Source organism: Glycomyces buryatensis, assembly GCF_004912275.1.
Classification (GTDB): domain Bacteria; phylum Actinomycetota; class Actinomycetes; order Mycobacteriales; family Micromonosporaceae; genus Glycomyces; species Glycomyces buryatensis.
The window spans coordinates 1-55,706 of sequence record NZ_STGY01000021.1 but is presented as its reverse complement, the minus strand read 5'-3'; the positions used below and the strand labels follow the sequence as shown (position 1 = coordinate 55,706).

At 68.7% G+C, this 55,706-nt stretch carries 52 protein-coding genes, 1 tRNA gene and 2 pseudogenes; 31 read left to right on the top strand and 24 right to left on the bottom strand.

All coding sequences use genetic code 11. The features are described from left to right. Window positions 1-82: 82 nt before the first annotated feature. Genes FAB82_RS05240 through FAB82_RS05215 form a run of 6 tightly spaced genes read right to left on the bottom strand, consistent with a single transcriptional unit; the run spans window position 83 to window position 5,355 of the window. Complete coding sequence (locus FAB82_RS05240) at window positions 83-2,047, bottom strand: hypothetical protein (protein ID WP_136533490.1); 1,965 nt, start codon at window positions 2,045-2,047, stop codon at window positions 83-85. Between the two features lie 5 nt (window positions 2,048-2,052). Further along, on the bottom strand, window positions 2,053-2,808 hold the full coding sequence (locus FAB82_RS05235) for a hypothetical protein (RefSeq protein WP_136533489.1): 756 nt from the start codon (window positions 2,806-2,808) through the stop codon (window positions 2,053-2,055). After that, window positions 2,808-3,134 (bottom strand): hypothetical protein, encoded by a 327-nt coding sequence (locus FAB82_RS05230; RefSeq protein WP_136533488.1) that lies wholly within the window; start codon window positions 3,132-3,134, stop codon window positions 2,808-2,810. Before FAB82_RS05230 ends, FAB82_RS05235 begins: the two co-directional genes overlap by 1 nt. A gap of 45 nt (window positions 3,135-3,179) precedes the next feature. Then, the gene (locus tag FAB82_RS05225; RefSeq protein ID WP_136533487.1) at window positions 3,180-4,223 is read right to left on the bottom strand and encodes a hypothetical protein; all 1,044 of its coding nucleotides are present in this window, start codon (window positions 4,221-4,223) and stop codon (window positions 3,180-3,182) included. Between the two features lie 33 nt (window positions 4,224-4,256). Further along, window positions 4,257-4,550 (bottom strand): hypothetical protein, encoded by a 294-nt coding sequence (locus tag FAB82_RS05220; RefSeq protein WP_136533486.1) that lies wholly within the window; start codon window positions 4,548-4,550, stop codon window positions 4,257-4,259. Next, entirely contained in the window at window positions 4,543-5,355 is an 813-nt protein-coding gene (locus FAB82_RS05215) for a hypothetical protein (RefSeq protein WP_136533485.1), read from the bottom strand. Before FAB82_RS05215 ends, FAB82_RS05220 begins: the two co-directional genes overlap by 8 nt. Window positions 5,356-5,722: 367 nt before the next feature. Between FAB82_RS05215 and FAB82_RS05210 the strand changes: the two genes are divergently transcribed. The 4 genes from FAB82_RS05210 (at window position 5,723) to FAB82_RS05195 (ending at window position 12,057) form a co-directional block, all read left to right on the top strand. Further along, a complete protein-coding gene (locus FAB82_RS05210; RefSeq protein ID WP_136533484.1) occupies window positions 5,723-6,457 on the top strand; it encodes a type 1 glutamine amidotransferase in 735 nt (244 codons plus the stop codon). Continuing rightward, window positions 6,450-9,062 carry a bifunctional [glutamine synthetase] adenylyltransferase/[glutamine synthetase]-adenylyl-L-tyrosine phosphorylase gene (locus tag FAB82_RS05205; protein WP_168801426.1) on the top strand — a complete coding sequence of 871 codons (2,613 nt, stop codon included), beginning with the start codon at window positions 6,450-6,452 and terminating at the stop codon, window positions 9,060-9,062. Before FAB82_RS05210 ends, FAB82_RS05205 begins: the two co-directional genes overlap by 8 nt. A 306-nt stretch (window positions 9,063-9,368) precedes the next feature. Continuing rightward, window positions 9,369-10,337, top strand: a complete 969-nt coding sequence (locus FAB82_RS05200) for a magnesium and cobalt transport protein CorA (protein ID WP_136533482.1) — start codon at window positions 9,369-9,371, stop codon at window positions 10,335-10,337. Window positions 10,338-10,611: 274 nt separating this feature from the next. Next, window positions 10,612-12,057: a glycosyl hydrolase family 18 protein gene (locus FAB82_RS05195; protein WP_136533602.1), complete on the top strand. Its 1,446-nt coding sequence runs from the start codon at window positions 10,612-10,614 to the stop codon at window positions 12,055-12,057. 113 nt (window positions 12,058-12,170) lie between these two features. On the opposite strand, the gene FAB82_RS05190 is transcribed toward FAB82_RS05195, so the two are convergent. Then, window positions 12,171-13,904 carry a carbohydrate-binding protein gene (locus FAB82_RS05190; protein ID WP_211116384.1) on the bottom strand — a complete coding sequence of 578 codons (1,734 nt, stop codon included), beginning with the start codon at window positions 13,902-13,904 and terminating at the stop codon, window positions 12,171-12,173. 231 nt (window positions 13,905-14,135) lie between these two features. Here FAB82_RS05190 and FAB82_RS05185 point away from each other — a divergent pair, with 231 nt between their 5' ends. The 8 genes from FAB82_RS05185 to FAB82_RS05150 all read left to right on the top strand — a co-directional run bounded on the left by FAB82_RS05185 (window position 14,136) and on the right by FAB82_RS05150 (window position 22,568). Continuing rightward, window positions 14,136-15,161, top strand: coding sequence for a LacI family DNA-binding transcriptional regulator (locus tag FAB82_RS05185; RefSeq protein ID WP_136533481.1), 1,026 nt, complete (start codon window positions 14,136-14,138; stop codon window positions 15,159-15,161). A gap of 60 nt (window positions 15,162-15,221) precedes the next feature. Continuing rightward, entirely contained in the window at window positions 15,222-16,475 is a 1,254-nt protein-coding gene (locus tag FAB82_RS05180) for a sugar ABC transporter substrate-binding protein (protein ID WP_136533480.1), read from the top strand. A gap of 17 nt (window positions 16,476-16,492) precedes the next feature. Continuing rightward, a complete protein-coding gene (locus tag FAB82_RS05175) occupies window positions 16,493-17,479 on the top strand; it encodes a carbohydrate ABC transporter permease (protein WP_136533479.1) in 987 nt (328 codons plus the stop codon). Continuing rightward, a complete protein-coding gene (locus FAB82_RS05170; protein ID WP_136533478.1) occupies window positions 17,476-18,294 on the top strand; it encodes a carbohydrate ABC transporter permease in 819 nt (272 codons plus the stop codon). The genes FAB82_RS05175 and FAB82_RS05170 overlap by 4 nt, the downstream gene beginning before the upstream one ends. Before the next feature lie 3 nt (window positions 18,295-18,297). Continuing rightward, complete coding sequence (locus tag FAB82_RS05165; protein WP_136533477.1) at window positions 18,298-20,208, top strand: glycoside hydrolase family 127 protein; 1,911 nt, start codon at window positions 18,298-18,300, stop codon at window positions 20,206-20,208. A 58-nt stretch (window positions 20,209-20,266) separates the two neighbouring features. Next, window positions 20,267-21,421 carry a pyridoxal phosphate-dependent aminotransferase gene (locus tag FAB82_RS05160; protein WP_246039449.1) on the top strand — a complete coding sequence of 385 codons (1,155 nt, stop codon included), beginning with the start codon at window positions 20,267-20,269 and terminating at the stop codon, window positions 21,419-21,421. A gap of 125 nt (window positions 21,422-21,546) precedes the next feature. Continuing rightward, window positions 21,547-21,990 carry a hypothetical protein gene (locus tag FAB82_RS05155; RefSeq protein ID WP_211116383.1) on the top strand — a complete coding sequence of 148 codons (444 nt, stop codon included), beginning with the start codon at window positions 21,547-21,549 and terminating at the stop codon, window positions 21,988-21,990. A gap of 2 nt (window positions 21,991-21,992) precedes the next feature. Further along, the gene (locus FAB82_RS05150) at window positions 21,993-22,568 is read left to right on the top strand and encodes a hypothetical protein (RefSeq protein WP_136533475.1); all 576 of its coding nucleotides are present in this window, start codon (window positions 21,993-21,995) and stop codon (window positions 22,566-22,568) included. An 18-nt stretch (window positions 22,569-22,586) separates the two neighbouring features. Here FAB82_RS05150 and FAB82_RS05145 read toward each other — a convergent pair whose 3' ends face one another. Continuing rightward, entirely contained in the window at window positions 22,587-22,910 is a 324-nt protein-coding gene (locus FAB82_RS05145) for a DUF3817 domain-containing protein (RefSeq protein WP_136533474.1), read from the bottom strand. Between the two features lie 168 nt (window positions 22,911-23,078). On the opposite strand from FAB82_RS05145, the gene FAB82_RS05140 reads away from it, so the two are divergent. Continuing rightward, a complete protein-coding gene (locus tag FAB82_RS05140) occupies window positions 23,079-24,707 on the top strand; it encodes an acyl-CoA dehydrogenase family protein (protein ID WP_136533473.1) in 1,629 nt (542 codons plus the stop codon). A gap of 44 nt (window positions 24,708-24,751) precedes the next feature. Here the strand turns inward: FAB82_RS05140 and FAB82_RS05135 are convergent, their stop codons facing one another. Then, window positions 24,752-26,536, bottom strand: coding sequence for a hypothetical protein (locus FAB82_RS05135; RefSeq protein ID WP_136533472.1), 1,785 nt, complete (start codon window positions 26,534-26,536; stop codon window positions 24,752-24,754). Window positions 26,537-26,827: 291 nt separating this feature from the next. On the opposite strand from FAB82_RS05135, the gene FAB82_RS05130 reads away from it, so the two are divergent. Further along, entirely contained in the window at window positions 26,828-27,691 is an 864-nt protein-coding gene (locus FAB82_RS05130; RefSeq protein ID WP_136533471.1) for an NAD(P)H-binding protein, read from the top strand. A gap of 4 nt (window positions 27,692-27,695) precedes the next feature. After that, complete coding sequence (locus FAB82_RS05125; protein WP_136533470.1) at window positions 27,696-28,103, top strand: nuclear transport factor 2 family protein; 408 nt, start codon at window positions 27,696-27,698, stop codon at window positions 28,101-28,103. Window positions 28,104-28,111: 8 nt separating this feature from the next. Here FAB82_RS05125 and FAB82_RS05120 read toward each other — a convergent pair whose 3' ends face one another. Next, window positions 28,112-29,083 carry a helix-turn-helix transcriptional regulator gene (locus FAB82_RS05120; protein WP_136533469.1) on the bottom strand — a complete coding sequence of 324 codons (972 nt, stop codon included), beginning with the start codon at window positions 29,081-29,083 and terminating at the stop codon, window positions 28,112-28,114. A gap of 133 nt (window positions 29,084-29,216) precedes the next feature. Here FAB82_RS05120 and FAB82_RS05115 point away from each other — a divergent pair, with 133 nt between their 5' ends. Then, window positions 29,217-29,612, top strand: a complete 396-nt coding sequence (locus FAB82_RS05115) for a RidA family protein (protein WP_136533468.1) — start codon at window positions 29,217-29,219, stop codon at window positions 29,610-29,612. 165 nt (window positions 29,613-29,777) lie between these two features. On the opposite strand, the gene FAB82_RS05110 is transcribed toward FAB82_RS05115, so the two are convergent. Next, window positions 29,778-30,548 carry an SDR family NAD(P)-dependent oxidoreductase gene (locus FAB82_RS05110; RefSeq protein WP_211116382.1) on the bottom strand — a complete coding sequence of 257 codons (771 nt, stop codon included), beginning with the start codon at window positions 30,546-30,548 and terminating at the stop codon, window positions 29,778-29,780. A 46-nt stretch (window positions 30,549-30,594) separates the two neighbouring features. On the opposite strand from FAB82_RS05110, the gene FAB82_RS05105 reads away from it, so the two are divergent. Further along, complete coding sequence (locus FAB82_RS05105) at window positions 30,595-30,957, top strand: ArsR/SmtB family transcription factor (protein WP_136533466.1); 363 nt, start codon at window positions 30,595-30,597, stop codon at window positions 30,955-30,957. Window positions 30,958-30,988: 31 nt separating this feature from the next. On the opposite strand, the gene FAB82_RS05100 is transcribed toward FAB82_RS05105, so the two are convergent. Next, on the bottom strand, window positions 30,989-31,243 hold the full coding sequence (locus FAB82_RS05100) for a DUF397 domain-containing protein (RefSeq protein ID WP_136533465.1): 255 nt from the start codon (window positions 31,241-31,243) through the stop codon (window positions 30,989-30,991). Beyond that, a complete protein-coding gene (locus FAB82_RS05095) occupies window positions 31,206-32,048 on the bottom strand; it encodes a Scr1 family TA system antitoxin-like transcriptional regulator (protein WP_168801424.1) in 843 nt (280 codons plus the stop codon). Before FAB82_RS05095 ends, FAB82_RS05100 begins: the two co-directional genes overlap by 38 nt. Before the next feature lie 258 nt (window positions 32,049-32,306). On the opposite strand from FAB82_RS05095, the gene FAB82_RS05090 reads away from it, so the two are divergent. Further along, entirely contained in the window at window positions 32,307-32,639 is a 333-nt protein-coding gene (locus tag FAB82_RS05090) for a hypothetical protein (RefSeq protein WP_136533463.1), read from the top strand. Further along, entirely contained in the window at window positions 32,632-32,913 is a 282-nt protein-coding gene (locus FAB82_RS05085; RefSeq protein WP_136533462.1) for a hypothetical protein, read from the top strand. Before FAB82_RS05090 ends, FAB82_RS05085 begins: the two co-directional genes overlap by 8 nt. 138 nt (window positions 32,914-33,051) lie before the next feature. On the opposite strand, the pseudogene FAB82_RS05080 reads toward FAB82_RS05085, so the two are convergent. Next, a pseudogene (locus FAB82_RS05080) lies at window positions 33,052-34,959 on the bottom strand (glycoside hydrolase family 127 protein); the annotation flags it as partial. A gap of 107 nt (window positions 34,960-35,066) precedes the next feature. Next, window positions 35,067-35,939 (bottom strand): annotated as a pseudogene (locus FAB82_RS05075) (family 43 glycosylhydrolase); the annotation flags it as partial. Window positions 35,940-36,487: 548 nt separating this feature from the next. On the opposite strand from FAB82_RS05075, the gene FAB82_RS05070 reads away from it, so the two are divergent. Beyond that, window positions 36,488-36,561: transfer RNA gene (locus FAB82_RS05070), tRNA-Pro, on the top strand. Between the two features lie 63 nt (window positions 36,562-36,624). On the opposite strand, the gene FAB82_RS05065 is transcribed toward FAB82_RS05070, so the two are convergent. Further along, window positions 36,625-37,518 carry a LysR family transcriptional regulator gene (locus FAB82_RS05065; protein ID WP_136533459.1) on the bottom strand — a complete coding sequence of 298 codons (894 nt, stop codon included), beginning with the start codon at window positions 37,516-37,518 and terminating at the stop codon, window positions 36,625-36,627. A gap of 99 nt (window positions 37,519-37,617) precedes the next feature. Between FAB82_RS05065 and kdgD the strand changes: the two genes are divergently transcribed. From kdgD to FAB82_RS05035, 6 genes are read left to right on the top strand one after another with little or no spacing between them, the layout of a single operon-like run. Beyond that, window positions 37,618-38,535, top strand: a complete 918-nt coding sequence (gene kdgD, locus FAB82_RS05060) for a 5-dehydro-4-deoxyglucarate dehydratase (protein ID WP_136533458.1) — start codon at window positions 37,618-37,620, stop codon at window positions 38,533-38,535. Next, window positions 38,532-39,932 carry an aldehyde dehydrogenase (NADP(+)) gene (locus FAB82_RS05055; protein WP_136533457.1) on the top strand — a complete coding sequence of 467 codons (1,401 nt, stop codon included), beginning with the start codon at window positions 38,532-38,534 and terminating at the stop codon, window positions 39,930-39,932. The genes kdgD and FAB82_RS05055 overlap by 4 nt, the downstream gene beginning before the upstream one ends. After that, the gene (locus FAB82_RS05050) at window positions 39,929-41,266 is read left to right on the top strand and encodes an enolase C-terminal domain-like protein (RefSeq protein ID WP_136533456.1); all 1,338 of its coding nucleotides are present in this window, start codon (window positions 39,929-39,931) and stop codon (window positions 41,264-41,266) included. The genes FAB82_RS05055 and FAB82_RS05050 overlap by 4 nt, the downstream gene beginning before the upstream one ends. 43 nt (window positions 41,267-41,309) lie before the next feature. Beyond that, a complete protein-coding gene (locus FAB82_RS05045; RefSeq protein ID WP_168801423.1) occupies window positions 41,310-42,314 on the top strand; it encodes a Bug family tripartite tricarboxylate transporter substrate binding protein in 1,005 nt (334 codons plus the stop codon). After that, the gene (locus FAB82_RS05040) at window positions 42,311-42,820 is read left to right on the top strand and encodes a tripartite tricarboxylate transporter TctB family protein (RefSeq protein WP_136533454.1); all 510 of its coding nucleotides are present in this window, start codon (window positions 42,311-42,313) and stop codon (window positions 42,818-42,820) included. Before FAB82_RS05045 ends, FAB82_RS05040 begins: the two co-directional genes overlap by 4 nt. A 23-nt stretch (window positions 42,821-42,843) precedes the next feature. Further along, window positions 42,844-44,355 carry a tripartite tricarboxylate transporter permease gene (locus FAB82_RS05035; protein ID WP_136533453.1) on the top strand — a complete coding sequence of 504 codons (1,512 nt, stop codon included), beginning with the start codon at window positions 42,844-42,846 and terminating at the stop codon, window positions 44,353-44,355. A 79-nt stretch (window positions 44,356-44,434) separates the two neighbouring features. On the opposite strand, the gene FAB82_RS05030 is transcribed toward FAB82_RS05035, so the two are convergent. The 3 genes from FAB82_RS05030 to FAB82_RS05020 all read right to left on the bottom strand — a co-directional run bounded on the left by FAB82_RS05030 (window position 44,435) and on the right by FAB82_RS05020 (window position 47,115). Beyond that, window positions 44,435-45,799: a family 43 glycosylhydrolase gene (locus FAB82_RS05030; protein WP_342799435.1), complete on the bottom strand. Its 1,365-nt coding sequence runs from the start codon at window positions 45,797-45,799 to the stop codon at window positions 44,435-44,437. Window positions 45,800-45,965: 166 nt separating this feature from the next. Then, complete coding sequence (locus tag FAB82_RS05025; protein WP_136533451.1) at window positions 45,966-46,532, bottom strand: riboflavin biosynthesis intermediates N-glycosidase; 567 nt, start codon at window positions 46,530-46,532, stop codon at window positions 45,966-45,968. Between the two features lie 127 nt (window positions 46,533-46,659). Further along, on the bottom strand, window positions 46,660-47,115 hold the full coding sequence (locus FAB82_RS05020) for a carboxymuconolactone decarboxylase family protein (RefSeq protein ID WP_136533450.1): 456 nt from the start codon (window positions 47,113-47,115) through the stop codon (window positions 46,660-46,662). Window positions 47,116-47,191: 76 nt separating this feature from the next. Here FAB82_RS05020 and FAB82_RS05015 point away from each other — a divergent pair, with 76 nt between their 5' ends. Then, window positions 47,192-48,061 carry a sigma-70 family RNA polymerase sigma factor gene (locus FAB82_RS05015; RefSeq protein ID WP_136533449.1) on the top strand — a complete coding sequence of 290 codons (870 nt, stop codon included), beginning with the start codon at window positions 47,192-47,194 and terminating at the stop codon, window positions 48,059-48,061. 190 nt (window positions 48,062-48,251) lie between these two features. On the opposite strand, the gene FAB82_RS05010 is transcribed toward FAB82_RS05015, so the two are convergent. Then, window positions 48,252-48,479, bottom strand: coding sequence for a hypothetical protein (locus tag FAB82_RS05010; protein WP_136533448.1), 228 nt, complete (start codon window positions 48,477-48,479; stop codon window positions 48,252-48,254). A gap of 290 nt (window positions 48,480-48,769) precedes the next feature. After that, window positions 48,770-49,933 carry a DUF418 domain-containing protein gene (locus FAB82_RS05005; protein WP_136533447.1) on the bottom strand — a complete coding sequence of 388 codons (1,164 nt, stop codon included), beginning with the start codon at window positions 49,931-49,933 and terminating at the stop codon, window positions 48,770-48,772. Between the two features lie 284 nt (window positions 49,934-50,217). Between FAB82_RS05005 and FAB82_RS05000 the strand changes: the two genes are divergently transcribed. Then, entirely contained in the window at window positions 50,218-50,970 is a 753-nt protein-coding gene (locus FAB82_RS05000) for a GAP family protein (protein ID WP_136533446.1), read from the top strand. Between the two features lie 35 nt (window positions 50,971-51,005). Here FAB82_RS05000 and FAB82_RS04995 read toward each other — a convergent pair whose 3' ends face one another. Beyond that, window positions 51,006-51,416 carry a MerR family transcriptional regulator gene (locus tag FAB82_RS04995; protein ID WP_136533445.1) on the bottom strand — a complete coding sequence of 137 codons (411 nt, stop codon included), beginning with the start codon at window positions 51,414-51,416 and terminating at the stop codon, window positions 51,006-51,008. 52 nt (window positions 51,417-51,468) lie between these two features. Here FAB82_RS04995 and FAB82_RS04990 point away from each other — a divergent pair, with 52 nt between their 5' ends. After that, window positions 51,469-52,413 carry an SDR family NAD(P)-dependent oxidoreductase gene (locus FAB82_RS04990; RefSeq protein ID WP_136533444.1) on the top strand — a complete coding sequence of 315 codons (945 nt, stop codon included), beginning with the start codon at window positions 51,469-51,471 and terminating at the stop codon, window positions 52,411-52,413. Here the strand turns inward: FAB82_RS04990 and FAB82_RS04985 are convergent. Then, the gene (locus FAB82_RS04985; RefSeq protein WP_136533443.1) at window positions 52,410-53,246 is read right to left on the bottom strand and encodes an SDR family NAD(P)-dependent oxidoreductase; all 837 of its coding nucleotides are present in this window, start codon (window positions 53,244-53,246) and stop codon (window positions 52,410-52,412) included. The genes FAB82_RS04990 and FAB82_RS04985 overlap by 4 nt on opposite strands. Window positions 53,247-53,329: 83 nt before the next feature. Between FAB82_RS04985 and FAB82_RS04980 the strand changes: the two genes are divergently transcribed. Beyond that, complete coding sequence (locus FAB82_RS04980) at window positions 53,330-53,788, top strand: winged helix-turn-helix transcriptional regulator (RefSeq protein ID WP_136533442.1); 459 nt, start codon at window positions 53,330-53,332, stop codon at window positions 53,786-53,788. 40 nt (window positions 53,789-53,828) lie between these two features. After that, window positions 53,829-54,887, top strand: a complete 1,059-nt coding sequence (locus tag FAB82_RS04975) for a LacI family DNA-binding transcriptional regulator (protein ID WP_211116380.1) — start codon at window positions 53,829-53,831, stop codon at window positions 54,885-54,887. 24 nt (window positions 54,888-54,911) lie between these two features. Here FAB82_RS04975 and FAB82_RS04970 read toward each other — a convergent pair. Then, on the bottom strand, window positions 54,912-55,706 hold a 795-nt coding region (locus FAB82_RS04970; protein ID WP_136533441.1), incomplete at its 5' end, for a DUF418 domain-containing protein.

Here is a 55,706-nt window from a genome sequence, read left to right as displayed (position 1 = left end):
GGATCGGGGCGCGAGGCGGCTGCACGGTGCCGCTCCGCACCCCGATCGTCTCGAGGGCAAGGCCCGGTCTGCGGGCCCGGCCCTATGCGAAGGGGTCCTCGTCCTCGTCCTCGGGCATGCCGCCCCAGATGTCGTCGTCCTCGGTGAGGAACACCTCGCGGTCGCTCTCGGGGTCGTCTCCGGGACCCTTCCCGCCGCCTGCGGCGCCCGGGACCATGCCGCCGCCGGAAACCGAGCCGGCCTTGCCGGCCGCTGCGGATCCCGCCCCGGCTCCCATGCCCGCGCCCGCACCGGCGCCACCGCGCAGCCCGCTGCCGCCTGAGGTGGAGCTGATCCCGCGGCCGCCGGAACCCGAGCCCGAGCCCAGTCCCTTGCCGTTCGACGTCGAGCTGATGCCCCGGCCGCCATTGGAGGTGGAGCTGATGCCCCGCCCGCTGCCGAGCCCGCGCCCGGTGGCCGGGGACGGGGTCCGCCCGGTCGTGCCGCCGTTGGGCCGGTACGGCACGCCGGTGGTGGTGAGGTTCGGGCCGCCGGGGCTGCTCGGCGGGGCGCCGGGGGCGGTGAGGCTGGGGCTGCTCGGGCCGTTGCCGCCGCTGGCGAGACCGCCGTCGAGATCGTCCGGGTCGGATTCGGACGGCGACCAGGGCGAGTCGTCCAGGCCGTCGAGCCCGTTCGGGCTGGAGTAGTCGGTCGGCGGCAGCCCGCCCGTATTGCCGACATTGCCGACGTTGCCGATATCGCCGTCGGGCGCGGTGCCGTCCGGGTCCTCGCCGGGGCCGAACGGGTTCTCGTCGCCCAGCCCGTTGAGGTCGTTGCTGCCGCCGGTGTAGTCGCTCGGAAGGTTGCCGCCCTGGCCGCCAGTGCCGCCGAGCCCGTCCGAGTTCGAGTTGTTGAGGCTGTTCAGGTCCGTGGGCGGGGCCATGTCGTCCAGGCCCCCACCGCCTCCACCGCCCCCGCCTCCGCCGAGGTCGGGCATGCCGGTGCCGCCGTCGCCGATGTCGAGCCCGCCGTTGTCGGGGATGTCGGTCTGGCCGTCGTTGAAGGTGGTGGTCTCGCTCGGCTTGGAGTCGGGCTCGATCTCGGTGACCTGGGCCTCGACATTGGAGTGCCGCTCGGTCACCTCCTCATTGACGATCGCGGCCTGCTCCTCGAGCTGCTCGGACCCCTTGGCTCCCATGGCGACAAGTTCCCGGTCGGCGTACTCGTCGGCCTTCTTCTGCGCCAGTTCCTCGCCCTTGAGCCCGTCGACCTCGTAATCGGGATTGGCGGTGGCGTACTCCAGCCACCGGTCGTACTCGGCCTGGCGGCCCTCCTGGACCTCGTCTACGACGGTGGGATCGAAGCCGGCCAGCTCGACCGCGTGCTTGATCTCGTCGTTCTCCTCGATGACGCAGTTCTTGTAGAACGGGGGCCGGATGTGGATGCGGTGGGAGCCGCAACTGGTGCCCTCCATGTAGAACTTCGGCGCCGGGTAGACGCAGGCCGTCCCGCCCTGCTGCTCGAAGATCTCCAGCTGCTTGTCGTCGAGGACCTTGACGATGCCGTCGGTGCCGTCCTCCCCGCCGATGTCGTCGAGCAGGGTCCGGCAGTTCTTGATGACGGTCTCGCTCTGCTCCTCGAAGGCGTCGAAGTCGTCGCCCTTCCAGAGCTTGGACAGGTCGGCCAGGCCCTGCTCCAGCTTCGGACCGATGACGCGGAACTGCTCGTGGAAGTCCGTCCACTCGTCCCGGATGGTGTCCAGGGCGTAGTCCGCCTCCGGCTGGGGCCGGATGGAGGAGACCATGCTCTGGATCGTCTGCCCCTCGGGGAGCATCATGGTGCCCTCGCGGGCAGCCCGCAGGTTATTGATCTGGCTCGCCTGGGGGACCGCCGACATCAGCTTCACCCAGGCCGCCTCGGCGGGTTCCTCGGTGCTACAGGTGCATGAATCGGTGCTGCATTGGGGCGCTACCAGGAGGTTGTTCTGCGCCTCGGTATAGGAGGAGGTCGACTGCCCCTCGTCGGTCTTGCCGTAATCCTGGCGCTCGAACTCTTCTTCTTCGGCCATCGCCGCTACTCGCTCTCGACTCGTTCGAGGATGTCGGACTGGACCTGCGGCAGGTACTCCTGCGAGATCCAGTCGGTGAACTGTGCAGTTGTAAAGGGGTAGACGGCCAGCTGCTCGGCGCTGGAGTCCGGGTAGAGCTCGGGGGCGGACTCGTAGGCGCCGACGCCGGGGTCGTGCAGGTAGTCCACCGACACGTAGACGACCCACGACCCGTACCGGCCGTAGACGTCCACATAGGTGCGGTGCGCGGTCTCCGCGGTGACGGTGAGGCTCTCGTCCCACTCGCCGCCGAGTTCGCCCTCCTGTTCGTCGGTGTAGTCGAGGCCCGCGGGATTGTCCTCGCGGACGCCGACGCGATCGGCGAAGTTCGCCGCGGCCTCCTCCTCACCGGCCCAGGGCGCCAGGCCGGCGCGGATCGCCGCGTCGCCGGTGGACTCGTAGTCGAACGAACCCTGCGTGTCGGAGAAGGCGGCCAGGTCGAACAGGCCCGAGCAGCCGGCGGCCTCGGCGTCGACGCCCTCGTTCAGGCCGTCGCTTTGCAGCTCCCCTTCGACGGCCGTGACGCCCAGGGTCTCTTGGAGCGCTTCCAGGTCGGCGAAGACGTCGCAGCCCAGCCAGTCCGACATGGACGACAGCGAACCGGTCTCGGCGGACCCGCTCGTGTCGGCACCGGGATCGGTGCCGGTGCTGCAAGCGGAGGCCAGGGCCAGCGCGGCGGCCACCGCGGCGGCGGTCCCTGCCACCCGGGTCGCGGCCCTCATCAGGCGAGGGCCGAGTCGTAGTCGTTCAGGTCGCTTTCGGCGGCCGCGTCGGCCTCCTCGGACAGCTCCGCGGAGTCGTTGAGGGTGGTGATCATGCCGTGCAGGGATTCCCGCAGGTTCTGAAGGTTGGTCCAGGTGGTCTCGTGGAAGGTCTCGTAGTTCTGCTTCGCGGTCACCGAGGCGTCGAGCTGCCCGAAGGCGGGCAGGCGGCCCAGCGGCTGCCCGTTCTCGAGCTTGGTGATGATGGAGTCCAGGAGTTCCAGCTGGTCGCGGACGACCGACCGGTATTCCTCCAGGGCCTCGGTGTCGATTTCTCTCGCTGCCATCGGGCTGCCAATCTGCTCTCAGGTGTTGATCGGTTCCGCGCCTGGTCAGGCGTCTTCCTGCTGGTCCTTCGGGTACTTGTCGGGGTCGCGCCACTGCGGTTCCCCGTCGTCCTCGCGGGCCTGGTCCTCGAAGGTGTTGGGGATGAAGTCGAGGCCGCCGAAGTCGACCCCGGTCTGCCGGTCCCACCGCTGGGCGTCGCCGTCCGGGTTGACGTCGCCGTTGATGTTGTTGCCGATGTTGTAGACGCCCTGGCCGCCGGCGAAGTTGATCAGGTGGGGATTGTTCTTCATGAGCAAGTTGTTCATTTTGGGCGAGGCGCTCGCGAGGCTGCTCGTCGCGTTGCGGCCGGGGGCCATGAGGTTGCGCAGTGCCAGCTGCGAGAGTCCCTGGAGCAGACTGAATCCGGTCGAACCGATCGTGTCCAGGGGATTGATCATGTTGCCCTTGGTGGCCAGCGCGATCCAGGAGGCGCCCATATTGGCCCCGATGAAACTCGCCAGCGTTTTGGCGGCCAGGGTGATCGCCTTGTCCAGCGCCTCCAGGACCGTCAGGCAGGACCCCGCGGTGGCGGTGGCCATGACGTGGATGCTCGCGGCCACCCCGGGCCCGATCACCGGGATGAACCTGAAGGCCGTGTACATGACCGACATCGCGAAGAGCGAGGTGGCGACGGCGAGCATGAGGGGGACCAGGACGGCCAGCATCGTGCCGATGATGAACAGGGAGATGCCCACGTGCATCGCGAACGCGGCGATGATGACCAGCTGGGCGTCCATCTTGCCGGACTTGTCGTCGAAGGAATCGCGGTCGTCTCCCGACCAGTCGTCCTCGCTGATCTCTCCGGTCTTCTCCTTGAGCTTCTCGCTCGCCGCCAGGTAGTGCTCGGCGAGCTTGAGCCAGTTGGCGGCGACCTGCATGATCAAGCCGGGGTTGCACTGGTTCATGTAGATGATGCGCGAGATCTGGTTGCACGGGCCGAAGAAGGTGAAGGTGGGCATGACGATCTGGATGGCGGCCGCGGGCGCCATGTACGAATAGGCCTGCTCCATCTGGGCGAACTGCGCGGGATCCGGGGCGGTGTAAGACATGTGGTGACGTTCCTTAGGATCGCGGGGCGATGGTCAGCTCAGGTCCTTGGCGGCCGCCTCGTCGGCCTTGCCCCAGTCCTTCGCGGTCTCGGTGAGGTCCGTGTTCAAGCCCGTGAAGCATTCGACGGCGCCCTCGACCATGGAGCTCATGTAGCTGGTGGCGAACGTGTAGGCGATGGCGAGCGAGGGATCGACGGAGGTGTAGAGCGTCTGGTCGAGCGTCCGGAACACGGGGATGACGTCATTGGCCTTGACGAGGATGTCGCCGACCTCGCTCTCGATGTCGGTGCCGAGCTTGTCGATTCGATCGCCGTCGATATTAGGCAAAGTAGCCTCCCTGGTTGAAGAGTCGGGTCATGTCGCGCTGTTGTTCCTGGAGCGAGGCGAGGTCCTGCGTCGCCCGGTCGCCCCTGGCCTGGTTCTCCTGGACGATCGGACCGAGATCACCGGGGCTGAGCGGCAGTCCGAGACCGGTGAAGTAGTCGTCCTCCCGGCCCGCCAGGTCGGCGGCGGCCGCGGCGGCGGTCTCGGTGAGTTCTTGGGCCAGGACCTTCGGTCCGACCTCGCACGCCTTTTTGCTGAGCCACACGGAGGCGATCGGGTAGGCCAGCGTGGACTCGATGGCGACGAGCTTGCTCTCGCTCTTGGCGGTGCCCGTCGGCTGCGCCTCCTCGTCGCCCTTGCCGCTGCCGGGCGGCTGGTTCTTGAAGCGCTCCAGCAGTGCGATGGAGCTGTCCAGCATCTCGACCGCGAACGGGGGCATCGCCAGGCCGGTCGGGCCGCCGGTGAACTGCGAGTCGCGCGGGGTGTCGGCCTCGCCGAGAGGCGCGGCGTCCTTTCGCAGCTGCTCGATGGTCGCCTCGAAGCCGTTGTCGCGCAGGTCGCCGCGTAGTTTGGCGAGCTGCGCGATGGCGTCGTCGATCGACGGTGCCGCGGTTTCGGGGGCCTCGGCGCGGGCGGCGTCCGCGGCGGCATGTGCGGTGGTGGTGACGAGTTCGGCCAGGTCCCGCGCGTACATGCGGGTGGCGGTGTCGGCGAGCTCGACCTTCGGGGACGCGCCCGTGGCTACGGTGACGGTGACGTTCCCGCAGTCGCTGGTGAGAGAGCGCTCCCCAGATTCGTTGACGGTCAAGAGATCTCCAGTGTTCGGGGGATCGTTCCGAGAAGACCGCAATGATAAGCATGCTTTCTTGAATGATTCGTAAACGCACTTTATGCACGATATGTAACTATGTGAATATCATTCTCAACTAGCGCGCGCTATGACCTGCGAGTCGATCCGGATGGAATCCATATTGGACGTGCAGGTGTGAGCGCGGGGGAAAAATCTTTCCCGGGCTCGAAATCACTTTCGGCCCGTTTGTCACCGAATCGTTATCAAACGCCTGTAAACGGAAGTGTCCGCTGTGACTCTGTGGAACTCCACGGGCCCGGGCCGGCGAGGAACCCGGGGCGATGGAGCGTCACGCGAGGCGCGTGCAACGGATTAGCATGGGGTAGTGACCTCCACCGCACTAGTCATTGAGAACGACCCCGCGCAGGGGCTCGGCCGGGCCGCCGACTGGCTCACCGAGGCAGGACTCGAGTTGGACCTCATTCGCCCCCACCGAGGTGAGCCGGTGCCGAACAGCCCCGGCGGACACGAGGCGCTCATCGCGCTCGGCGGCGGCCGCGGCAAGGACTGGACCGACGAACTGGTCGGACTCCTCGAGTGCGCCGTCGCCGACGCCACCCCCACCCTCGCGATCTGCTCCTCCTCGCGCCTGCTGGCCGCCGCCTTCGGCGGCCGCGTCGAGGACTCGGACCAGCCGATCGGGCCACGGATGCTCGCCAAGCGCGACGCCGCCGGATACGACCCGGTCTTCGCCGCCGCCCCCATGACCATCGACGTGATCCGCTGGCGCACACAGGAACTCGTCGAACTTCCCGAGAGCGCGACGCTCCTGGCGGCCTCCCCGCACGGGGCACTGGAGATCTTCCGCATCGGCGCCTCGGCCTGGGGCGTCCAGTCGCACTTCGAATTCACCCCCGAGCAGCTCGCGGGCTTCGGGGTCTTCGACGAGGCCGCGCTGGCCAAGGCCGCCGACGTCGATGAGCACATCGTGGAGACCTGGAAGCCGATCATCCAGCGGTTCGCGGGAGTCGCGACGGGTGAGAACACTGCTTCAGTCGAGTTCGGGGCTGCGGGCGGGGCGACGGGTGGGCGGAAGGCGCTACCGATCATCGATGCCTGACACTGACGAAGCGCGCCTGGCGGTGAACGCGGCCAGCAATGCCCTGGCCGATTTCCTGCGCGCCCACCCGCAGACCGAGGCCGCCCTGACCGAGTCCGAGGACACCGGTCTCGAGCGCATCCGGTCCGCCGGAGCGTCCCGACTCAACTTCGAGTGGAAGGCGAACCTGCTCCGCATCAGCGCCGCCGACCTCACCGGAGAGGCCGACCTCGCCGCCACCTCGGCCGCCCTCTCCCGCCTGGCCGACGCCGTCCTGGCCCGCGGCCTCGAACTCGCGCGCAATGAGCTGGGTCCTTCCATGGACATGGGCGAGACCCGTCTGGCCGTCATCGCCATGGGCAAGACCGGTGGCGAGGAACTCAACTACGTCTCCGATGTGGACGTGGTCTTCGTGGCCGAGGGCGATCTGGACCTGGCCACCCGCCAGGCCGCCCGCATGATCCAGATCGTCGGCCCCGCCACCTGGCCGGTCGACGCCGGGCTGCGGCCCGAGGGACGCCACGGCGCCCTGGTGCGCACCGTCGACTCCTACCTGTCCTACCTGCGCGACTGGGCCCGCACCTGGGAGTTCCAGGCGCTGCTCAAGGCCCGGCCCGCCGCCGGGGACCTCCAGCTCGGGCTCGACTGGCTCGCCGCCGTCCAGCCGCTCATCTGGGGCGCCGCGAACCGGCCCGGCGTCGTCGCCGACATCCGCGACATGCGCCGCAAGGTCGCCGAATCGGTGCCCGCCGCCGAGCGCCGCTACGAGATCAAGCTCGGCCCGGGCGGCCTGCGCGACATCGAGTTCGCGGTGCAGCTGCTCCAACTCGTCCACGGCCGCGGCGACCCGGCGCTCCGCGTGCGCCCCACACTGGAGGCGCTCGACGTGCTGGAGGCGGGCGGCTTCCTGGCCCGCCGCGACGGCGAGGACCTGCGGAGCACCTACGTCTTCCTGCGCACCGTCGAACACCGCCTCCAGCTCCAGCGCCTCCTGCGCACCCACCGCGTCCCCGCCGGCGGCGAGCCGCTGCACCAGCTCGCCCGCGTCCTCGGCTACACCTCCGACGAGGGCTTCCACGCCGCATGGCGCGCCCATGCCGCCACCGCCCGCCGCCTCCACGAGAAGCTCGTCTTCAAGCCGCTGCTCGACGCCGTGACCCGCGTGCCCACCGTCGAACTGCGCCTGACCGAGTCCGAGGCCGCCTCCCGGCTGGCCGTGCTCGGCTTCGCCGACCCCGAGAGCGCCCTGACCCACATCCGGCGACTCACCGCCGGCGTCAGCCGCACCGCCACCGTGCAGCGCGCGCTCCTGCCCGTCGTCCTCCACGAACTCGCCGACTCGCCCGAGCCCGACCGCGGCCTGCTCGCCTACCGGCAGGTCTCCGACAAACTCGGCTCCACCCCCTGGTACCTGCGGCTCCTGCGCGACGGCGGCCCCGCGGCCGTCCGCCTCGCCCGCCTGCTCGGCACCTCCCGCTACTTCACAGGTCTGCTGCTCCACGTGCCGCAATCGCTGCGGTACCTCTCGGACAATGCCGACCTGACCCCCCGCGCGCGCGAAGACCTCGCCCAGGGCATGCGCCAGGCCGCCGCCAGGCATACCGATCCGACCCACGCGGTTTCGGCGGTCCGCGCCATCCGGCGCCGTGAACTCATTCGCATCGCCGCAGCCGACCTCCTCGGGCTCCTGGACGACCAGCAGGTCGGCATCGCCCTGTCCGACCTCACCGACGCGGTGCTGGACGCGGGCCTCGCCGTAGCCTCCCGCGATGTCCCCGACGCCCCTCCCATCGCGATGATCGGCATGGGCCGCTTGGGAGGACGCGAGACCGGCTTCGGCTCCGACGCCGATGTGGTGTTCATTCACGGCGGTGAGACCGATGTCGAACGCAAGGCCGCCGGGCGCATTGCCGAGTCCGTTCGGGGGCTCCTGTCCGCGCCGACGGCCGACCCTCCACTGGAGATCGATCTCGACCTGCGGCCCGAGGGCAAGGGCGGCACGCTGGTGCCGAGCCTCGCGGCGTACCGGCGGTACTACACCGACCGGGCGCGGCTGTGGGAGCGGCAGGCGCTGCTGCGGGCCCGGCCGGTCGCCGGTGACGCCGAGCTGCTGGAGGAGTGGACCACCGTCGCCAACGGGATCCGCTACCGGCCCGGCGGGCTCAACGAGGCCGAGCGCGTCGAGTTCCGGCGGGTGAAGGCGCGCGTGGATACCGAGCGGCTTCCGAGGGGTGCCGATCCCAACGGACACACCAAACTCGGACGCGGGGGACTGGTCGACATCGAGTGGGCCGCGCAGCTGTTGCAACTCGAACACGGCGAGGAGCCCGGACTCCACACCACGCGGACGGTGCCCGCGCTGGAGGCCGCCGCCGCGGCCGGGCATCTGGATCGCGTGTCGTTGGCGGAGTTGCGCGAGGCGTGGGAGTTCGTCTCACGGGTGCGCAACGACATGACGCTGGCGCGCGGGGTGCCGCGCGACGAACTGCCGCGTTCGGGAGCGGAACTGGCCGCGCTGGCGCAGACGCTGGGATTCGGCGAGGACACCCAGGAATTCCTGAACCACTACCGGCGCCTGACCCGCCTCGCCCATGACGCGGCGCGCCGGATCGTCTACGGAGACTAGACGCGCCGGGCGACGCACCATGTTGATCGCGGGAGCTAACTGTTTCGAGTGACATCGCGGCGGCAGGGGCGTCGCGGGCCCGCAAGTTGTCGCACCCGCGAGGGAATGTTGGGGCCAGGCTCCCCGGGTGGGTGGGTATTCCGTCCTCACCCCATTCCCACCCACACCCTTCGGGGTGGCCCGCCCGCTAGGCATTCCTGATCCAGGGTGGCCCACCCGCCGCGCGCCTCCGGTCCGGGGTGCTTGACCGGAGCGGGTGCATACCGACCGAAGCCCTCCTAGACTCGGGTCCGAGGAGGTTCGCGCATGGTCGACTACGCGGTGGTCGCCCCCGGCGGAGTGACCGACCACAGTGGTGATGCCGCCACCCTGAAGACCGCCGCGCGGAACCTGCCCGACGGCGCCTACCTCTGGGGCGACCTCGACGCCTCCAATGAGACCGACCTCCCGGACGTCCTCGCGGCCCTCGGGCTCGACCAGTTCGGCCTGCGGGGTGGCCGCGCCGCCCACCGCCCCAAAGTGGAGCACCACGAGGGCACGGTCATGCTCCTCGTCCAGACCGTCTGGTACATCGAGGACACCAGCCAGGTCGAGACCGGCGAACTCGCCGCCTACACCGACGGGAAATCCCTGGTCACGGTGAGACGCGGCGCCTCCGACCCCACCGGCCGCGCCCGCCGGCGCCTCGCCGACGACGCCGAACTGCGCGGCGGCGGACCCGCGCTCGCCGTCTTCTCCCTGCTCGACAGCGTCGCCTCCGACTACGAGGACGCTCTGGCCGCCCTCTCCGAGGACGTCGGCGACCTCGAGAAGGCGGTCTTCTCCGGCGACCGCAAGGACCGCAACGAGGACATCTACTTCCTCATCCGGGAGACGCTCCAGTTCCAGGACGCGGTCGGGCCGCTGACGCCCTTCGCGCACGCCGTCAAGCGCCGCGAGAGCCCGCGCCAGCTGTTCGACCTGCCGCGGTTCCGCGAGGTCGCCGATCGTCTGGTGCGAGTGGACACCTCCCTCGCGACCGAGATGAGTCTCTTGACGACCGTGCTGACCGCCCACCAGGGACAGATCGGCACCTGGCAGAACGACGACATGCGGCGGATCTCGGCCTGGGCGGCGATCGCGGTGGTGCCCACGGCGATCGCCGGGATCTACGGCATGAACTTCCAGCACATGCCCGAGCTGCACTGGACCTTCGGCTACCCGCTCGTCATGGCCGTCATCGCCGCCATCTGCGGGCTGCTTTACCTGGGGTTCAAGCGAAACGGCTGGCTCTGAACCCCCGAAACCGAAACGAGGAGCGGACCGATGCCGATCCGCTCCTCAGGCCCTGCCTGCCTTCTCGAACACGATAGCGTTGCCGCGCAACACGAAATGGTTGAGGAATTGCTCACTCCGGGTGACGGGGCACGGAGCGTGCAATTCCGGCAATTCAAGGTTTTGTCCATGAAACCTTGACTTCAGTCGAAGGGACCGTAAAGATAAAGAGACCTATCAGTTAAGTATCTTAACATTTGGGAGGCCCCCCTTGAGACGACTGAAAACCCGACGCATGATCGCCTCGCTGACCGCGGCCCTGGCCGTGGTCGCGAGCGGCGCGATCTACATCGTCGCCAACCCCTTCAGCGCCAGCGCGGCGGAAGCCTGCTCCACCGCCTGGAACTCCGGCTCCGTCTACGTCGGCGGAGACCACGTCAGCCACAACGGCACCGAGTACAACGCCAAGTGGTGGACCACCGGAGAAGAACCCGGCACGACCGGCGAGTGGGGCGTCTGGGAATCCCTGGGCGCCTGCGGCGGAGGCGACGGTGGCGACCCCACCGACACGCCTTCACCGGACCCGACCGAAGATCCCACCGATGACCCGGGCACCGGCGAGCCCGGCCAGACCGGCGGGATCAACGCCGCGTACTTCACCGAGTGGGGCGTCTACGGCCGCAACTACCACGTCAAGAACATCGTGGACTCCGGCTCGGCCGAGGACCTGACCCACATCGTCTACGCCTTCGGCAATGTCAAGAACGGCCAGTGCACCCTGGACGACTCCTACGCCGCGATCGAGAAGTCGTACACCGCCGACCAGTCGGTCGACGGCGTCGCCGACACCTGGGACCAGGAGCTGCGAGGCAACTTCAACCAGCTCCGCAAGCTCAAGGAGCTCAACCCGGACCTGGAGATCGTCTGGTCCTTCGGCGGCTGGACCTACTCCGGCGGCTTCGGCCAGGCCGCGCAGAACCCGGCCGCGTTCGCCGAGTCCTGCTACAACCTCATCCACGACCCGCGTTGGGACGGCGTCTTCGACGGCATCGACATTGACTGGGAGTACCCCAACGCCTGCGGCCTGACCTGCGACACCAGCGGGACCGAGGCCTATGCGGGCCTGATGAGCGCCCTGCGGGCCGAGTTCGGGAACGAGCTGGTGACCTCCGCGATCAGTGCTGACGGCACCGACGGCGGCAAGATCGAGCTCGGCAACTATGCCGGGGCGGCCGACTACGTCGACTTCTACATGGTCATGACGTACGACTTCTTCGGCGCGTGGGACGCGGACGGGCCCACCGCCCCGCACTCCCCGCTCAGCGGCTACTCGGGCCAGCCGATCGCCGGCTTCGACGGCGAGACCGCCATCGACAAGCTCAAGGAACTCGGGGTCCCATCGAACAAGATGCTGCTGGGCTTCGGCTTCTACGGGCGCGGCTGGACCGGGGTGACCCAGGCCGGACCGGGCGGCTCGGCGACCGGGGCGGCGCCGGGCACTTATGAGGCCGGGATCGACGACTACGAGGTCCTGGTGAACGAATGCCCGGCCACCGGCACCGTCGCGGGTACCGCTTACGCCCACTGCGGCAATGAGTGGTGGAGCTACGACACTCCCGCGACCATCGCCTCCAAGATGGACTGGGCGGGCAGCCAGGGTCTGGGAGGCGCGTTCTCCTGGGAGCTCTCGGGCGATACTGCCAATGGCTCGCTCATTAACGCCATCGCGGGCGGTCTCTAGACCCCTTCGGACACAACTGAACAGATCGAGCAACGTCCCATCTCGACAATCGAATAGGAAGGGGCGGGTGGCCCTGCGCTGCGGCCACCCGCCCCTTCCCCTTGCCGCTTATGTCAGGACAGCGTGATCCGGTCGAGTTCGGCGTAACCGGTGCCGCCGTCGAAGTTCGGCGCGCCCTTCGCCAGGCGGATGATGTTGTAACCCTCCCGGAGGGACACGGTCACGTCGGTGGACTCGAACTGGCCCCAGCCGGCGGTCGGTTCATACGACACCTCGGTGAAGGCGCCGCCCGTCGCCAGGCCGTGGGTCGAGGTCGCGCCCGTGCCGTTGGCGTAGTCGATCGTCATGGTGTAGTCGCCGGCCGCGGGGACGTTCACGGTGAAGTCCACGAAGGAGTCCGAGCGCATGTCGGCGTCGCCGTCGATCTGGCCCACGTAGTACCCGTTCGAGGCGCTGTCCGAGCCGAAGGTGTTGGCGTTGACGACGGTGGCGTTCTCGGCCTCGTAGACCTGCTGCCAGTCCGTGGTCGGGCCGCCGGCCGGGGTGATGAGCAGCTGGTAGACGGCCGTGGCGTCCATGTCGTCCACCGGGACCGAGATCTGGCCGCCGGAGACGTCCATCGTCGTCTCGCTCACGACGGTGGGCGCCTCCACCGCGGTGTTCCGCCCGGAGCCGGGGGTGGAGGTCACGGTCACGTCGACCTGCTGCGAGCCGAGGGCTTCGAGCCCGGAGACGTCGACGGTGTTGTCTCCCCAGTCGCCGCCGAAGATGGTGTTGACGATCTGGCGGCTGGAGTCGTAGGAGGCCACTCCGTCGATCCAGCTCTCCGGGGTCGTCTGCACGATGTTCCCGGTCATGTCCGCGTACCAGCGGTACATCCAGTACGAGGCGGTCGGCCGGTTCCCGTCCACGGTGAACAGCCCGTCGAAGGTGCCGGCCTCGAACCAGTACGCGCGGTGGGCCTCGCGGGCGCCGTGGCGCTCGAAGACGCTCATCCAGTGCAGTGCCACCGACGGGATGTCCATCTCGTTGAAGCTGTTGTACTCGTTGATGGCGATTTCGCGCGGCTCGATGCCGAGCGATTCCTCGATGGCGCGGTAGTCGGCGACGTGGTCGTCGAAGGCGTTCCAGTTCCCGTCGTCGAGCTCGTGCCAGACGATGACGTCCGGCAGCGTGTTCGTGTCGCGGGCGTGCGTCATGAAGTCGAGCATGTCGTCGTGGCGGTAGACCGACGGGCTCGGGCCCACGATCGGGGTGACGTCATCGATCGAGCGCACCAGGTTGTAGGTGCGGGTCCAGCCGTCGTTGAACGATCCGGCCTCCTCGGTGTCCCACGTCCAGTCCGGCTCGTTCCACAGCTCCCAGCCGTGGACGTTGGTCAGGTCGGTCCGCTCCAGCCGGTCGTTGACCTGCTTGGTGACCTTGGCTTCCCAGTCGTCCCAGCCCTGCCAGTCGTAGGGGAAGGTCGGGTAGATGTCGGGCATCCGGATGAACTGCTGGGCGCCGGCCCTGGTGATGTTCTGCCCTACATCCATCGAGTCGCAGCACGGTTCGGTCGCGCCGTTGCCGAGATGGGTGGTGCCGGGGGCGGGTTGGGTGAAGCTGGTGGGGTTCAGCGGCAGCAGCATGTCGGTGGTCGGCTGGGTGTCCGAGCCGACGCCGTAGAGGCCGCCCGCGGCGACCTGCGTGGCCGGGCGGACCGTCTGGCTGACGTCGACGCTGAGGGTCAGGCCCTCGGCCTGCGCCGGGAGGGTCGCCCCGACGACGGCGGCGCCGACGCCCAGGGCGAGGACGCTCAGACCGGTCACCGCCCTACTCATTCTGGTGCGCAGCATTCTGCGTGGCATGGTCTCTCTCTTCGTTGAGTGTGTGAACCGGTTCGACGATCCGGTTGGTTGAAGACGCTAATATCGAACCCCGTTCGATGCAAGTACTTCTATATAACGAAAAGTTATCGCAGGTAAATAACATCGAGAGCGAACTTGTGTTCGCCGACACGAGAGGTTATGCTTCGAACCGGTTCGACGCATCGGGCCGATTCGCAGGGCAGTTTCGCCAGGCCGAGGAAGGAGACCGCCGTGGTCAATATCGGGGACGTCGCCCGTGCCGCCGGGGTAGCGCGCTCGACCGCGTCCTATGCGTTGAGCGGCAAGCGCTCCGTCTCCGACGAGGTCCGCGACCGGGTTCGCCGCGTCGCCGCCGAGCTCGGATACACCCCCAATGCCGGGGCCCGGGCGCTCGCGACCTCCCAGTCCAAGGTCATCGGGCTGCTGGCCCAGTTCCTGCCCGACGAATTCGCCCCGGCCATGCTCCAGTACATCCAGGGCGTGGCCAATACCGCCCGCGACGCCGGCTACGACATCCTGCTGGCCTCGGACCCCGACGGGCCCGGAGCGCTCAAGCGCATCACCGACTCCCGTATGGTCGACGGCGTCGTCCTGCTCAACGTCGCCGAGAACGACGACCGCCTCCCGATCCTGCGCGCCGCGCCCCAGCCCGGCGCCCTGGTGGGACTGCCCGCCGACTGCACCGGCGTCGACGTCTTCGACCTCGACTTCGAGGAGGCCGGCCGCGCCATGGTCGAGCACCTCGACCGACTCGGCCACCGCGAACTGATCCTGGTCTCCCAGCCCGAGCACGTCATCGAGCGCGGCGGCGCCTACGTCTGGCGACTGCAGAACGCCGCCCTGGAGACCGCCAGGAACCGCGGCATCACCCTGCACGCCGTCCACGGCTCGTCCGCGCAGCCCGAGATCGGCCGCGAACTGCACGCCCTGCTCGACTCCCGCCCCGGCGCGACCGGCCTGCTGCTCAACAACGAGGCCGCCGCCGCGGCCCTGCCCACCGTCCTGCACGAGCGCCGGTTGTCCGCCCCGGGCGACCTCTCCGTCCTGGGCCGATACTCCGACGAGTTCGCCCGGACCTTCTCGCTCCCGTTCTCCTCGATCGAGAGCGCCCCGGACCGACTCGGCCGCATGGCCGTGCGCCAACTCGTGCGCCGCATCGAACACCAAGCCCCCGAAGGCGAACCGTACGTCGTCCGGTTCGTCTCACCAGAACTCGTGGACCGGGGCTCGACCGCCCCGCCCCCGAACCGGCACTGAAACCGCCCGACCCTCGGCCGGCCCCTCGCCGACCGAGGCCATTGTTCAAGGAGGAACAAGATGCAACACTCAAGATCCCGATACCTGACCCGCTCGGCCCTGGCCGGGGTCGCCGCCGGGGCTCTCGTTCTGGCCGCCGCCTGCTCCTCGGGCGGCGACAGCGGTGGTGACTCCGACACCTTCACCTGGTGGGACCCCTACCCCCAGCACGAGGAAGGCTCCGAGTGGGCCGAGCGCGTCGCCGCCTGCGGCGAGGAGGCCGGCGTGACCATCGAACGCACCGCCACCGACACCACCGCGCTGACCAACCAGGCGCTCCTGGCCGCCCAGGAGGGCACCAGCCCCGACATCATCCTGGCCGACAACCCGGCCGTCTCGACCCTCGCCGAGACCGGCATGCTCTCCACCGTGGACGAGCTCGGACTCGACGTGTCCGGTGTGGACGAGAACCTGCTGGCCGCCGGCGTCCTGGACGGGGAGACCTACGGGATCCCGATCGGCGCCAACACCCTCGCCATCTACTACAACGCCGACATCCTCGAAGCCGCCGGCGTCGACCCGGCCTCGGTCACCGACTGGGCCTCCCTCACGGACGCCCTGGCGAAGGTTACCGATAACGGCGACAAGGGGATCACCTTCGCCGCCACCGGAACCGAAGAGGGCTCCTTCCAGTTCCTGCCCTGGTTCTGGGGCGCCGGCGCCGACCTCACCCAGCTCGACTCGCCCGAAGCCGAGGCCGCACTCGGCCTGTGGAAGGGCTGGCTGGACGAGGGCTACGCGCCCAACTCGGTGATCACCAACTCCCAGAACACCACCTGGGAGGAGTTCCTCACCGGCGAGTTCGCCTTCGCCGTCAACGGCACCTGGCAGGTCAACAGCGCCGCCGAGGCCGGCTTCGGCACCGGCGTCATCCAACTGCCCGGCCAGAACGGCGGCGTCGCCCCGGCCCCGACTGGCGGCGAGTTCATCCTCGCTCCGGTCCAGACCGACACCGACCGGTACGACACCTCGCGTCAGATCGTGGAGTGCATGACGACCCCCGAGGGCTTCGTCGAGACCGCCACGACCTTCGCCTACTACGTGCCCCCGACCGTTGAGGGCCAGGACGCGCTGCTGGAGGCCGAACCCGAGCTCCAGCCGTGGGTCGACGCCGTCCGCGCCGCCAAGGGCCGCACCAGCGACAACCTCGGCACCGACTACCCGGTGATCTCCGAGGCGCTGTGGACCGCCATCCAGAACGCGCTGTCGGGCTCGGCGAGCCCGGCCGACGCGCTCGCCCAGGCACAGGCCGACGCCGCAGCGGCCACCGAGTAGTACGGAGCCAGAACCTCATGACCACGACTTCGGCCACGGTGTCCGAGCGTGCGTCCGGCGGCAGTGCGGCGGACTCCTCGTCCGCCGCACCCGCCCGCCCGCGGCGCCGCCGCCGGGTGGCGCACGCGGCGCGGCGCTGGACCGCGTTCGGCTTCGCCGCGCCGCTCCTCGCCTATCTGCTGGTGTTCTACGCCTATCCGCTGTGGCGCAATATCGACCTGAGCGTCCACGACTACAACGTCCGCGCGTTCGTCCAGGGCAACGCCGAGTTCGTCGGGTTCGACAAGTTCGTCGAGGTGTTCACCGCCGACTCGTTCCCGACGGCCCTGCTCAACACCGCCGTGTTCACGCTGGTGTCGATCGCGTTCCAGTACGGGATCGGGCTCGCCCTGGCGGTGTTCTTCCACTCCAGCTTCCGCCTCTCGGGAGTGCTGCGCGCACTGTTCCTGGTGCCGTGGCTGCTGCCGCTCATCGTCTCGTCCTCGACCTGGGCGTGGATGCTCAACTCCGACCACGGCATCATCAACTCCGTCCTGGAGGCGTTCGGCGGCAGCCAGATCAACTGGCTCACCTCCCCGGACACCGCCCTGACGGCCGTCATCATCGCCAATATCTGGCTGGGCATCCCGTTCAACCTGGTGATCCTCTACGCCGGACTCCAGAACATCCCCAGCGAGGTCTACGAGGCCGCCGCCCTGGACGGCGTCACGCCCTGGCAGCGGTTCTGGCGCATCACCTTCCCGCTGCTGCGCTCGGTCTCCGGGATCACGCTGCTGCTCGGGTTCATCTACACGCTCAAGGTCGTCGACGTCATCTGGGTCATGACCACCGGCGGACCCGGCGACGCCTCGCTGACGCTGTCGGTGTGGTCCTACCGGGAGGCCTTCGGCACCGGCCAGCCGGACTTCTCGCCCGCCGCCGCGATCGGCAACCTGCTCATCGTCATCGCGCTCGTGTTCGGATTCGTCCACTTGCGCCTGCAACGGAACGGGGACAAGTCATGACCCGCCGCCGCCCCTGGTGGAAGACCGCCATCGGCATCGTCCTCACCGCGTTCATGCTGTTCCCGGTGTACTGGATGGTGAACGTCTCGCTGACCGACGCGGGCGACCTGCGCCGCTCCGACCCCAGCTGGTTCCCCTCCGCCCCGACCTTCGACGGGTACACCGCGGCGCTCGCCGACCAGCTGCCGTCGCTCGGCACCAGCCTCCTCATCGGACTCGGTTGCATCGCACTGACAGTGGTGATCGCCGCCCCGGCCGGCTACGCGTTGGCGATCCTCAACCTGCGCGGCGGGCGGTCGCTGAACTTCCTGCTGCTGGTCGCCCAGATGGTCCCCGCCGTGGTCATGGCGATGGGCTTCTACGCGATCTACGTGCGGCTCGGCCTCCTCAACACGGTGTGGGGCCTGATCGTCGCGGACTCCACGATCGCCGTGCCCTTCGGCGTCCTGCTGTACTCGACGTTCATGATGGGCATCCCGCGCGAGCTCATCCATGCCGCCCGCATGGACGGCGCCGGGGCCTGGCGCACCTTCACCCAGGTGGTGCTCCCGGTGAGCCGCAACTCCACGCTCACGGTGTCGCTCTTCGCGTTCCTGTGGGCGTGGTCGGACTTCATCTTCGCCTCGACGCTCAACCGCTCCGGCGAGTTCATCCCGATCACCCTCGGCATCTATCAGTACATCGGCAATAACACCACGCAGTGGAACGCCATCATGGCGACCGCCGTGGTGGCCTCCCTCCCCGCGGCGATCCTGCTGGTCGTCGCCCAGCGTTATGTGGCAGCGGGCGTGACCGCCGGCGCCGTGAAGGACTGATACGTGGAAGCGAACGCCTCGACCCGCCCCGTCCCGGTCGCCCCCGCCGGCGCCCGGCGCGGCCTCGGACTTGACGAACTGCGCCTGCACGACGGCTTCTGGAACCGGCTCCAGCGGAGGAATACCGACGCGACGCTCCAACACTGTCTGGAGTGGATGGAGAAGCTGGGCTGGATCGCCAACTTCGACCGGGTGGCCGACGAGGACACCGGCGGGGAGCGCCCCGGCTGGCAGTTCTCCGACTCGGAGATCTACAAGCTGATCGAGGCCCTGGCCTGGGAGTACGGCCGCACGGGTGACGGGTGGGCGAACCAGACCCTGGAGGACCTGGTCGACCGGATCGCCGCCGCGCAGGACGAGGACGGGTACCTGGGTACCTGCTACGGCCATGCGGGCCAGGCGGATCGCTACTCGGACCTGGAGTCGGGGCACGAGCTGTACTGCATCGGGCACCTGCTCCAGGCCGCGGTCGCGCGGGTTCGCACCGTCGGCGAGGACAAGCTCGTCGAGGTGGCCCGCCGGGCCGCCGACCACGTGTGCCGCAAGTTCGGCTCTGAGGGCCGCCAGGGCTTGTGCGGGCACGCCGAGATCGAGGTCGGCCTGGCCGAGCTGGGCCGCGCGCTCGGCGAGCCCCGCTATACCGAGCAGGCCCGCCTGTTCGTGGAGCGGCGCGGCCACGGCAGGCTCAAACCCATTGCGCTGCTTGACGCCACGTACTTCCAGGACGACCAGCCGGTGCGCGAGGCCGAGGTTTGGCGGGGGCACGCGGTGCGCGCGCTGTACCTGGCGGCCGGGGCGGCCGACGTCGCCGTCGACACCGGCGACGGCGAACTGCTGGACGCCGTCGCCCGCCAGTGGAGCCGCACGGTCCAACGCCGCACGTACCTGACCGGCGGGATGGGCTCGCGCCACCAGGACGAGGGCTTCGGCGAGGACTGGGAGCTGCCGCCCGACCGCGCCTACTGCGAGACGTGCGCCGGGATCGCCTCGAACATGGTGTCCTGGCGGCTCTATCTCGCCACCGGCGAGGTCCGCTACGCCGACCTGATGGAACGCACCTTCCACAATGTCATCGCCACCTCGCCGAGCGAGGACGGGCGGACCTTCTTCTACGCCAACCCCTTGCATCAGCGAGAGGCCGCGGCCGACGTGCGCCCCGGGGAGGTCAACCCGCGCGCCGAGGGCGGCGTGCGCGCCCCCTGGTTCGACGTGTCGTGCTGCCCGACGAACCTGGCGCGCACCCTCGCCTCCTGGCAGGCCTACGCGGCCTCGGTCGAGGAAAAGACGGTCTCGCTGCTGCAATACGCGGCGGGGGAGTTGCGGGTCGCGGTCGCGGGCGGCCACTTGGCCCTGCGCATCGACACCGCCTATCCGCACGAGGGCACCATCCGCCTCCACATCATCGAGGCGCCCGGCGGCGAAGTCGGTTTGCGCCTGCGGGTCCCGCACTGGGCCGATGGCGCCGAACTCACCGACGGCACCGAAACGGAACGCGCGCAACCGGGTTGGGCCGAGGTCCGCCGTGTCTTCAAAGCAGGCGACGAGCTGATGCTGACCCTTCCGGTCCAGCCGCGCTTGACCTGGCCCGACGAGCGCATCGACGCCCAGCGTGGATGCGTGGCGGTCGAGCGCGGGCCGCGGGTGCTGTGCGCCGAGGCCATCGACCTTCCCGACGGCTGGTCCCTGGAGGACATCCGGATCGACCCGGACACCGAGCCGCGCCCGGAGGGAGACGGCGCCACCGTCAGGCTCTCCCCGGCGCCTCCCGAACGGACCGCCCATGGCCATCCGCCGTACCGCTCGACCCGGCCCATCCCGGCCGAACCCGACTGGCGCGAGGTCCGGCTCTCCCCGTACCACCGCTGGGCCCAGCGCGGCGGCACCGCCATGCGGGTCTTCCTCCCGGCCGTCTGAAGCGGCGGTGCACCGTGTGCGGTGCACCGCGCCGCCCTTCATGGGAGGATCGGGACCTATGAACGCACCCGGCCAGGCCCGCACCACCGTCTTCACGCAGATGTCGGCGCTCGCCATGCGCCACAACGCGATCAACCTGGGGCAGGGCTTCCCCGACGAATCCGGCCCCGACCACATCATCGAGGCCGCGGCCCTCGCAATGCGCGACGGCCACAACCAGTACCCGCCCTTGGCCGGCATTCCCCAACTGCGCCAAGCGATCGCCGACCACCAGCGCCGCTTCTACGGACTGGAGCCCGACACAGAGGACGGCATCGTCGTGACCGCCGGGGCCTCCGAGGCCACCGCGGCCGCGATGCTGGCCCTGGCCGGCCCCGGTGACGAGGTCATCGCGCTCGAGCCGTACTACGACGCCTACAAGGCCTGCGCCGCCATGGCCGGGGCGACGCTGGTCCCCGTCAGGCTGGAGGCCCCCGCATACCGGCTCGACGCCGAACGCCTCCGCGCGGCGGTCGGCCCCCGCACCCGCGTGCTCCTCATCAACTCCCCGCACAACCCCACCGGGACCGTCCTGGAGGAGACCGAACTCGCCGCCATCGCCGAACTCGCGGTCGAACGCGACCTGATCGTCGTCACCGACGAGGTCTACGAACACCTCGTCTTCGACGACCACCGGCACCGCCCGCTCGCGTCCTTCCCGGGCATGTGGGACCGCACCGTCACCATCAGCTCGGCCGGGAAGACCTTCTCCGTCACCGGCTGGAAGATCGGATGGGCCAGCGGCCCCGCCGACCTCATCGCCCGCGTCAAGGCCGTCAAGCAGTTCCTGTCCTTCGCCTCCGGCACGCCGTTCCAATACGCCATCACCGAGGCGCTGAACACCGGCGACGACTACTACCGGGACTACGTCGCCGGATACCGGGAAAGGCGCGACTTCCTCGTCGCCGGGCTCGCCGACCTCGGCTTCACCGTGACCGAGCCCCAGGGCACCTACTTCGTGACCACCAGCGCCGCACCCTTCGGCGCGAAGGACGGCATGGAGTTCTGCCTGGACCTGCCCGAACGCTGCGGCGTCGTCGCCATCCCGAACCAGGCCTTCTACGCCGACCCCGACGCGCCCCGGCCCGAGGTCCGCTTCACCTTCTGCAAACCGCTGCCGGTGCTCCAGGAAGGCCTGGACCGTCTCCGCCGCGGACTTCACCGCGCCACCTGACATTTGTCATACAGACCCGTGACGGATCCACTCAAGCGCATTGGAATCCGTCACTACCAGGGACTCCTCGCCCCTGCGAGATTGGGAGGTGACAAGCACACCGGCCCGAAACCGAGGAGCCCTCAATGCACCCTTCGCCACCGCGCACCGAACCCGCCAACGACCACCACCACCACGGCGCCCCAAGCAAGCGGCGCTTCGCCCTGCACTACCTCGAGATGGCCGTCGCCATGCTCGTCGGCATGTTCGTCATCGGCGGCGCCCTGCGCGGCGTCCTGGCCCTGGCCGACATCGAATTCGGCATGGCCACCCACCCCGAACTGGCCCTGCTGGAAATGGCCGTCGACATGGCGCTCGGCATGGTCGTCTGGATGCGCATCCGCGGCCACGCCTGGGCCGGCACCCTCGAGATGGCCGCCGTGATGATCGCCCCGGCCCTCATCGTGATCGTGCCCCTGCGGCTCGGCGCGATGGACGGCGACGCGGCCATGCTCGTCGAGCACGTCGCGATGTTCGCCCTCATGTTCCTGGCGATGCTGCGCCGCCGCGGCGAATACGGGGGCAGGTAGCCATGAGCGCCATCGAATCCCGACCCGATCGCACCGGGTGGTTCCGCTGGATCCTGCGGCGCTGGCCCACCGGCCTCGCCCTCGTCGCGGCCTTCCTGGTCCTGGGGAGCGGCGTGAGCGCCGAGACCCAGTCCAGCCTCGCCGAGCTCATCCCGCTGCTGTCACTGGAGTACCTGCTCATTGCGGCGCTGGGGCGGCGCCGCCTGTCGTGGCCGGTGGTGTTCGCCCTGTCGGCCGTCATGACCGCGCTCCAGATCATCGGACTGGTCCGCCCGTCGCTGGTCTTCGCGGTCCTCGCCCTGGCGGCGCTCGTATGGGGCGCGATCGACCGGCGCCTGCTCAGGGACGGCATGTTCCGCCTCCAGGCACTGGGCATGCTCGGCTTCGGCGCGCTCGCGCTGGTGGCCTTTACCGTGGACGCGGACCTGGCCCGGTATGTGATCGCCGCGGCCTGGCTCGCCCACGGGGCATGGGACATCGTCCATCACCGGCTCGACCGGGTCGTCTCGCGCTCCTATGCCGAGGCGTGCGGAGTCCTGGACGTCCTGATCGCGGCCGGACTGATTTTCCTCGTCTGAGGAGAAGCGGCGTCCGCCCTAGGCTTCGGCGGGCGCCGCGGCCTGCTCGGCGGCGCGGAACTGCTCGCGCTTGTAGCGGTGGAACACGAAGGGCGCCAACGGCACCACTGCGCACACCAGGGCGAGCAGCGTCGTCCCGAATCCCCAGGCGAGGCGGCGGCGAATGAAGAGGGTGGCGACCACCAGCAGCACGAACAGAACGCCGTGCAGCATGCCGAGCTGCTCGACCAGGTCGATGCTGGAGACGCGGCTGAGGAGCGATCCGAACACCAGCAGCAGCACGAAGGACCAGCCTTCGGCGAGCGTGAGCATGCGGTAGCGGAAGACGGGATTGGCGATCATGCTGTTCCCTTAATGTGACGGCAGTGGGTGTTGCTCGCATCGTAGGACCGCCCGGGCGCCCCGCCCCGCGAGAGCGGCCGCGGCGTGGGCGCTGCCACCACCGCGACGATCTTTCCCCGCACCCGCCAGGGGGTCTACGATTTGGGATCCGTCGAGCAAAGGAGCGCGATGACCGGTTCCGCCGAGACCCACGCCGTCACCAACCAGCCGCCGCCCCTGGTGGACCGGAACCTCTTCGACGCGAACACGCCGCTGCGCGAGGCCGCCGAATGGTCCGGCGCCGGCTGGATCGCCGAGCGAGCCCGCGAACTCGGAGGCGTCCTGGCCGGCGCGGACGCCGCGCGCTGGGCCGAGGAGGCCCACCAGTACTCGCCGGTGCTGCGCACCCACGACCGCTACGGAAACCGCGTCGACGAGGTCGACTTCCACCCGTCCTGGCACCGCTTCATGAAGCTCGCCGTGGAATCCGGCGCGCACGCCATGCCTTGGGCCGAACCGAAACCGGGCGCGCACTCCGCCCGCGCGGTCCTGCTCTCGATGCTCGCCCAGACCGAACCGGGCCACTGCTGCCCGATCTCGATGACCTACGCCGCCGTCCCGGCCCTGCGCGCGAGCCCGGACCTGGCGGCCGAGTGGGAACCGCGCATCACCGCCAACGTGTACGACCCGGGCCTGCGGCCGCCCCGGGAGAAGGCCGGCGTGCTCGTCGGCATGGCCATGACCGAGAAGCAGGGCGGCTCCGACGTGCGGGCCAATACGACCGCGGCCATGCCCTCGGCCGACGGCACCTACCGCCTCCGCGGCCACAAATGGTTCTGCTCGGCACCGATGAACGACGCGTTCCTCGTCCTCGCCCAGGCACCCGGCGGCCTCTCCTGCTTCCTGCTCCCAAGAGTCCTACCCGACGGCACCCGCAATGCGATCCGCTTGCAGCGCTTGAAGGACAAGCTCGGCAACCGCTCCAATGCCTCCGCCGAGATCGAACTCCACGACGCCGTCGCCCACCTCGTCGGCGAGGAGGGACGCGGCGTGGCCACCATCATCGAAATGGTCAACCACACCCGTCTTGATTGCGTCATCGCCACCGCAGCCGGGATGCGCCAGAGCGTCGCCGAGGCCACCTGGCATGCCGCACACCGCAATGCGTTCGGCAAGCGCCTGATCGACCAGCCGCTCATGACGCAGGTCCTCGCCGACCTGTGCGTCGAATTCGAGGCCGCCACGGCCACGATGATGCGCCTGGCCTCCGCCTACGAGACCCCGGCCGACGCCCCGTTCCGGCGCCTTGCGACCGCCGTGGCCAAGTACTGGGTCTGCAAACGCGGCCCGGCCCACGCCGCCGAGGCCCTGGAATGCCTGGGAGGCAATGGATACATCGAGGAGGCGCCGCTGGCGAGGCGGTACCGGGAGCAGCCGCTCATGTCCATATGGGAGGGATCGGGGAACGTCATTTGCCTCGATGTGCTGCGAGCGCTGGCGACCGCCCCGGAGGCCGCGGAGGCCTTCTTCGAGGAAATCGAGGACGAGGGCGAGGACGCGCGGCTGGGCGCCCATGTCAAGCGGCTCAAGCAGCTGATCAAGGGCGGGGTGGACCAGGCGAACGCCCGAAGGCTGACCGAGGACCTGGCGCTGGCCCTCCAGGCGGCGCTGCTCATCCGCCACTCGCCCAATGAAATTGCGGACGCCTTCTGCGCCGCGCGGCTGGGACCGGAGCGGGGCTTGAACTACGGAGCGGTTCCGACTGCGGCGGCCGCGTCGATTGTGGAGAGGCACCTGCCCGGCAACGTGATGTCGTAGGTCGGCAGCGGCGGCCCGGGAGGCCGAACCGCCGCTGCCGAATCTCACCAGTCCGGGGGATTCCAGGGAATGCCCAGGGCCTCGGCGCTCGCCTGCGTGCCGCCGCAGATCCGGGAGACCGACTTCGGATCGGTGGTCCGGAAGAGATCGGCGATGCCGTCCACAAGTGAATTGATAGCCGCGTCGTCCACCTCGGCGGCATCCGGAATCTCGGCCGAGTACGCGAATTGGAGCCAGGGCCGCCCGGACTTGAAATCAGGAGGTTCGGGATAGCTCACGGTCAGCCGCATCGTGGACCGGTCACGATTCCAGGAGTTCGACCAGTAGAAATGGCAATCCCAGCGGCTCAACAGCTCCGGTTCGGCCCGCAGCCGATCCTTCAAAAGCCGCGCGGCCCGCAGGGCGGGCCACTCCCACGAATAGTCCGCATCGGCGCGGGCGACCTCGGCATCGTAGGCGCCGGCGTCGAAACTGAACCGTTCTGCCAATTCCTTGTTCCGGTGGGTATGTTCGACCTTCCACTCCACGCGTCCCGCCTTCGAGTCGCGGCGGATATCGGCGAGCAGGACCCCGCAGCAGTCCGCGTCGCATTCCGCCGTCGCAAGTCGAACGGCATGCAGTTCCGGCTCCGCCCGGAGTCCCTTCATAGCGAAGTTGTCCGGGAAGCCGCTGTCGAACATGCGTTTCACCAGCGGAACGCCGTCCGCGAGCAGGTGCGCGTGGACGCCCTCGTAGCCGCCGGGCACGGTGGTGGAGTAGCGGATCGCGAGCCCGGGCGGGAAATCGTCGCTTTCGCGTCGGCACTGGGTGATCCGCCGAAAGAGCCAGATCAGCGTGCTATCCGCCGGATCCGCTTCCATTGCCGCTTGGACGGTCGCCATGGCGTCGGGCGCGAGCAGCATCGCGCGCAGATTTCCCGTGACCGCCGCCCGCTGATCCGGCGTGAAACCCAGGAACGCGCTGTGGCCGTACAGGAGATCGTCCCGAAGCTGTACCACCGCGACCAGGGAGTCGGGCAGTTCACCGAACAGTTCGGCATCCGCCGAAGCGGCGGCCAGAATTGCGGCGATTCGCTGGTTTCTCTTGAGCCACTGCGGGGTATGGGGCCGGAGACTCGTCATTCGGAGGAGGGCGACCACTTCCGCCGCCGACAGGGTGTCCAGCAAGGCATCGATGGCCTCGCCGGAAACACTGCCGAGCGGATCGGTGTAGGTTCGCTGGTCGCCTCCCAGGCTTCGCGACGCCAACCAATAGAGCGTCGCCGCAGAGTTCGCCACACCCCGCAGCGCCACGGTGACGCGGTACCCGAAGTCGCCTTGCAGCAATGCGATCTCGCGAAGCATTTCGACGTCCTCGTCCTGGACGACCGGTGCCATGAGCCCGAGCCCGTTTTCGACTTCAAGCCCGGTGACACCGTTGCGCAGGAGATGAAGGGCGATGGTCCGCATTTCGTCGGGATCCAGCCCGAGATCGTGCTCCGCCGGATCGACCTTCAAGCTCCAGTGAGGTTGCAGACCGCGCAACCATTCACTGAGAAGTTCGAGATCGTCAGGATTGCCGGAAGCGGACGCCCGCACCATGTCGTGCAGTGCCGCCCTGTTATCCCTACTGGACCGTGTGGCGGCTTTGATATCGCTGCGTCCGTTGGAGTTTTGATCTTCCACCGGAACCCCTGCGCCAGGCCGAGGCTCCGATGCGTCCTCGCGGAGCGCCGTGACGGCATCATCCGGAATCGGTTCGTCGGGGTACAGAAGGTGGAGTGCGCGAATGCGCTGGTGAAGGGGAACGAGGTCGGAATTGAGCGCACTGCGCCCGCCGGACCGCGTCATGAACCCGAAGTACTCGTTTCGTTGAACATCATGGCTTCAAAATACAACAACTGGGCAATACCGCACACCCTTGTCTCCATGGGGAATCGGCGTGGTCGACCTGGACCGCGGTAATGGCCTGGTGAAGCGGGCCAATCCATACGCCCTGCGTCGTACCCCGCCCTGAAACGAACCCCTCGGGGGTATCGGCGACTGCCGACGTCGGGCCGATGATTTCGTCCCGAGCCGGCGGCAGGCTTGGGGAAGTCGAAGGAATCTCCTTGGGCAGCACCATGATTGGAGCGAAGACTCTTGATTCTCGTAACCGGTGCCACCGGGACCGTCGGACGAGCGCTGGTGGCCGCGCTCGTCGCTCGGGGAGCGGACGTCCGCGCCCTCACCCGAGATCCCGCCGGCGCGAAGTTTCCCCAACCCGTCGACATCGTCGGCGGGAACCCGAAGCGGCCGGACACCGTTGCCGCCGCCCTCGAAGGCGTGGAGGCCGTGTTCCTCAACTCGCGGGCGATCGGCGACGCGGTCGGCGAGTTCGCGGACCTGGCGAAGCGAAGCGGGGTCCGCCGCCTGGTCGCGCTGGCCGCCTACAACGTCGAGCATGACCTGGCGTTGCAGCCGTCCCGGTTTTTCGGCGACCGCAATCGGGAATGTGAGGCCGCGGCCGAAGCGAGCGGCCTGGAATGGGTGAGCCTGCGCCCGGACGTTTACGCCAATATGGCGCTGCCGCTGTGGGGCGGGCAGCTGGCCCGCGGCGACGAGGTGGTGTGGCCCTATCCCGACTTTACCGAGGCCGCGATCGACCCTGGGGACGTCGCCGAGGTGGCCGCCCGCGCGCTCGTGGACGACGATCTCCTCGGCACGAAGCCCGTCCTGACCGGGCCAGAGGCGATCAGCCACACCGCCATGGTCGAGGCCCTCGCCGAGGCGACCGGCAGGCCGTTGCGCTACCGGGAACAGCCGCTGCTCGAATTGGTCGAGCAGTTCGCCGCGATTGGACTGCCGGCGGCATTGACGGCGTCGTTCATCGCCCGCTACGCCGCCCTTGAGGGCCAACCGGCCACGGTCACCGGCGAAGTCGAACGCATCCTCGGTCGCCCCGCCCGCTCCTACCTGGACTGGGCGCGCGATCACGCCGCCCTCTTCTCTGATGGAAAGGACTGATCCAATGAGGACGTTCGACGGCACCGACCCCGAGCGGTTCATCGCCGACTTCTACATCTCCTTCACCGAAGAACTGCTGAGCAGCGACGAGGAGCCGGCCGCAATCGTCGACCGGTACCACACCGCGGACGTCGTCGAGTTTGCCGATGGGCACCGCATCGACCGGCAGAAGCTCATCGATCACACGCGCCCGGTCCGAAAGAACCGGCCCACCCTTCGGGTGGAAGTGCACGAGGCCATCGCCGACGGCGACCGGATCGCCGCCCGATACACGCTCCACGCCTCGCAGCGCGGCAAGAACGTCTCCACCGAGGTCTACTTCTTCGGCCGATTCACCGCGGACGGGCGATTGCGCGAGGCGAACATGCTCACCCGCGCGGTCCCCACCGACGACTCGACTCCGGGACCCTGAACGTCCGATCAGGACGAGTCTCCGTACCGGGCGGCCATCGCGGTGGCGCGGTCGTACAGGGCGGTCCGCAACGACTGCGGGGCAAGGGCTTCCGCGTTCGTGCCGAGCTGCCACAACGCCCATTCGGCATGTCGTGCATCCTGGAAGGTCACCTCCAGCCGCAGCCGGCCGTCCGCGTCGGATGCTTCGGCACGGACGGCCACTGCGGAGTTCAGGAGTTCTTCCCGCTGCTCCGGGTTCACCCGTACCAGCACGGTGAGATGGCCTTCGGACAGGAACTGCGCGCAGCGCTCCTGCCAGATCCGGTCCAGATCGACCCGGTTCTGTCGCTGCGCCGGTTCGGGGAGCTCCTCGGCGGCCAATATCCGCGACAGCCGGTAGGTGCGGTCCGCCCCGGATCTCGTGGCCAGCAGGTAGATCCGATCGCGCACGGTGACCAGGCCGATCGGGTCCACCGTGCGCCACCGCGGACTCTGGTCCGTGGCCGCGTAGTGGATGCGCAGCCGGTGTCCGGCCAGCACCGCGCGTCGGACCTCGACCATGGTGGCGTCGGGTACCTCCTCAATCGCCAGCCGACGTGAGAGCAGGTCGGTCTCCGGCTCGACGAGCAATCGCCCGGCCGCGTCGCTCGCGCTGGACCGATGGCTTTCGGGCAGCGCGTCGACCACCTTGCGCATGGCCGAGGCGAGCGCCGAGCCGAGACCGAAAACCTGTTCGTCGCGCCCCGATCCGGCGGTCAGCAAGGCAATGGCCTCGTCGTGGTTCAGCCCGGTGAGCTCGGTCCGGAAACCGGGCAGCAGCGCAAAACCGCCGTGCCGACCGCGCTCTGCGTAAACCGGAACGCCCGCCGCGGAAAGGGCTTCGATGTCGCGCAGCACCGTGCGGGTGGAGACCTCCAGCTCGCGGGCCAGCGCGGTCGCGGACAGCCGGCCGTGCTGGCGCAGCAGTAGGACCAGGGATACCAACCGGTCGGCGCGCATGCGAAAACTCTACAGGAATACCTGACACAGGATGTCGTGATTTGTTGGGAGGCTTGTCAACAGGGCGTCAAAGACGGTGGCAACCGAGCCGCTGGACGTACGTCTCGATGAATCGAATGGAGCCGATGTGGCGATGGAACGAACGGCAGTCAACCCGGTGACGTGGTCGGTGGAGATGGGATTCAACCAGGGCGAGATCGTCTCGGGGCACACCCGGACCCTGTACTGCTCCGGACAGACCGCAATGGACGGCGACGGCAAGCCCCAGTACGACGGTGACATGGCCGCGCAGTTGGCGCTGAGCCTCGACAACCTGGAGGCGGTGCTCAGTGAGGCCGGGATGTCTCTCGCGAACCTGGTGCGGCTCAATGTCTACACCACCGACGTCGACCTGCTGTTCCCGAACTATGGCGTGCTCGCTTCGCGGCTGGGCGCCGCCGGGGTGGCACCGACCACCACGATGCTCGGGGTGACACGGCTGGCGATCCCCGGCCAGATGGTCGAGCTGGAGGGAACCGCCGTCGCGTGATCGCCACGCTCCCTGGGGGCTGAGTATGAGGCCCCGGCCGGTAGCTCAGGCCGGGGCTTCATGCCCGATACCCACCCTCCCTGAGGACCGAGGCCCGCCTCCGTATCCTGCGGCGGCACCTCGATCAGTGCCCCTCGGCGGGCGCTTGTCGGTGAAGTTGAGCCGTCAGGTCAGTTCGAGTCCGCCGTCGATGGTGAGGACCTGTCCGGTGAGCCAGGCGGTGTGTGCGCCCGCGAGCTTCTGGATCCATGCGGCGACCTCAGTGGGGTCACCGCGGCGGCCGAGCGGGATGCGTGCTGCCTCGCCGGTTTTGATCTGGTCGATGACCGTGTCCGGGAGGCCGGCGGCGATCAGGGCTTCGCTTTCGGTCGGCCCGGGTGCCACTGCGTTGACCCGGATGCCGTCGGACGCCAGTTCCAGCGCCCAACTGCGAGTCAGCTGTTCGAGGGCGGCCTTGGACGCGCCGTAGTGACCGGCACCGGCCGCCGGCCGGTGTCCGAAGGTGCTGGAGACGTTGACGATCGCTCCGCGGGAGGCTTTCAGATGCGGTAGCGCCGCGCTCGCCAGCAGGCTGGGCGCGACGACGTTGACGGCCAGCAGGTGGGCGATGCCGGTCGCCGTGGCCTGAGCCAGTGGCATCGCGGCGAACACCCCGGCATTGTTGACCAGGACGTCGATGCGGCCCCACCGGTCGAGGGCGGTTTGGACAATCGCCTCGGGGGCGTCGTTCTGAGTGACATCGATGGGGAACGACGCGATGGCGGGATGCTGTGCGGCGCTTGACGCGAGGGCGTCCGGCCGGCGGCCGACCCCCAGAACGTGAGCACCCGCGTCGGCGAACGCGGCCGCGGTGGCGCGTCCGATTCCTGATCCTGCTCCGGTCACGATCACGACCTGGTCGGCGAAGTGACGGTTCGTCGGTTCTGATGCGGGCACGGCAACCCCAATGTTCGATGTTTGTCGATTATCGAACGAAGGTAACATGAGGAGTATGAGAGATCCGCAGCATCCCGACCCGAGCGACATCATGCTCACCCGCGTGCTGGCCGCGCTCAGCGACCCGATCCGGCTCGGGCTCGTCCGGCTACTGGCGGACGGCCAGGAGCGCGGCTGGGGGGAACTTCGGGCACCAGTGGCCAAATCCACCTTGAGCCACCACCTGAAAGTCCTGCGCGACGCGGGAGTCACCCGGACCCGCCAGGAAGGCACCCGCTGCTTCGTTCAACTGCGCCGCACCGACCTCGACAACCGGTTCCCGCAGTTGATGGAGGCCCTGCTATCCGTGGCGGCCACCGACGACATCGGCGGAGACGTCACTGCGGCCAGGCGGGACGCCCCGCGGTAATGCCGTTGCCACCGAACCCTATAGGATTTCGCTAGGCGCGCGCGGCTCGCAGGAGACCGATGAGGTCGGCGGCGGCGAGGTCGAAGATCGGGGAGTCGTTGCCCAGCTTGGAATCCCGCACGTGGATGCCGTCAGAGTCGTTGCAGGCGGCGAGTTCGACGCAGCTGGAGTTGTTGTCGCTGCCGCTACGGGTGCTCTTGCGCCAGGCTCGACGCAACTCGACGCAATCGGAGTTGTTGTCGCTGCCGCTACGGGTGCTCTTGCGCCAAGCCGTCACGTCGGTCATCGAGGTACTCCTTCAGCGTGATCGATTTCCCCAGGAGGATTCTCCAGAGGTCATCGTAACGCGCGATGCGGTCGGTCTCCTCGATGCACCAGCTGTCGTCCCACACCTCCGTGTACACGAATGCCGGGCCGCCGAAGTCGGCCCCGTCGGCGCGGTAGATCGAGAACGCGCCCCCGCCTTCCGGGTGCAGCGCGGAGACGATCCTGATCTCCCAGTTGGGAAGCGAGTCGAGATAGCGCAGGCGTTCGAGCTGCTCGGTGCGGTCGGCCTCGCTGAGGAACCGCAGGTTTCGCAGGGCGGTCTCGCTGATGAGGAGCACCACCTTCTGGTTGTCGGTCCGGGCCAACAGGGCGTTATATCGCTCTACCTTGAACAGCCAGCCTCGGTTGAGCTGTTCATCGGTGGTGCCTTCGGCCTCTCCCACGATGTTGAAGTGGTAGGCCTTGGTCTGGGCGATGCCGGGGATGAAGAGCGGTTCCCACTTGTGGATCAGGCCGTTGTACATCTCGGCGAACTGAAGGCAGAGTGCGTTGAACCGACGGTCGCTCTGGAAGTTCTTCCTGGATTCGTTGCGGGCGATCTCCTCCATGTAGTCGCTCAGCTCTTGGGGGATCTTGAGGAACTTGGCCAGCGCCAGGACCTCTCCGACCGTGGGGCACTTCTTGCCCTGCTCCCACCGCCCCACGGTCTGGTAGTTCACCGCCATGAAGGCCCCGACCTGCCTCTGCGAGTAGCCCCGCTTCTGTTCCCGGTAGTAGTGCTCCACCCTGCCGGGGAACCACTTTGCGAGGTGCGATTGCGCCATCTTGTGCTGCCTCTCCATCGAAGTGCTTGCACCGTACGGTCCTCCCATGATGACACTGCGTTGCCGATTCGCATTCATCTGTCAGTGCACGTCATTCCGCATTAGTGCCTCAATTTTCGTCAATGACGTTGTGGTCCTCAAAGGCTTGGATGGAATACCCGGCAAGTAAAGATGCTGGTCAGGGGCTTGCGCTGCCTTTAGGTTGGAGACATCGCGAACCATTGGAATCCTGATGGTGTCTGAAGTGGAGGTAATACGATGAGCAGACCGATCCCGACAGGCGGACCCGGCTCCGACCTGTTGGAGCGTGGCCGATTCTCAGACGGCCGAACGCGTTTCAACGTCCGGGCCTCCAGTGTCGATGCGCCGGAATCGTTCCAGGTCTACGTGGAGGGGAACCGCGCGGACATCGTCCTGATCGTCTCGGGCCTGGGCACTGAGCACCTGCACGCCACCTGGGGTGAGGGCTGGCGATCCTGCCAGAAGGCCTGGAAGACGTGGGCCGAGAAGGCGGCGTTCCAGGTCTTCTACAACGGCCACCACCGCGGCGGCCCCGATGCTCCTGGGGTGGTGAGGGTTTGTAATGGCTAAGACCGCCTTCGACCTTCCGCCCGGCGGGGAGCGCCGCATGGGGTCGTTCAAACGAGGCCCGGCCGCCTTCACCCTCTTCAAGATCAGCGGCCACCCGGCTCCGAACCGCTATCGCGTCGACTGCGATGACGGCAACGGCCTTAACGAGGTCTGTACCTTCTCGAACAAGCCCGGCGAGTCGGCCAGATGGCGCGGCGCCTGGAACGGCGATGAATGGTGCCCGTGGATCGAGGAGCAGGCCCGCAGGCTCATAGCCAAACCCGAGAAGAACTAATCAAAATTTTGGGCCCCCGGTTCAAAAACCGTGCCACTGGGGTCTGACATGAACTGCTCCGCGGCCCAGCGACTGAACCTCGGGGGCCGCGGAGCTCACTCGATACCCGATTCGAGTGGTCGCCGTCGCCTACGGGGTGCCGCTCGCTCCGGGGGCGTTCCAGTACACGGTGTAGTTGTGGCCGTGGGCGTCGTAGAACGGCGCGAGACGCACCTCGGAGCCGTCCGCGGTGGCGGTGAACTCCAGTGCGTCCTCGCCGGTGCGCTCGATCGTGTCGGCCTCCAGGGTGGGCAGGGTCGCCGGTTCGGCGTCGCCGTAGTCCCCGGAGAGGACCACCGGTCCATAGACGACCGCCGAGACGTTCGCGTCGTCATTGGCCGCGCGCACGGCGATGCCCATCGGCAGGGTGACGGTGACGGCGTCCCCGTCGGCCCAGGCCCGCTCGACGGTCGCGTAGGAGCCGGGCTCGACGGCGATGTCCTGGTCCTCGCCATTGACGCTGACGGTCGCGCCCTCGGTCCACGCCGGGATGCGGACGCGCATGGCCCAGGTCTGCCCGGCGCCTCCGGAGACGGTGAGCGTGGTCGTGTCGGCCACCGGGTAGTCGGTGGTCTGGGTGACGGTGACGTCCTGTTCGGACCAGGTCAGAGTGGAAGGGGCGAACAGGTTCACGTACAGGCCGCCCTCGTCGTGGGCGTAGATGGAGTCCATCAGCTTCATGTGGGTCTCCAGGCCCGTGCCCTGGCAGCACCAGAACGAGTTGTAGTCCGTGCTCCAGGTGCCGCCGCCCCACGCCGGTCCGACGCCGCGGCGGCCGCCGGGATTGAGCGGGGTGAAGTAGGTGATGTGCCCGTGCTCGTCGGCCGGGTTCTGCCAGCCGATCATGTGGCCCAGCAGCGCCTGCTCGTAGAAGTCGAAGTATGCCGGGTCCGGGTCGATCGTCCACAGTTCACGGGTCAGCCGCAGCATGTTGTAGGTGTTGCAGCCCTCGCAGGTGTCGTCGGCGAGGTACCCGGCGATGGCGTCGGGCGCGCGGAAGTGCTCGGCCTGGCTGTTGCCGCCGATGGCGTAGGTGTGGGCGTCGACGACGAAGTGCCAGGCGTTCGTCGCGATGTCCAGGTAGCGGGCGGTGCCGGTGGCCTGGTACTCCCGCGCGGCCCCGACCCACTTGGGCACCTGGGTGTTCGCGTGCAGGCCATTGAGCTCGTCCCGGCCCGCCGCCAGCGGGTCGAAGACGGCGGCGTGGTCGAATCGCTGTGCGGCCGTGAGCCACCGCTCGCCGCCGTCCTGAAGATACAGCTCGGCCAACACGTCGTTCATGCCGCCGAACTCGGTGCGCAGCACCGACTGCATCTGGCCCGAGTCCAGTCGCTCGGTGCGCCAGTCGACCCAGTCGGCGAACGCCAGCAGCACGTCGCGGGCCTGGGTGCTCCCCATGTAGCGCCACACGTCCAGCAGGCCGGCCAGGGTCTTGTGGAGGGCGTAGTAGGGAACGTTCCCGTTGCGCAGCGAGCCCGATTCGAGCAGGTCGAACTCCGACTCGGGGAAGCCCGAGAGGTAGCCGGGGTTGAACCCGGCCGCGGCATTGTTGTCCTGGCACTTGGCCAGTTCTGCGACGAAGTATTCGGCCTTGTCGCGACATTCGGTGTCCCCCAACACGGCCCAGGCGTAGGACCAAGCGGTGAGGAAGTGTCCCTGGAAGTGGGTGCGGAACGGGAATGCCGGGTCATCCCATCCGCCGTTGGACTGCGCACCGCCGGTGGAGAGGCCGTGGTTGGAGCGGAAGTTGTAGAGCAGCCGGTCGGCGTCGACGAATCGCAGATAAGACAGGGTGCGGTCCTGATTGCCCTTCCAGCGGCCGGCGCCCAGCTGGACCTCGCCCATCTGGAACGGGCTGGCCAGGGCGCCGATGTCGGCCCGGGCCGCCGGGACGGCCGCGCGGGCGTCACCGGTGGTCGCGACGGTGGCGGCTCCGCCGGCGGTGACGACCGCGGCGGCCCCGGCGGCCTGGATCAGCCGGCGGCGGCTGAGGGATGCATGGGACATGGAAACTCCTCAAGGGATGGTGGCGCGGGCCGTCGGAGCCGGCCCGCGCCGCGGATAGATCGATCGGTGGCGCGGAAAGGGGCGTCGGCCGCCCGGCCCGCCTGCCGTCAGATGGGGTCGACGCCCTCCAGCGTCGGCACGACCGGTTCGATCGAGCCGTCGGCGTTGAATTGGAGGTGGTCGATCATCGTTTCGCGGTGGGTGCCGTCGCCGTCGGGGATGGCGAAGCGGTGGTAGGCGATGTACCACTCGTCGGTGCCCGGCACCTGGAGGACCGAGTGGTGGCCGGTGCCCAGGATGCCCTGGCTCGGGTCCTTCTGCAGGATCGCCCCGACCCGTTCGCTCCACGGGCCGGTCGGGGAGGATCCGGTGGCGTAGGCGACCTGGTAGTCCTCGGAGCGGGTGTCGTTCTCGGACCACATGAAGTAGTAGGTCTCATCGCGCTTGACCACGAAGCTGCCCTCGTTGTAGTCCGTCGGCTGGTAGGTCTGCACCTGCTCGGCGTCGAAGGAGATCATGTCGTCGTTCAGCGGCACCTGGTGGGCCGAGCCCTGACCCCAGTAGAGGTATGACTGGCCGTCGTCGTCGGTGAACACGGCCGGGTCGATCATCTGGCCGCCATAGCTTCCGGCCTCGACGAGGGGGTGGCCGAGGGCGTCCTCGAAGGGGCCGGTGGGCGAGTCCGAGACGGCCACGCCCAGTTGCTTGCTGGTATTGCCGCTGGCGAGACCGCCGGAGAAGTAGAAGTAGTACTTGCCGTCCTTCTCGGCGATGCCCGGGGCCCAGGCGCTGTTGTCGGCCCAGGAGACGTCGGCCTCCAGGTCCAGGATCACGCCGTGGTCGGTCCAGTTCACCAGGTCCTGGGAGGAGAAGGCCTTGTACTGGGTGCCGCTCCAGCCGGGGTAGCCGTCGGTGGTGGGGAAGAGGTAGTAGGTGCCGTCGAACTCCACGAGGTTCGGGTCGGCGAACAGGCCCGGGAGGGTGGCATTGGCGCGCAGATCCGGCTGCGACTGTTGACCTTCCCCGTCGCTCTGGTTCGCCACGGCCGGGGCGGCGGGGGCGAACGCCAATGCGAAGCCCAGTACGACGGCCATTGCCGCCTTGAAGGTCACTCTCATGACCGTCTCCGATGCTGTCTCGAGTCTCGGCTCGGCGTTCCGGCCGAGATCAAATATGTGAGCGATAACAGAATCATGTTAGTCACGCACTCACATTATAGTCAAGAGCATAGATATGCGGATATAAGGATAAATCCATTTAGCCCGGCTGGACTGCGTTCAGTGTTCCCGTGGTCAACCCTGGCCGCTGAAGATCGCCCTGACGCAGTTCATTACCTCGACTGGGTCGGCCAGGGCCCGGCGTTCCAACCGACGACCCGAGCGTCGGCTTCACCGGGGGCGGCTGGTTCGTGCCCTACCCGTCCTCCGCGGAGAATTGCCTGCCCGGGGACGGGACGGTCAAAATCCCCAGCGCAAGCCATTGGTGCGACTGCTGTACCCTTGCTACGGCCGCCTTCCTGGACGGTCATCGGGACGTGGCGCAGCTTGGTAGCGCACCCGCTTTGGGAGCGGGGGGTCGTGGGTTCGAATCCCGCCGTCCCGACAGATATATACGAAGATGAATATGGCTCATCTTCAGTCGCCCACGCCCTGGAGGCGTCGACGCTCAGACCTTCTCCAAGAGTCTGCCGAGCGCAGGGTTGCCATGGCGGACGCGCCAGGCGGCATGCAGTTCCACGGAGTCTTCAGGGATGCCGTCGATGTCGAGGAAGACGAGGTTCGACAGGCGCAGCGTCGCCGCGGAGCTCGGGACCAGTGCGACGCCGAGTCCGGCGTTGACGACGGCGGCGACGGTGTGGACCTGGCTGATGTGCTGCACGTACCGCGGGTTGACGCGGGCGTGCTTGAAGGCGGCGACCACAAGCTCGTAGAAGTACCAGGCCTCGGATGGTGAGTAGGTCACGACGTCGTGCTCGGCGATGTCAGCGAGGCGAGGCGCTCGCCCGAGCCGGGTGAGCAGGTGGTCGCGCGGCGCGGCCAGCACCAGCGAATCGGTCGACACCAGGCGCGAGTCGAGCACGTCGGAGCGGGGGACCTGCCGCACCAAGCCGACCTCGATCTCCCCGGCGAGCAGGGCGTCGAGCTGCGCGTGGGTGACCATCTCACTCAACACCAGGTCGACTCCCGGCAGTTCGGCGGCAGCCACCGCGATCCAATGTCCGAGCACCGTCAGCGCTGAGACCGCCGTGAAGCCGATCCGGATGCTCCCCGCCGTGCCTGCGGCGACCCGCTGGGCCCGCAGCGGTGCGGTGTCGACCAAGGTGAACAGACGCCGGGCCTCCTCCAGGAACACTCGGCCCGCGGGTGTCAGCGCGGCCCCGCTGGCCGTGCGGTCGAAGAGTCGAAAGCCAATGGCGTGCTCCAGGCGCTGCACCTGGCGGCTCAGAGGCGGCTGCGTCATCCTCAGCCGCGCGGCCGCCCGGCCGAAGTGGCCCTCCTCGGCGACGGCTACGAAGCCCCGCAGCTGATCAAGGGTATAAGGGCTCTCACCAGCTGTCATGTCCTGAAGGTATCAGCTGATATCCAAAGAGTGTTGGACGGGTATAACGCGAGAGGCCTACGGTACTGTCCAACCCAGCGAAACAGGAGACCTCTCAACATGACGCGATATGCCCCGGCAGAAATCCAGAGAGTCCTGGGCTCCGGGCTGCTGTCCTTCCCGGTCACCCACTTCCGCGACGACCTCTCCTTCGACGAAGCGGCCTACCGCGAGAACCTGGGGCATCTGGCGACCTATCCCGCGTCGGGACTGTTCGCGGCCGGCGGCACCGGCGAGTTCTTCTCGCTCACCCCCGCCGAGGTCGCCACCGTGCTCCGCGCCGCCGTCGAGCAGGCCGCCGGCGCCGTGCCGATCGTCGCCCCCGCCGGATACGGGACGGCGCAGGCGATCGCGTTCGCGAAGGACGCCGAGCAGGCCGGGGCCGACGCGGTCCTGCTGTTCCCGCCCTACCTGACCGAGGCCAGCCAAGCCGGCCTCTTCGCCCACGCCAAAGCCGTCTGTGACGCGACCTCCCTCGGCGTGATCCTCTACCACCGCGCCAACGCCGCCTTCGACGTCGACACCGTCGCCCTCCTCGCCGACGCCTGCCCCAACTTCATCGGCTTCAAAGACGGCATCGGCGACATCGAGTTCATGACCCGCCTCTACACCACCCTCGGCGAGCGCCTCCTCTACATCGGCGGCCTCCCCACCGCCGAGACGTTCGCCCTCCCGTACCTCCAGCTCGGCGTCACCACCTACTCCTCGGCGATCTTCAACTTCGTCCCCGAGTTCGCACTCGCCTTCTACGACGACGTGCGCGCCGGCGACAGCGCGGCCGTCTACCGCCGCCTCGCCGCATTCGTGCTGCCCTACTTGGAGATCCGCAACGGCGGCAAGGGCTACGCCGTGTCGATCGTCAAGGCCGGGATGCGTGCCGCCGGCCGCCCCGCGGGCCCCGTGCGCCCCCCGCTGACCGAACTGAGCGAGGACGAGTTCGCCGCCCTCAGCGCCCTGGTGGAGCAGGTGAAGGCATGACGGACTTCCCTGAACTGGAACTCGCCGTCGCCGCGGCCCGCGAGGCCTTCGGCCCCTACCGCGAGACCCCGGCTCCCCAGCGGGCCGCGCTGCTCAACGCCGTCGCCGACCGCATCGACGCGCTCGGTGACGACCTCACCGCCACCGTCCACCGCGAAACGCGCCTGCCGCTCGCCCGGGCCGCCTCCGAACGCGATCGCACCACCGCCCAGCTCCGCATGTTCGCGCGCCTCCTCGAAGACCCCGCGTGGAACGGCGTCCGCATCGCCCCTGCCGACCCCGACCGGCTCCCGCTCCCCAGGCCCGACCTGCGACTGCGCCGCATCCCGCTGGGGCCCGTAGCGGTCTTCGGCGCCAGCAACTTCCCGCTCGCGTTCTCGACCGCCGGCGGCGACACCGCCTCCGCGCTCGCCGCCGGAGCGCCCGTCATCGTCAAAGGCCATGAGGCCCACCCGGACACGGCGACGCTCGTCGCCGGAGCCGTCCATGACGCCGTCGCCGCGCTCGGCCTCCCCGCCGGAGTCTTCGCCCAGATCACCGGTCCCGGCCGGACCCTTGGCCAAGCCCTGGTCGCCCACCCCGGCATCGCCGCCGTCGCCTTCACCGGCTCCCGCGCCGCCGGCCTCGCCATCGCCGCCACGGCCGCCGCCCGACCCGTCCCCATCCCCGTCTACGCCGAGATGTCGAGCGTCAACCCGGTCTTCCTCCTCCCCGGCGCCCTCACCGACGCCGCCGGGGACCTCGCCCGCGGCTTCGCAGCCTCGCTCACCCTCGGCTCAGGACAGTTCTGCACCAACCCCGGACTCGTCTTCGCGCGCACCGGAGACGGACTCGACGAATTCCTCGCTACCGCCGCCGGCGCCGTCGCCGACACCGCAGCCCAGCCCATGCTCACCGACGCCATCCGCGCCGCTTACGAGACTGGGCTCGAACGCCTCACCGCGATCCCGGGCGTGGAACTTCTCGCCCACGGCACCGGCGAACCCGCCCCGGCCCTGCTCCGCACCGACGCCGCGACCTTCCTGCGTGAACCCGCACTACGCGAGGAGGTCTTCGGCGCTGCGGCCCTCATCGTCACCGTCGTGGACGAGGCCGAGACGCACCACCTCCTCGACGTCCTCGAAGGCCAGCTCACCGCAACCATCCACACTGGGCCCGATGACGGGCCCGAAGCCGCTCGGCTCCTGCCCCGACTCGAACTCCTCGCCGGACGTATCGTCCACGGCGGCTGGCCCACCGGCGTCGAAGTCGGCCCCGCCACCATCCACGGCGGACCGTACCCCGCCACCAGCGACGCCCGATCGACCTCCGTCGGCACCCTCGCCGTCGACCGCTTCCTCAGACCCGTCGCCTACCAAGACCTCCCGACCGAACTCCTGCCGCCGGAACTGCGATGACCACGATGCCCCGAACCCCCCGCGTCACGAGCCTCCGCGTCGTCCCCGTCGCCGGACACGACTCGATGCTCCTCAACCTCAGCGGCGCCCACGCGCCCTTCTTCACTCGCAACCTGGTGATCCTCACCGACGACACGGGCGCCACCGGTGTCGGCGAGGTCCCCGGCGGCGAGGCCGTCGCCAAGACCCTCGAAGACGCCCGCGACCTCGTCGTCGGCGCACCCGTGGGCACCTGGAACGCGGTCCTCGGCGAGGTCGCCCGCCGCTTCGCCCACCGAGACAGCGCCGGCCGCGGCCGCCAGACCTTCGACCAGCGCGTGGCGATCCACGCCCGTACCGCCCTCGAAGGGGCCCTCCTCGACCTCCTCGGCAAGCACCTCGGCGTGCCCGTGTCGGCCCTTCTCGGCGACGGCGCCCAACGCGACAGCGTCCCCGTCCTCGGCTACCTCTTCTACATCGGCGACCGCGACAAGACCGACCTCCCGTACCGCGACGGCACCGCCGGCACCGACGACCCCTGGCTGCGCCTGCGCGACCGGGAAGCACTTACCCCCGAGGCCGTCGTCGCCCTCGCCGAGGCCGCCGAGGCCCGCTACGGCTTCCGCGACTTCAAACTCAAAGGCGGCGTCCTGCCCGGCCCTGACGAGGCCGCCGCGGTCACCGCGCTGGCCGAGCGGTTCCCGGACGCCCGGATCACCCTGGACCCCAACGGAGCGTGGCCCCTCGACCAGGCGATCGCCCTATGCCGGGGGCTCGACGGCGTCCTCGCCTACGCTGAGGACCCGTGCGGCGCCGAGGACGGCTACTCCGGGCGCGAGGTAATGGCCGAGTTCAAGCGCGCCACGGGAATGCGCACTGCGACGAACATGATCGCCTGCGACTGGCGCGAACTCGCCCACGCGGTGCGCGCCGACGCCGTTGACATCCCCCTGGCCGACCCGCACTTCTGGACGATGTCCGGCTCGGTGCGCGTCGCCCAATTCTGCGAGGCCTGGGGCTTGACCTGGGGCTCGCACTCCAACAACCACTTCGACGTGTCGCTGGCGATGTTCACCCACGTCGCCGCAGCCGCGCCCGGTGCGATCACCGCGATCGACACGCACTGGATCTGGCAGGACGGGCAGCGGCTCACCGCCGACCCGCTCCGGATCGCCGACGGCGCCATCGCCGTGCCGACCGCACCCGGACTCGGCGTCGAACTCGACCTCGAGCAGGTCGAACTCGCGCACGAGCGCTACCTCCTGCACGGCCTCGGCGCCCGCGACGACGCCGCCGCCATGCAGTACCTCGCCCCCGGATGGGCCTTCGACCCGAAACGCCCCTGCCTGGGGTGAACTCCTTCCCATACCCGACCGTCACTCAATGAGGAGCCGATCAATGAACCCCCGACCCTTCACCCGCCGCGGCCTGCTGGCCGGTGCGGCCGCCGCGCCGGTCGCCGCCCTGGCCGCCTGCAACGGCGTCCAAGGCGGTGCCGACGCCGCCGAGGACGACTTCCCCACGCGCGCCATCGATTTCACGGTCCCGTTCGACGCCGGCGGGTCCAGCGACCTGCTCAGCCGCGCCGTCTGCCTCGCCGCCGAAGAGCCGCTCGGCCAGTCGATCGCCTTGGCCAACAAACCCGGCGCCAACGGCGCCGTGGGCCTCAAGGAACTGGTGTCGGGCGACGCCGACGGCTACACGCTCGCGCTCGCGGTCAAATCGCTGTTCGCGATCACGCCGCTCGTGGTCGACGACCCGGACGCGGTCGCGATCGACGATTTCCGGATCATCGCGACGCTCACCAACGAGGCCTATGTCCTGGTGGTGCACGCCGATTCGCCCTACCAGTCCCTTGAGGACCTGGTCGCCGCCCCGTCGCTGAACTACGGCACCGCCGGGGTCGGCACCGGCGGGCAGCTCTCGCTGGCGCTCCTGTTCGGCCTGGCTGGCACCGAGGCCACCGACGTGCCTTTCGACGGCGGCGCGCCCGCGGTGACCGCGCTGCTGGGCCAGGAGATCGATGTAGTCTCCGGCTCGCTCGCCGAGACGATGCCGCAGATCGAGGCCGGGGCCCTGCGCCCGCTGACCGTGTTCTCGGAGGAGCGGAACGTGTTCCTCCAGGACGCGCCGACCGCGACCGAGGCCGGGTACCCGGTCGTCGTCGACCAGCGCCGCATGGTCGTCGCGCCCAGCGAGGTCTCCGACACCGTGGCGGGCGCGCTCGTCCTCGCCTTCGAGGAGGCCCGCCAGGACCCCGACTACCAGGCGTTCCTCCAGGACAATTACATGGACGTGTGGGAGGTCGACGACGTCGAGGCCCGCGCCCACCTGAGCGAGGCCGCCGAGCTTTACGCGCAGAACGTGGCCGACGTCGGACTGGCCCTCGGCGACGGATCGTGAGCGCTCTCCCCATGGCGGAGCACGAGACCGACGACGCCCGCCCGGAACCGGAGGCACCGGCTCCGGGCGGGCGGGTCCTGGCTGCGGTCGCCGGTGCCGTCCCGGTCGTCCTCGGCGCGGCCGCGGCCTGGCTGAGCCTGCGGCTCGATATCGGCACCCTCACCGATCCCGGGCCAGGCTTGTGGCCCTTGATCGTCTCGGCGCTCCTGGTCCTGACCGGGGCCGGCATCCTCGCCTCGGTACGCCGCGTCGAAGGCACCGAGGCGTTCACGCGCGGCGCGATCGGTGTGGCCGCGGCAGCGGTGGGCCTCTTCGTCTATGCGAGTCTCTTCGAGGTCATCGGGTTCGAGATCCCGTCGGTGCTCCTGCTGACGGCGTGGCTGCGGTTCCTCGGCCGCGAGTCGTGGCTGAGCACCGCGCTCCTGTCGGTGGGCGTAACCGCCGCCGCGTACGCCCTGTTCATCCTCACTCTCCGCGTGCCGCTGCCGCACCTGATCGCCCTCTGATCGTCCACTCTGGAGCGTCGACCATGGACCTCTCACCCGTCCTCACCGGCTTTTCGGTGGTGTTCGAACCGCAGAACCTGCTGTTCTGCCTCCTCGGCGTCACCATCGGGATGCTCATCGGGGTGCTGCCGGGCCTCGGCCCGGCCGCCACCATCGCGATCCTGCTGCCGATCACCTACAACCTGGAGCCCGTGGCGGCGGTCATCATGCTCGCCGGGATCTTCTACGGCGCGCAGTACGGTGGGACCATCACCTCGGTGCTGCTGAAGCTCCCGGGCGAGGCCTCCACGGTGGTCACAGCCATCGACGGGCACCAGCTTGCCAAGCGTGGCGAGGCCGGTTCGGCGCTCGGGGTGGCCGCGATCGCGTCGTTCATCGGCGGCACGGCCTCGATCATCCTGCTCTCGCTCGTCGCCCCCGCGCTCGCGGGGGTCGCGCTCGCGTTCGGCCCCGCCGAGTACACGGTCCTCGCGCTCATCGGGATCTTCCTCGTGGGCACCCTTGGCAGCGGCTCCCTGATCAAGAGCGCCGCCGCGGCCGGCGCCGGGCTGCTGCTGGCCACCGTGGGGCTCGACCCGCTCCTGGGCACGCCCCGGTTCACGTTCGGCACCGACCAGCTCGCCGACGGCATCGACTTCGTCATCGTCGCCATGGGGCTGTTCGGGGTCGGGGAGATCCTCTACAACCTCGAACACCGCGACCGGCCGCAAGCGGCCGTCCCGGCGTTCGGGCGCGCCATCCCCAGCCGCGTGCAGTGGCTGCGCTCACGGCTGGCGATCCTGCGCGGCTCGGTGGTCGGCTTCGTGCTCGGCATTCTCCCCGGCGGTGGTGCCACGATGTCTTCGCTCGTCGCGTACGCCGTGGAGAAGCGCAGCGCGAAGGACCCGTCTCGGTTCGGCAAGGGCGCCATCGAAGGCGTGGCCGGGCCCGAGGCGGCGAACAATGCGGCCGCCACCTCCTCGTTCATCCCACTGCTGACGCTCGGCATCCCGGCGAACGCGACTATGGCCGTGCTGTTCGGCGCACTCATGCTTCAGGGCATCACCCCCGGTCCGGCGCTCATGACCGAGCACCCGGACGTCTTCTGGGGCGTGGTCAACTCGATGTACCTGGGCAATCTCCTGCTACTGGCGCTGAGCATCCCGCTGATCGGGGTCTTCGTCCGCATGCTCAAGATCCGCCCCGGCATCCTCGCGCCGATCACGATCGTCATCACCATGCTCGGCGTCTACAGCATCCGCAACAACGCCTTCGACATGGTGCTGGCGGTCGCCCTCGGCCTGGTCGGCTACGCGATGCGCAAGCTCGGCTTCGAGCCTGGGCCGTTCGTGCTCGCCTTCGTCCTCGGCTCACTCCTGGAAGGCTCCTTCCGCCGCTCGATGCGCATCTTCGGCGGTGACGTCACCGAGTTCGTTCAGCGCCCTCTGTCCGCCACACTCGTCGGCGTCCTGGTCCTGACGGTCGTGATCATCCCTGTTCTTCGCGTCGTCCGAGCCAGGCAGGTCGTCCGCGCGGCAGAACCGGCCGAACCCTAATCGCGGGCCAGTGGGATCGGCCCGGACGGCTTTCGTCGTCCGGGCCTCTTCTTGTTTATGGGCCGATCGCGCTCTCGGGTCAGAGGGGTTCGATGCCTTCCAGGGTTGGGATGACGGGTCGGATGGTGCCGTCTGCGTTGAAGTAGAGGGGGTCGATCATGGTTTCACGGTGGGTTCCGTCGCCATCCGGAATGGCGAATCGGTGGTAGGCGATGTACCACTGGTCGGTACCGGGGACCTGGACCACCGAGTGGTGGCCGGTGCCCTTGATCCCCTTGCTGAGGTCCTTCTGGAGGATCACGCCGCGGTTGCTCCACGGCCCGGTCGGCGAGGTACCGGTGGCGTAGGCGACCCGGTAGTCCTCAGAGCGGGTGTCGTTCTCCGACCACATGAAGTAGTAGGTGCTCCCGCGCTTGACCACGAAGCTGCCCTCGTTGTAGTTCGTGGGCTTGTAGGTGCGCACTTGCGATGAGTTGAACGAGGTCATGTCGGCGTTGAGCGGCACCTGGTGCGACGAGCCCTGGCCCCAGTACAGGTAGGACTGTCCGTTGGTGTCGGTGAACACGGCCGGGTCGATCGCCTGGCCCGCATAGGACCCGGCGGAGACCAGGGGCCTGCCGAGGGCGTCGCGGAACGGACCGGTCGGCGAGTCGGCGACCGCCACGCCCAGCTGCTTGCGGGTGTCGCCGCTGGCCTTCCCACCGGAGAAGTAGAAGTAGTACTTTCCGTTCTTCTCGGCGATGCCCGGCGCCCAAGCGGAGTTGTCCGCCCAGGAGACGTCGGCGGCCACGTCCAGGATCACGCCGTGGTCGGTCCAGTTGACGAGGTCTTTGGAGGAGAAGGCCCGGTACTGGGTGCCGGACCAGCCGGCGAAGCCGTCCGTGGTCGGGTACATGTAGTAGGTGTCGCCGAACCGGACGATGTTCGGGTCGGCGAACAGGCCCGGCAAGGCGGGGTTGGACACCAGGTTCAGCTCCCACTGCTGGTTCGTCCCGGTGCCGCAGTCCCGCTGTTGGAGTCGCGCCCCGTTCGCGGTCGAAGCGCTCGGCACCTCCAGGCACTTGCCCGAATGCCGCGCGATCAGCCGCGTGTGGCCGGAGCCGGTGTTCTCGATCCGCCACTGCTGGTTCGTGCCGCTAGCGCAAGGCCACTGGATCACCTTGGCTCCGTTGGTGGTCGAGGCGCCGTCGACGTCGAGGCACTGGCCGGAGTGGCGGGCGGCGAGCTGCACATAGCCGTTGCCGAGGTCGCGGATGCGCCACAGCTGGTTCAGGCCGTTGTTGCAGGTGTACTGGCTGACCTCGGCCGCGTTGGCCGTCGAGGCGCTGACGACGTCGGCGCACTTGCCCGAATGGCGGGCGATCAGATTGACCGAGCTCCCGTCGGTCAGATGATGGGCGGCCGATGCCGGAGCGGCACTGGCCAGAAGCAGGACGGCGGCCATTGCCGCCGTCAGTGCAACCGAAATCGTTCGTCGCATGATGGACTCCTCGTGAGGGGGGTAACGCCAGTGGCGCCACGTCGATGATATCGATAACACATCGAGGTAGTCAAGACTTTCAATGTCCAATGCGAAACTCACGACCGCAATATGGACAGATCTCGGTGTTTCAGGAGTTGAGCCGGGTGCGGGCTTCCATGAGGGCGAACCCGAGGAGGTTCAGGCCCCGCCAGGTTCGCGGTCGAGACGCCTTCGGATCATCCTCGGCGAGGCCGATGCCCCAGATTCGATCACGGGGGCTCGCCTCGACCAGGACTCGGTTGCGGGTGGCAAGCAGGAACGCCAGCGCCTCTGCGTGCTGGCCGAATTTGGCGATGTTGCCGCGCACGACGATGTCGAAGCGCTCGGCCTCCCAGATCGCCTGATCGAAACCGCGGACCTGACGGCCGAGTTTCTGAGCCTGGGCCGGGTGCCCGGCGGCGAGGATCCGCTCGGCGATCGCGGCGTCGCCGAACAGCCAGGCCTTGTGCGCCATCATGTAGTGCTCGGCGGTGGCGAACCGGTGGCCGTCCTCGGTGAACTTTCCCGGCCACCACTGGCTCAGGCACCCGCGGCCGACTTCGCCGCCGCGATCGTCGGCGTGGCCCCAGAAGCACAGGTACTTGAAGGAACGGCCGGTGGCTTCGAGGGCGACGGCCTCGGCTGCTGTTCGCGGCAGCTCCACTGTGTTCGACATCCGCTCACCTTCGCACGGAAGCACCGGATGCGGCAACGCATTTGGCCGCGATGAATCTCGCTCGCGTCGCGCCGCTTCGGATCCGGACGGCGCCGACGAGGTCCCGTCGGCGCCGCTCGGATCTGCGTCACCAGGTTTGGCCCGCGGGCAGCCTGGTCGAGACGTTGAGCCGGTTGAAGAGGTTCGTCATCCCGATCATCAGCAGGATCGCGGACAGCTGCGCTTCGTCGAAGTGCTTGGCCGCATGCTCCCAGACTTCGTCGGTAACGGACTCGGGCCGGTCGGCGATCCGCGTGACTGCCTCGGCCAGGGCCAGCGCGGCTCGCTCGGACTCGTTGAACAGCGGGGACTCCCGCCAGACGGCCACCGAGTGCAGCCGATCGTCGGTCTCGCCGTTCTTCCTGGCCTTGTGGACCCCGCCGAAGACGCATGCCGCGCAGCCGTTGATCTGGCTGGTGCGCAGGTGCACCAGTTCGAGCGTGCTCTCGGGAGTCTCGGTCGAGTTGATGACCTTGTTCAGGGCGTGGATGGCCTTCTGGGCGTCCGGCAGGACGAGGGCGGGGTTGTTCATGCGTGCTTTCATGGTTCACTTACTCCAAAGCGGGTGTCGAAAATGGCGTCGTACCTATTTGACGGACGCCGACGAAAGAACCAGACCAATGGACCGAGAAAAAATTCTCGCCGAGCGCTTCGAGGAACACCGGGACCGCCTTCGGGCGATCGCCTACCGGATGCTGGGCTCGCTGAGCGAAGCCGAAGACGCCGTGCAGGAGACCTGGCTCAAGGCCGCGCGCGCCGACACGACCGACGTGGAGAACCTGGCGGGATGGCTGACCACCGTGGTCGGACGGGTGTGCCTGGACATGCTGCGCTCCCGCAAGGCACGGGACGAGGACCTCCTGGAAGAGCGCGACACCGAGCCGAAGGTGCGGATATTCCGCCGCGTCGATCCCGAGGAAGAGGCGCTGCTGGCGGACTCGGTCGGGAACGCGATGCTGGTGGTCCTCGACGCGCTCTCGCCGGCCGAGCGGCTGGCATTCGTCCTGCATGACGTGTTCTCGGTGCCGTTCGCCGACATCGCCCCGATCGTCGAGCGCAGCCCGGAGACCACGCAGCGACTCGCCAGTCGCGCGCGTCGCCGCGTGCGCGGCAAGTCCGGCTCGGACGACGGCGACCGGTTGCGGCGCTACCGTGCCGTCGAGGCGTTCCTCAGAGCCGCGAGAGAAGGTGAGTTCGAGGAGCTGTTGTCGCTGCTGGACCCGAACGTCTCCTTCAGTCAGGACGCCGCCGCCCGGCTGTTCGGTACCGGCGCCGACCTCGTCGGCGCTCAGGCCGTCGCCGAGCAGTTCTCGGGATCGGCTTACCTGGCGCGCCCGGTGCTGCTGGACGGCGAGGCCGGGGTGGTCGTGGCCCCGCGCGGCAAGGTGCTGCTGGTCATGAAGATGAAGTTCGTCGGAGACCGCATTGCCGAGATCCACGCGATCGCCGGCAAGGACGAACTGTCTGAAGTGGAGTTGAGAGTTCTATAGCGACCTCGGCCAGGGGCGCGTTGGGCAGTGGCCGGTGGTGGCTGCGCTTGTTTCGATCGTCGGTGTCCCGCTGCCGCGTTGTGCGAGGGCCGGACGATCCACCGGGATCGTCCGGCCCTCGACGGGCTGGTAGGGGTTGCCGGTCCGGAGGTGGATGCCATGCGGCCCTAGCGATTCATGGGCTGCCCGGTCACATCCCGGGCTTGTTGGTGAGGTTCGAAACCGTCCAGAGCAGGACCAGGTTGCCGGTGTTCGGCGTGGGACGCGTATCGGAGAGTGCCCCTGGTCCCGGCGCGGTGCCGCGGTCGGCGTGATGCGGGGCGATCTGGATGCGCTCGCCGTGCCTTTCGTTGCGCCGCTTCCGGTTGAGGAGTTGGTTCTGCGCGAGGTGCCGCAGAACCGGAAGGTTATCGAACATGCGTGTGCCTTTCAGAAGTATGTTCGAGCAACGCTAGAACACAGGTGTGACACTATGGCACCAAGCAGTCTCTTGGGAACTCGTTTATGCAGAGTGCAATTTGTGACGAGACGGCACTCGACTGTCGGACCCTCGTGCGAGGCTGTCGAGCTGCGCGAATGCGGTGCCGGCATCTCACTCGGGCCGATCGAGGCCCCCCACGACAACGGCATGACGTTCAAGAACCTCTACGTTCGCGACCCCGACGGATACACGATCGTGTTCGGTTGCGGCGCTGTTGTGACCGACCGTCATCGGTACGTCAGTCGGCGCAGCAGCACCTCGAACGGTCCTCGATTCCCGGCCCGTGCCATGAGTGCGGCGATGACTACGCCAATGGCCCAGGTCAGCAATGCGATGCCGGAAGCGGCCACCTCGTCCACCCTGCCGCCCAGCCCGAACGCGAAGGGCGCGAAGACCAGGTTGAAGACGACCGACTGGTAGAGGTAGAACGTCAGTGAACGCTGCCCGCAAGCGGCGATGGCGCGTGTGATCATGCCCTGGCGGTCTCGAATCCGGTGGGCGATGAGACCGATCAAAGCGGCCGCACCGAGACCACCCGAGATACCGGTCACCGCGTGCAGCAGGAACACGACCACCACCACCGGATCGGACGCCGACCACAGCTGGTTCTGGACGAGCACCAGGGGAGTCCCGCCGGCAACGCCCAGCCCGATGCCGTAGACGGCGGTCCGTCGCAGCAGCGGGAGATGACGTTCGGGCTCGTCGAGCACCCGGCGCCTCGCGGCCCACAGACCCAAGGCGAACATCGGGATGACCATGGGCACGAAAGCGAACGGCGTCAGCAGCGCCCAAACCAGACCGCGCGGTGCGATGCTCGCCAGATAGTCGGAGGTGCCCGCCGCCGACGCCTCGGCGGAGGCCGCGCCGATCCCTTCGAACGCCAACGCCACCATGGGGATCATGTGGACCAGGACTCCGATGGCCGCCAGCCGCAGCAGCGCCCGGTCGCGACGCACGACGAATCCTACGAAGACCAGCCCCAAGATCCCGTAGGTGCCGAGGATCTCGCCGGGGAAGAGCAGGAACCCGTGGAGCGCACCGAAGACCAGCAGCCAGACGCTGCGGCGGCGCGCCAAGCGCCTGACCCCCGCCCATTCGACCCCATTGGACAGTTGGCGTGCGGTCAATTGGTAGAGGCCGTAGCCGAAGAGCGCCGCGAAGAGCGGCATCGCCCGGCCGTCGACAGAGAGCAGCTGTACGGCCGCGAGCGCCCGCTCACCGGTGGTCCCGTCGACGTCATAGCCGCGCAGCCCGGGCGCGAATCCCCACAGATACAGATGAGCGTGTGCCAGCGCCACCAGCAGCAGCATGAACCCGCGGCCCAGATCCGGCCCGAGCGATCTTCGGGTGAGGGCGGTGGCTTGCGGTGCGAGCGTGGGGGTGTGTGCCATTGCGGGCTCCTATTCGGTTGGTGCCCTGCAAGGGTGTCGTTCCACGGCGGAGTTGTCGTCGTCCGAACGCAGGCGCTCGTCGTACCGCGATCGGAGCGCGATGAGGGGGACGGGTACGGCGCTCGGCGTAGTTCGAACGCTCGACCTGGGGCGACAGGACGGCCGACGCACTGTCGCGCTCCGTCCCTGCATCATTCGGCTTGCCACCAAAAGTGCAGTTCCCCTCCGGACGTTCCGTCTCGCGGCCGACGCGACAGGGCCCCAAAGCTCCATACGCTCCAGGTATGGACCTCGCCCTCGCCGCTTCGCTGGCCGCACTCGCGCTGATCGACTCGACCAGCTTCGGCACCCTGCTCATCCCCATCTGGCTGATGCTGGCACCCGGACGCCTCCGTGCGGGGCGGATGTTCGTCTACCTGGGCACCATCGCGGTCTTCTACTTCGCGGTCGGCATGGCGGTCGCGCTCGGCGCCGGCACCTTCCTGACCGAGATCGCCGCAATCCTCGACAGCCGGGCCGCCTCGTGGGTGCAACTGGCGCTCGGCGTCGGACTGTTCGCCCTGACCTTCCGGTTCGACTCCAAGCGGCGCAAGGAAAGCGGCGGCCGAGTCGCGCGCTGGCGCGAACGGGCCCTCGGCGCCGAAGCGCCGAGTGGAGCGGGCGGAACCGCGACCCGCTCGCGCATGGGCGCGCTCTCGCTGATGGGACTCGCCACCGCGGCGGCCACTCTCGAAGTGGCCACGATGCTGCCGTACCTGGCGGCGATCGGGCTGGTCACCAAGGCCGGGATCGGCGCCGCGGGAACCACCGTCACCATGGCGGCGTATTGCCTCGTGATGGTGTTGCCGGCACTCGTCCTGATGGGTGCGAGGCTGGTGGCGCGGAGTGCCGTCGAACCGGTGCTGGTCAAGATCAACAACTGGATGTCCAAACATGCCGCGAGCACCACCGGCTGGGTGATCGGCATCGTCGGGTTCTTGCTGGCCCGCGACGCCGCGATGCGACTGGGCCTGCTCGAAGCCCTGCTGAACCGCTGAGGATGCTTTGTCGAGACGCCGAACCTGGCCGTCTCCTAACGCGGCGACCAGAGTCCGGCCGCGGTTCCGTCGGCGACATGGCGCTCATACGTGGCGACCTTGGCGTGGATGACGTCGAGGCAGTCGTGGAGGTCGTCGATCCTGGCCCGCACCCGCGCCTCGTGCTCTCGAAGCAGCGCCAGCCGGTCCGGCTCGTTCCCCGGACCCGCGCGGACGAGCTCGACAAAGCTCCTGATCCCGGCGATCGGCATGCCGGATTCGCGGAGCCGATTGCACAGCAGCAGCCAATCGACGTCCTGCTGCTCGAAGACCCGCCGACCGCTCGCGTTGCGCGGGATGTCGCGCAGGAACAGCCCCTCCTGCTCGAAGAACCGGATCGCGTGCACGCTCAACCCGGTCGCCGCGGCGACCGCGCCGATGGCAAGCCCGTTCGTCTTCTCAGCCATCCGCCGATCATAACTTGACCTAGAGTCCACTCTAGGATTTAGTGTCGCTCGCATGATCACGAAGCAGCACAAGCTCAACACCGGATTCGACGCCCGCTCCACCACCGAGGACGTCCTCGCCGGAATCGACCTCAGCGGCAAGACCGCACTCGTCACCGGCGGCTATTCGGGCCTCGGCCTGGCGACCACGAAGGCGCTGTCCGGCGCCGGGGCGCGCGTCATCGTTCCCGCGCGACGGCCCGCCGAGGCCGCGGCAGCCCTGAAGGACGTGGCCGGAACCGAACAACGCGCGCTCGATCTCGCCGACCTGGACAGCGTGCGCGCCTTCGCCGATGGTCTCCTCGACGACGGGCGCAGGATCGACATCGTCATCAATAGCGCCGGTGTGATGGCCTGCCCCGAAAGGCGGGTCGGGCCGGGATGGGAGTCCCAGTTCGCGATCAACCACCTCGGTCACTTCGCGCTGGTCAATCGGATCCTTCCGACACTCGCGAACGACGCCCGGGTCGTGGCCGTGTCCTCCGGGGCTCATGCCCTCACCGACATCCGTTGGGACGACCCGCATTTCAACACCGAATACGACCGGTGGCTCGCCTATGGGCAGTCGAAGACGGCGAACATCCTCTTCGCGCTGCACTTCGACCGCCTCGGCCGCGAGCGCGAGTGGCGGGGCTTCTCCGTCCACCCCGGCAGCATCCTCACCCCGTTGCAGCGCCACTTCCCCAGGGAGGAACAGGAATCCCTCGGCTGGGTCACCCCGGACGGACGAGCGGGCGAGGGGTTCAAGACGCCGGAGCAGGGAGCGGCGACGGCGGTCTGGGCGGCGACCTCGCCGCTGCTGGAAGGCCACGGCGGTGCGTTCTGCGAGGACTGCGATATCGCCGATCCCGCCGACGAGGCGCGGGAAGGCGGCGTCAATCCCTGGGCCGTCGACCCCGACTCGGCCGTCCGGCTGTGGGACCTCTCCGCCGAACTCACCGGCGTGAACGGCTTCTAAACCGGGCCCGGGCCCTCGCGCTCCTCGGCGCTCGGGGCCGGCCCGAGTGGAAGCGTGTCGAGCAGCGCCTCCGTCTTCGCTGCGAGTCGTTCGGCGTTGTCCGGATCGAGCGTCTTCAGCGTGAGCGGGAGCTGCCTGCCGCGGTCGATCGCCGTGAGCGGGGCCGATGGCCGGTTGTCGATGAAGTCGTGGACGGGCGCGATGGACTGCTCGATCGGGTGCGCGGCGAATCGGGCCGCGATCCGGATGAGCAGGTGCGCCGGGGCCGGGATCGTGGTGAGATCACCGCTCTCGGTGAAGCCGGGGTGGTAGAGCACGTATCGGACCGGGTTGTGCGGCTCGGAGGCATAGGCGACACCGAGCAAGTCGTTGGCGCGGCCGGCCTGGAGTTGGGCGGCGACCATGCCGTATTCGCGCTGAAGCTGGAGGTCGTCCCAGTGGATGCGGCCCTTGGTCATCCCGACGCCGGCCACATTGACGATCACCGGAGTCGGGCTGCGGCGCAGCAGCGGCGTGAGCTCGTGGCTGAGCAGGTAGCGGCTGAGGTAGTAGAGGGCGAAGACGCGTTCGAGTCCCTCCGGCGTCACGTCATGTCGGGGAGCCTGCCGGTTCGCGAAGAGGCACAACGCGTCAACGGTCGGATGGAGCGCGGTGATCTCGCGGATCGCCCGTCGGGTGGCTTCAACCCCGGACAGGTCGGCCCGGATGAAATGAATCCGGTCGGCGGCACCGATCCGGTCGGCATCGGCGATGAGCCGGCGCCCTTTGGCGGCGTTGCTGCCGCTGATGACGATGACGCGCGGGTCGTGTGGATTCGATTGCGGAACGGGCATGCGCTCGGTCTCCCCAGGTGGTTACTTATGGTTCGCACTACCATCATCGGTAACCAGTGGTGACCGCACAAGGAGGCAGTTCAATGTCCGATAGGCACACGGCGGTGCCCTCCATGGTCAGCGCACCACTGCCCGATCCGGTGCCGGTCGGGGAGTACGAGCGGTGTCCGGTCACCGATATCCTTCGCCGAGTCGGCGACAAGTGGTCGATCCTGGTGATCGTGCTGCTCGGGAAACGCCCGTACCGGTTCAACGAGCTGCATCGCGGGATCGAGGTCATTAGCCAGCGAATGCTCACCCGCACACTCCGCGGCCTGGAGACCGACGGGCTGGTCCACCGCGAGGTGTTCCCCACGAAGCCGCCCAGCGTCGAGTACAGCCTCACGCCGCTCGGCCGGACGCTGCTGGCGCCGCTTTCGGGTCTCGCGGACTGGGCCGTCGAACACGGGCCCGACATCATGGCCGCGCGGGCCGCGCTCGACCTCGACTCCTCGGGGGAGACCCCGTCCCCGGCCCGGGGCATCGTTCGTGAATCGGCCTGAGTCCCACCGCCGCCCGGCCGGATTTCTGTAAGGAGTTCCCTTGTCCGATCCCTCAGCCGCAGAAGCGGCCGCGCGACGTCGTCCCCCGGGGATGAACGACGTCGCGCGGCTGGCCGGGGTCTCGCAGAAGACCGTGTCGCGAGTGGTCAACAACGAGCGCTACGTCAGTGCCGAAGTGCGCGAGAAGGTCCTGCGGGCCGCGCGGGAACTCGGCTTCCGCCCCAATACCGCCGCGCGGGCGCTCACCACCGGTCGCTTCCAGCGCATCGGCGTGGTCTCGCTCGGCACGGCGATGTACGGGCCGGCGTCGCTGCTGGTCGCCCTCGAACGCGCCACCCGCGCCGCCGGGTTCTCGTTCATGGTCGCCAACACCCTTGAGGGCCAGCCGGACTCGATCGCCCAGGCGGCGAGTTGGCTATTGGAGCAGGGCGTCGACGGCGTCATCATCTCCGAGCCGATCGACGAGGGCCACCAGGTCCGACTCGACACGGAGATCCCGATCCTGACCATCGGCGAGTCCCACGGGCTGTCCTCCGACCACGTCACCTCGCTGGGAGGCGTCAACTTCGCCGCCGCCCGCAAGGCCACCGACCACCTGCTCGACCTCGGGCACGAGTGCGTGTGGCACGCTGCCGGTCCGCGCAAGGAATGGGTGGCACGTGAGCGCGTCGAGGGCTGGAGGGCCGCCCTGCTCGATCGCGGCATCGAGCCCCCGCCGCCCGTCGAGGGCGACTGGACGCCGGCCTCGGGCCACGCCGCCGCGCGCGAGCTGGCGCAGAACCCGGAGGTCACGGCCGTGTTCAGCGCGAACGACGAGATGGCCATCGGTCTGATCAGCGCCCTGCGCGAGGCCGGGCGGCGCGTCCCCGGGGACGTCTCCGTCGTCGGCATCGACGACATCCCGGCCGCCGCCTACCTCGTCCCGGCGCTGACCACCATCCGCCAGGATTTCGAGGCTGATGCGAATTACGTGCTCGAGGCCCTGTTCCGGCAGCTCCCCGGAGCTCCCGCAACGGCTCCCGGGAGATCGGGCGGCGGCGGGATCGACCGCCCTCTCATCGTCCGGGAGTCGACCGCTCCGCCCGCCCGCCGGGGTTGATCCGTCGGGCGGGGACGGTCGTCGTCAGGTTCTGCGTCCGTAGGTGAGTCGGCGGAGCGCGACCTCGAAGGGGCCGCGAATGCCGTTGCGGTCCATGAGCACTGCGAGCAGGATCGTGACGAACCAGGTTCCGGCCGCGACCACGAAGGCCATCAGGTAGCCCATGCCGTCGCCGAGGCCCAGGCCCCAGACGGTCAGGAGCGGGGCCATGATGATCGACTGGAGCAGGTACGACGTCAGGGAGCGTTCACCGACGGCCGCGAGGGCTCCGGGGACGCCATGCCTGCCGCGGGCGCTCCAGCGGTGGGCCATGAGCGCGAAGCCGCAGATGTAGCCGAGTCCGGCGTACATGCCGCCCACCAGGGTCGAGTAGATCGTGACCTGGTGGATCATCTCGGAGGGGTGCCAGGCGCCGAGGGCGACCAGCGAGACCGGCAGCGAGCTCAGGACGCCCACGACCATGCCGGATATGAAGACGCGGCGCAGCTGGGGCAGGTGGTCCGCGGGGTGGTCGATCCATCCGGAGCGTTGGAGCATCATGCCGATGATCGTCAGCGGGACGAAGACCGCCATCACGCCCGAAGCCGTGGTGAGGAGGATCGAACTCGAGAAGCCGATGATCATCTGGTTGACGTAGAGGGGAACGTTCTCGAAGGTCGGCGGGGCTCCGCCGACGTAGGACATCGCCAACAGCGGCAGGCTGATGAGGCAGACGTAGGCGCCGCTGATCCACAGCCAGCGCTTGAGCGCCTTGTCGGAGATATGGACGAAGGCGAGCGCGATCAGGCCGGTGGCGCCGTAGGGGGCGAGGATGTCGCC

Excerpts from the sequence above, each read along its gene's own strand:
- FAB82_RS05240 (WP_136533490.1), bottom strand. The coding sequence starts at position 2,047 with ATGGCCGAAGAAGAAGAGTTCGAGCGCCAGGATTACGGCAAGACCGAC.
- FAB82_RS05235 (WP_136533489.1), bottom strand. The coding sequence starts at position 2,808 with ATGAGGGCCGCGACCCGGGTGGCAGGGACCGCCGCCGCGGTGGCCGCC.
- FAB82_RS05230 (WP_136533488.1), bottom strand. The coding sequence starts at position 3,134 with ATGGCAGCGAGAGAAATCGACACCGAGGCCCTGGAGGAATACCGGTCG.
- FAB82_RS05225 (WP_136533487.1), bottom strand. The coding sequence starts at position 4,223 with ATGTCTTACACCGCCCCGGATCCCGCGCAGTTCGCCCAGATGGAGCAG.
- FAB82_RS05205 (WP_168801426.1), top strand. The coding sequence starts at position 6,450 with ATGCCTGACACTGACGAAGCGCGCCTGGCGGTGAACGCGGCCAGCAAT.
- FAB82_RS05200 (WP_136533482.1), top strand. The coding sequence starts at position 9,369 with ATGGTCGACTACGCGGTGGTCGCCCCCGGCGGAGTGACCGACCACAGT.
- FAB82_RS05195 (WP_136533602.1), top strand. The coding sequence starts at position 10,612 with ATGATCGCCTCGCTGACCGCGGCCCTGGCCGTGGTCGCGAGCGGCGCG.
- FAB82_RS05190 (WP_211116384.1), bottom strand. The coding sequence starts at position 13,904 with ATGCCACGCAGAATGCTGCGCACCAGAATGAGTAGGGCGGTGACCGGT.
- FAB82_RS05180 (WP_136533480.1), top strand. The coding sequence starts at position 15,222 with ATGCAACACTCAAGATCCCGATACCTGACCCGCTCGGCCCTGGCCGGG.
- FAB82_RS05175 (WP_136533479.1), top strand. The coding sequence starts at position 16,493 with ATGACCACGACTTCGGCCACGGTGTCCGAGCGTGCGTCCGGCGGCAGT.
- FAB82_RS05170 (WP_136533478.1), top strand. The coding sequence starts at position 17,476 with ATGACCCGCCGCCGCCCCTGGTGGAAGACCGCCATCGGCATCGTCCTC.
- FAB82_RS05160 (WP_246039449.1), top strand. The coding sequence starts at position 20,267 with ATGAACGCACCCGGCCAGGCCCGCACCACCGTCTTCACGCAGATGTCG.
- FAB82_RS05155 (WP_211116383.1), top strand. The coding sequence starts at position 21,547 with ATGCACCCTTCGCCACCGCGCACCGAACCCGCCAACGACCACCACCAC.
- FAB82_RS05150 (WP_136533475.1), top strand. The coding sequence starts at position 21,993 with ATGAGCGCCATCGAATCCCGACCCGATCGCACCGGGTGGTTCCGCTGG.
- FAB82_RS05145 (WP_136533474.1), bottom strand. The coding sequence starts at position 22,910 with ATGATCGCCAATCCCGTCTTCCGCTACCGCATGCTCACGCTCGCCGAA.
- FAB82_RS05140 (WP_136533473.1), top strand. The coding sequence starts at position 23,079 with ATGACCGGTTCCGCCGAGACCCACGCCGTCACCAACCAGCCGCCGCCC.
- FAB82_RS05135 (WP_136533472.1), bottom strand. The coding sequence starts at position 26,536 with ATGACGCGGTCCGGCGGGCGCAGTGCGCTCAATTCCGACCTCGTTCCC.
- FAB82_RS05125 (WP_136533470.1), top strand. The coding sequence starts at position 27,696 with ATGAGGACGTTCGACGGCACCGACCCCGAGCGGTTCATCGCCGACTTC.
- FAB82_RS05120 (WP_136533469.1), bottom strand. The coding sequence starts at position 29,083 with ATGCGCGCCGACCGGTTGGTATCCCTGGTCCTACTGCTGCGCCAGCAC.
- FAB82_RS05115 (WP_136533468.1), top strand. The coding sequence starts at position 29,217 with ATGGAACGAACGGCAGTCAACCCGGTGACGTGGTCGGTGGAGATGGGA.
- FAB82_RS05105 (WP_136533466.1), top strand. The coding sequence starts at position 30,595 with ATGAGGAGTATGAGAGATCCGCAGCATCCCGACCCGAGCGACATCATG.
- FAB82_RS05100 (WP_136533465.1), bottom strand. The coding sequence starts at position 31,243 with ATGACCGACGTGACGGCTTGGCGCAAGAGCACCCGTAGCGGCAGCGAC.
- FAB82_RS05095 (WP_168801424.1), bottom strand. The coding sequence starts at position 32,048 with ATGGCGCAATCGCACCTCGCAAAGTGGTTCCCCGGCAGGGTGGAGCAC.
- FAB82_RS05090 (WP_136533463.1), top strand. The coding sequence starts at position 32,307 with ATGAGCAGACCGATCCCGACAGGCGGACCCGGCTCCGACCTGTTGGAG.
- FAB82_RS05085 (WP_136533462.1), top strand. The coding sequence starts at position 32,632 with ATGGCTAAGACCGCCTTCGACCTTCCGCCCGGCGGGGAGCGCCGCATG.
- FAB82_RS05065 (WP_136533459.1), bottom strand. The coding sequence starts at position 37,518 with ATGACAGCTGGTGAGAGCCCTTATACCCTTGATCAGCTGCGGGGCTTC.
- kdgD (WP_136533458.1), top strand. The coding sequence starts at position 37,618 with ATGACGCGATATGCCCCGGCAGAAATCCAGAGAGTCCTGGGCTCCGGG.
- FAB82_RS05055 (WP_136533457.1), top strand. The coding sequence starts at position 38,532 with ATGACGGACTTCCCTGAACTGGAACTCGCCGTCGCCGCGGCCCGCGAG.
- FAB82_RS05050 (WP_136533456.1), top strand. The coding sequence starts at position 39,929 with ATGACCACGATGCCCCGAACCCCCCGCGTCACGAGCCTCCGCGTCGTC.
- FAB82_RS05045 (WP_168801423.1), top strand. The coding sequence starts at position 41,310 with ATGAACCCCCGACCCTTCACCCGCCGCGGCCTGCTGGCCGGTGCGGCC.
- FAB82_RS05035 (WP_136533453.1), top strand. The coding sequence starts at position 42,844 with ATGGACCTCTCACCCGTCCTCACCGGCTTTTCGGTGGTGTTCGAACCG.
- FAB82_RS05030 (WP_342799435.1), bottom strand. The coding sequence starts at position 45,799 with ATGGCCGCCGTCCTGCTTCTGGCCAGTGCCGCTCCGGCATCGGCCGCC.
- FAB82_RS05025 (WP_136533451.1), bottom strand. The coding sequence starts at position 46,532 with ATGTCGAACACAGTGGAGCTGCCGCGAACAGCAGCCGAGGCCGTCGCC.
- FAB82_RS05020 (WP_136533450.1), bottom strand. The coding sequence starts at position 47,115 with ATGAAAGCACGCATGAACAACCCCGCCCTCGTCCTGCCGGACGCCCAG.
- FAB82_RS05015 (WP_136533449.1), top strand. The coding sequence starts at position 47,192 with ATGGACCGAGAAAAAATTCTCGCCGAGCGCTTCGAGGAACACCGGGAC.
- FAB82_RS05010 (WP_136533448.1), bottom strand. The coding sequence starts at position 48,479 with ATGTTCGATAACCTTCCGGTTCTGCGGCACCTCGCGCAGAACCAACTC.
- FAB82_RS05005 (WP_136533447.1), bottom strand. The coding sequence starts at position 49,933 with ATGGCACACACCCCCACGCTCGCACCGCAAGCCACCGCCCTCACCCGA.
- FAB82_RS05000 (WP_136533446.1), top strand. The coding sequence starts at position 50,218 with ATGGACCTCGCCCTCGCCGCTTCGCTGGCCGCACTCGCGCTGATCGAC.
- FAB82_RS04995 (WP_136533445.1), bottom strand. The coding sequence starts at position 51,416 with ATGGCTGAGAAGACGAACGGGCTTGCCATCGGCGCGGTCGCCGCGGCG.
- FAB82_RS04990 (WP_136533444.1), top strand. The coding sequence starts at position 51,469 with ATGATCACGAAGCAGCACAAGCTCAACACCGGATTCGACGCCCGCTCC.
- FAB82_RS04985 (WP_136533443.1), bottom strand. The coding sequence starts at position 53,246 with ATGCCCGTTCCGCAATCGAATCCACACGACCCGCGCGTCATCGTCATC.
- FAB82_RS04980 (WP_136533442.1), top strand. The coding sequence starts at position 53,330 with ATGTCCGATAGGCACACGGCGGTGCCCTCCATGGTCAGCGCACCACTG.